The 57,671-nt window shown below is 71.1% G+C and carries 47 protein-coding genes (2 of these 47 running past the window's edge); 28 read left to right on the top strand and 19 right to left on the bottom strand.

Features of this window, described 5'->3' with window-relative positions; translation table 11 throughout:
* From V6V47_RS00760 to V6V47_RS00740, 5 genes are all read right to left on the bottom strand, one after another.
* Nucleotides 1-282: the beginning of an ABC transporter ATP-binding protein gene (locus V6V47_RS00760; protein WP_334625942.1), read on the bottom strand. Its footprint begins 795 nt before the window's first position; the window shows 282 of its 1,077 coding nt (coding positions 1-282); the start codon lies at nucleotides 280-282; its stop codon lies beyond the left edge, outside the window.
* Entirely contained in the window at nucleotides 279-1,109 is an 831-nt protein-coding gene (locus V6V47_RS00755; protein ID WP_334625940.1) for an ABC transporter permease, read from the bottom strand. Before V6V47_RS00755 ends, V6V47_RS00760 begins: the two co-directional genes overlap by 4 nt.
* A 3-nt stretch (nucleotides 1,110-1,112) precedes the next feature.
* Nucleotides 1,113-1,898: a molybdate ABC transporter substrate-binding protein gene (gene modA, locus V6V47_RS00750; RefSeq protein ID WP_334625939.1), complete on the bottom strand. Its 786-nt coding sequence runs from the start codon at nucleotides 1,896-1,898 to the stop codon at nucleotides 1,113-1,115.
* A complete protein-coding gene (locus tag V6V47_RS00745; RefSeq protein ID WP_334625938.1) occupies nucleotides 1,895-2,320 on the bottom strand; it encodes a TOBE domain-containing protein in 426 nt (141 codons plus the stop codon). The genes modA and V6V47_RS00745 overlap by 4 nt, the downstream gene beginning before the upstream one ends.
* 101 nt (nucleotides 2,321-2,421) lie before the next feature.
* Nucleotides 2,422-3,378, bottom strand: coding sequence for an NADP-dependent oxidoreductase (locus V6V47_RS00740; protein WP_334625937.1), 957 nt, complete (start codon nucleotides 3,376-3,378; stop codon nucleotides 2,422-2,424).
* A 104-nt stretch (nucleotides 3,379-3,482) separates the two neighbouring features.
* On the opposite strand from V6V47_RS00740, the gene V6V47_RS00735 reads away from it, so the two are divergent.
* Nucleotides 3,483-4,070 (top strand): TetR/AcrR family transcriptional regulator, encoded by a 588-nt coding sequence (locus V6V47_RS00735; protein WP_334626227.1) that lies wholly within the window; start codon nucleotides 3,483-3,485, stop codon nucleotides 4,068-4,070.
* On the opposite strand, the gene V6V47_RS00730 is transcribed toward V6V47_RS00735, so the two are convergent.
* The gene (locus V6V47_RS00730) at nucleotides 4,015-4,731 is read right to left on the bottom strand and encodes a DUF4184 family protein (protein WP_334625936.1); all 717 of its coding nucleotides are present in this window, start codon (nucleotides 4,729-4,731) and stop codon (nucleotides 4,015-4,017) included. The genes V6V47_RS00735 and V6V47_RS00730 overlap by 56 nt on opposite strands.
* Before the next feature lie 120 nt (nucleotides 4,732-4,851).
* On the opposite strand from V6V47_RS00730, the gene V6V47_RS00725 reads away from it, so the two are divergent.
* From V6V47_RS00725 to V6V47_RS00715, 3 genes are all read left to right on the top strand, one after another.
* Nucleotides 4,852-6,345, top strand: a complete 1,494-nt coding sequence (locus V6V47_RS00725) for a sulfatase family protein (protein ID WP_334625935.1) — start codon at nucleotides 4,852-4,854, stop codon at nucleotides 6,343-6,345.
* 41 nt (nucleotides 6,346-6,386) lie between these two features.
* Nucleotides 6,387-6,614 carry a hypothetical protein gene (locus V6V47_RS00720; RefSeq protein ID WP_334625934.1) on the top strand — a complete coding sequence of 76 codons (228 nt, stop codon included), beginning with the start codon at nucleotides 6,387-6,389 and terminating at the stop codon, nucleotides 6,612-6,614.
* Between the two features lie 97 nt (nucleotides 6,615-6,711).
* Nucleotides 6,712-8,418 carry an FG-GAP-like repeat-containing protein gene (locus V6V47_RS00715; protein WP_334625933.1) on the top strand — a complete coding sequence of 569 codons (1,707 nt, stop codon included), beginning with the start codon at nucleotides 6,712-6,714 and terminating at the stop codon, nucleotides 8,416-8,418.
* Here the strand turns inward: V6V47_RS00715 and V6V47_RS00710 are convergent.
* From V6V47_RS00710 to V6V47_RS00680, 7 genes are all read right to left on the bottom strand, one after another.
* On the bottom strand, nucleotides 8,396-10,126 hold the full coding sequence (locus V6V47_RS00710) for an ABC transporter ATP-binding protein (RefSeq protein ID WP_334625932.1): 1,731 nt from the start codon (nucleotides 10,124-10,126) through the stop codon (nucleotides 8,396-8,398). The two genes, V6V47_RS00715 and V6V47_RS00710, sit on opposite strands and share 23 nt — an antisense overlap.
* Nucleotides 10,123-11,787, bottom strand: a complete 1,665-nt coding sequence (locus V6V47_RS00705; protein WP_334625931.1) for an ABC transporter substrate-binding protein — start codon at nucleotides 11,785-11,787, stop codon at nucleotides 10,123-10,125. Before V6V47_RS00705 ends, V6V47_RS00710 begins: the two co-directional genes overlap by 4 nt.
* 29 nt (nucleotides 11,788-11,816) lie before the next feature.
* Entirely contained in the window at nucleotides 11,817-12,809 is a 993-nt protein-coding gene (locus V6V47_RS00700; protein ID WP_334625930.1) for an ABC transporter permease, read from the bottom strand.
* Entirely contained in the window at nucleotides 12,806-13,762 is a 957-nt protein-coding gene (locus tag V6V47_RS00695) for an ABC transporter permease (RefSeq protein ID WP_334625929.1), read from the bottom strand. Before V6V47_RS00695 ends, V6V47_RS00700 begins: the two co-directional genes overlap by 4 nt.
* A gap of 237 nt (nucleotides 13,763-13,999) precedes the next feature.
* Complete coding sequence (locus tag V6V47_RS00690; protein ID WP_334625928.1) at nucleotides 14,000-15,112, bottom strand: SMI1/KNR4 family protein; 1,113 nt, start codon at nucleotides 15,110-15,112, stop codon at nucleotides 14,000-14,002.
* A gap of 45 nt (nucleotides 15,113-15,157) precedes the next feature.
* Nucleotides 15,158-18,037 (bottom strand): beta-L-arabinofuranosidase domain-containing protein, encoded by a 2,880-nt coding sequence (locus V6V47_RS00685; RefSeq protein ID WP_334625927.1) that lies wholly within the window; start codon nucleotides 18,035-18,037, stop codon nucleotides 15,158-15,160.
* A gap of 81 nt (nucleotides 18,038-18,118) precedes the next feature.
* Nucleotides 18,119-20,473 (bottom strand): AbfB domain-containing protein, encoded by a 2,355-nt coding sequence (locus tag V6V47_RS00680; RefSeq protein ID WP_334625926.1) that lies wholly within the window; start codon nucleotides 20,471-20,473, stop codon nucleotides 18,119-18,121.
* Between the two features lie 291 nt (nucleotides 20,474-20,764).
* On the opposite strand from V6V47_RS00680, the gene V6V47_RS00675 reads away from it, so the two are divergent.
* The 4 genes from V6V47_RS00675 (at nucleotide 20,765) to V6V47_RS00660 (ending at nucleotide 25,548) form a co-directional block, all read left to right on the top strand.
* Nucleotides 20,765-21,778, top strand: a complete 1,014-nt coding sequence (locus V6V47_RS00675; protein ID WP_334625925.1) for a LacI family DNA-binding transcriptional regulator — start codon at nucleotides 20,765-20,767, stop codon at nucleotides 21,776-21,778.
* Nucleotides 21,779-22,470: 692 nt separating this feature from the next.
* Nucleotides 22,471-23,391 carry a hypothetical protein gene (locus V6V47_RS00670; protein ID WP_334625924.1) on the top strand — a complete coding sequence of 307 codons (921 nt, stop codon included), beginning with the start codon at nucleotides 22,471-22,473 and terminating at the stop codon, nucleotides 23,389-23,391.
* Between the two features lie 18 nt (nucleotides 23,392-23,409).
* Entirely contained in the window at nucleotides 23,410-25,179 is a 1,770-nt protein-coding gene (locus V6V47_RS00665) for a hypothetical protein (RefSeq protein ID WP_334625923.1), read from the top strand.
* Nucleotides 25,180-25,188: 9 nt separating this feature from the next.
* On the top strand, nucleotides 25,189-25,548 hold the full coding sequence (locus V6V47_RS00660; RefSeq protein WP_334625922.1) for a hypothetical protein: 360 nt from the start codon (nucleotides 25,189-25,191) through the stop codon (nucleotides 25,546-25,548).
* Nucleotides 25,549-25,566: 18 nt separating this feature from the next.
* Here V6V47_RS00660 and V6V47_RS00655 read toward each other — a convergent pair whose 3' ends face one another.
* Nucleotides 25,567-28,212 (bottom strand): AAA family ATPase, encoded by a 2,646-nt coding sequence (locus V6V47_RS00655; RefSeq protein ID WP_334625921.1) that lies wholly within the window; start codon nucleotides 28,210-28,212, stop codon nucleotides 25,567-25,569.
* 325 nt (nucleotides 28,213-28,537) lie between these two features.
* Between V6V47_RS00655 and V6V47_RS00650 the strand changes: the two genes are divergently transcribed.
* The 6 genes from V6V47_RS00650 (at nucleotide 28,538) to V6V47_RS00625 (ending at nucleotide 36,886) form a co-directional block, all read left to right on the top strand.
* Entirely contained in the window at nucleotides 28,538-28,720 is a 183-nt protein-coding gene (locus V6V47_RS00650) for a mersacidin/lichenicidin family type 2 lantibiotic (RefSeq protein ID WP_334625920.1), read from the top strand.
* Between the two features lie 94 nt (nucleotides 28,721-28,814).
* Nucleotides 28,815-32,012: a type 2 lanthipeptide synthetase LanM family protein gene (locus V6V47_RS00645; RefSeq protein WP_334625919.1), complete on the top strand. Its 3,198-nt coding sequence runs from the start codon at nucleotides 28,815-28,817 to the stop codon at nucleotides 32,010-32,012.
* A 29-nt stretch (nucleotides 32,013-32,041) separates the two neighbouring features.
* Nucleotides 32,042-34,210, top strand: a complete 2,169-nt coding sequence (locus tag V6V47_RS00640) for a peptidase domain-containing ABC transporter (RefSeq protein ID WP_334625918.1) — start codon at nucleotides 32,042-32,044, stop codon at nucleotides 34,208-34,210.
* Nucleotides 34,192-34,815, top strand: coding sequence for a flavoprotein (locus V6V47_RS00635; RefSeq protein ID WP_334625917.1), 624 nt, complete (start codon nucleotides 34,192-34,194; stop codon nucleotides 34,813-34,815). The genes V6V47_RS00640 and V6V47_RS00635 overlap by 19 nt, the downstream gene beginning before the upstream one ends.
* Nucleotides 34,808-35,464: a DUF3105 domain-containing protein gene (locus tag V6V47_RS00630; RefSeq protein WP_334625916.1), complete on the top strand. Its 657-nt coding sequence runs from the start codon at nucleotides 34,808-34,810 to the stop codon at nucleotides 35,462-35,464. Before V6V47_RS00635 ends, V6V47_RS00630 begins: the two co-directional genes overlap by 8 nt.
* A 177-nt stretch (nucleotides 35,465-35,641) precedes the next feature.
* Nucleotides 35,642-36,886 carry a phosphodiester glycosidase family protein gene (locus V6V47_RS00625; RefSeq protein WP_334625915.1) on the top strand — a complete coding sequence of 415 codons (1,245 nt, stop codon included), beginning with the start codon at nucleotides 35,642-35,644 and terminating at the stop codon, nucleotides 36,884-36,886.
* Nucleotides 36,887-37,031: 145 nt separating this feature from the next.
* Here the strand turns inward: V6V47_RS00625 and V6V47_RS00620 are convergent, their stop codons facing one another.
* Together V6V47_RS00620 and V6V47_RS00615 are read right to left on the bottom strand one after the other, a co-directional pair.
* Nucleotides 37,032-37,583, bottom strand: coding sequence for a class I SAM-dependent methyltransferase (locus tag V6V47_RS00620; RefSeq protein WP_334625914.1), 552 nt, complete (start codon nucleotides 37,581-37,583; stop codon nucleotides 37,032-37,034).
* A gap of 113 nt (nucleotides 37,584-37,696) precedes the next feature.
* A complete protein-coding gene (locus V6V47_RS00615; RefSeq protein ID WP_334625913.1) occupies nucleotides 37,697-38,047 on the bottom strand; it encodes an MmcQ/YjbR family DNA-binding protein in 351 nt (116 codons plus the stop codon).
* A gap of 546 nt (nucleotides 38,048-38,593) precedes the next feature.
* Here V6V47_RS00615 and V6V47_RS00610 point away from each other — a divergent pair.
* On the top strand, nucleotides 38,594-39,763 hold the full coding sequence (locus V6V47_RS00610) for a ThuA domain-containing protein (RefSeq protein ID WP_334625912.1): 1,170 nt from the start codon (nucleotides 38,594-38,596) through the stop codon (nucleotides 39,761-39,763).
* A gap of 97 nt (nucleotides 39,764-39,860) precedes the next feature.
* Nucleotides 39,861-42,698 (top strand): PQQ-dependent sugar dehydrogenase, encoded by a 2,838-nt coding sequence (locus V6V47_RS00605; protein WP_334625911.1) that lies wholly within the window; start codon nucleotides 39,861-39,863, stop codon nucleotides 42,696-42,698.
* Between the two features lie 57 nt (nucleotides 42,699-42,755).
* Here the strand turns inward: V6V47_RS00605 and V6V47_RS00600 are convergent, their stop codons facing one another.
* A complete protein-coding gene (locus tag V6V47_RS00600) occupies nucleotides 42,756-43,232 on the bottom strand; it encodes a hypothetical protein (RefSeq protein WP_334625910.1) in 477 nt (158 codons plus the stop codon).
* Between the two features lie 57 nt (nucleotides 43,233-43,289).
* Between V6V47_RS00600 and V6V47_RS00595 the strand changes: the two genes are divergently transcribed.
* Together V6V47_RS00595 and V6V47_RS00590 are read left to right on the top strand one after the other, a co-directional pair.
* Nucleotides 43,290-44,216 (top strand): hypothetical protein, encoded by a 927-nt coding sequence (locus V6V47_RS00595; protein ID WP_334625909.1) that lies wholly within the window; start codon nucleotides 43,290-43,292, stop codon nucleotides 44,214-44,216.
* Nucleotides 44,197-44,565, top strand: a complete 369-nt coding sequence (locus tag V6V47_RS00590; RefSeq protein WP_334625908.1) for a hypothetical protein — start codon at nucleotides 44,197-44,199, stop codon at nucleotides 44,563-44,565. Before V6V47_RS00595 ends, V6V47_RS00590 begins: the two co-directional genes overlap by 20 nt.
* Here V6V47_RS00590 and V6V47_RS00585 read toward each other — a convergent pair.
* Nucleotides 44,549-45,730 carry a winged helix DNA-binding domain-containing protein gene (locus V6V47_RS00585; RefSeq protein WP_334625907.1) on the bottom strand — a complete coding sequence of 394 codons (1,182 nt, stop codon included), beginning with the start codon at nucleotides 45,728-45,730 and terminating at the stop codon, nucleotides 44,549-44,551. The genes V6V47_RS00590 and V6V47_RS00585 overlap by 17 nt on opposite strands.
* Nucleotides 45,731-45,979: 249 nt before the next feature.
* Here V6V47_RS00585 and V6V47_RS00580 point away from each other — a divergent pair, with 249 nt between their 5' ends.
* The 9 genes from V6V47_RS00580 (at nucleotide 45,980) to V6V47_RS00540 (ending at nucleotide 55,384) form a co-directional block, all read left to right on the top strand.
* Complete coding sequence (locus V6V47_RS00580) at nucleotides 45,980-46,681, top strand: FadR/GntR family transcriptional regulator (RefSeq protein ID WP_334625906.1); 702 nt, start codon at nucleotides 45,980-45,982, stop codon at nucleotides 46,679-46,681.
* 250 nt (nucleotides 46,682-46,931) lie between these two features.
* A complete protein-coding gene (locus tag V6V47_RS00575) occupies nucleotides 46,932-47,789 on the top strand; it encodes a fumarylacetoacetate hydrolase family protein (RefSeq protein WP_334625905.1) in 858 nt (285 codons plus the stop codon).
* On the top strand, nucleotides 47,786-49,099 hold the full coding sequence (locus V6V47_RS00570; protein ID WP_334625904.1) for an L-fuconate dehydratase: 1,314 nt from the start codon (nucleotides 47,786-47,788) through the stop codon (nucleotides 49,097-49,099). The genes V6V47_RS00575 and V6V47_RS00570 overlap by 4 nt, the downstream gene beginning before the upstream one ends.
* The gene (locus V6V47_RS00565; RefSeq protein WP_334625903.1) at nucleotides 49,096-49,905 is read left to right on the top strand and encodes an SDR family NAD(P)-dependent oxidoreductase; all 810 of its coding nucleotides are present in this window, start codon (nucleotides 49,096-49,098) and stop codon (nucleotides 49,903-49,905) included. The genes V6V47_RS00570 and V6V47_RS00565 overlap by 4 nt, the downstream gene beginning before the upstream one ends.
* Complete coding sequence (locus V6V47_RS00560; RefSeq protein ID WP_334625902.1) at nucleotides 49,902-50,948, top strand: sugar ABC transporter substrate-binding protein; 1,047 nt, start codon at nucleotides 49,902-49,904, stop codon at nucleotides 50,946-50,948. Before V6V47_RS00565 ends, V6V47_RS00560 begins: the two co-directional genes overlap by 4 nt.
* 79 nt (nucleotides 50,949-51,027) lie before the next feature.
* Nucleotides 51,028-52,545, top strand: a complete 1,518-nt coding sequence (locus tag V6V47_RS00555; RefSeq protein WP_334625901.1) for a sugar ABC transporter ATP-binding protein — start codon at nucleotides 51,028-51,030, stop codon at nucleotides 52,543-52,545.
* Entirely contained in the window at nucleotides 52,538-53,587 is a 1,050-nt protein-coding gene (locus V6V47_RS00550; protein WP_334625900.1) for an ABC transporter permease, read from the top strand. The genes V6V47_RS00555 and V6V47_RS00550 overlap by 8 nt, the downstream gene beginning before the upstream one ends.
* A gap of 7 nt (nucleotides 53,588-53,594) precedes the next feature.
* Nucleotides 53,595-54,560 (top strand): aldo/keto reductase, encoded by a 966-nt coding sequence (locus V6V47_RS00545; protein WP_334626226.1) that lies wholly within the window; start codon nucleotides 53,595-53,597, stop codon nucleotides 54,558-54,560.
* A complete protein-coding gene (locus tag V6V47_RS00540) occupies nucleotides 54,557-55,384 on the top strand; it encodes an amidohydrolase family protein (protein WP_334625899.1) in 828 nt (275 codons plus the stop codon). Before V6V47_RS00545 ends, V6V47_RS00540 begins: the two co-directional genes overlap by 4 nt.
* Before the next feature lie 20 nt (nucleotides 55,385-55,404).
* Here V6V47_RS00540 and V6V47_RS00535 read toward each other — a convergent pair whose 3' ends face one another.
* Nucleotides 55,405-56,496 (bottom strand): ROK family protein, encoded by a 1,092-nt coding sequence (locus V6V47_RS00535; RefSeq protein ID WP_334625898.1) that lies wholly within the window; start codon nucleotides 56,494-56,496, stop codon nucleotides 55,405-55,407.
* Between the two features lie 41 nt (nucleotides 56,497-56,537).
* On the opposite strand from V6V47_RS00535, the gene V6V47_RS00530 reads away from it, so the two are divergent.
* A protein-coding gene (locus tag V6V47_RS00530; RefSeq protein WP_334625897.1) for an MFS transporter crosses the window boundary here: on the top strand, nucleotides 56,538-57,671 show its 5' portion. The gene runs 99 nt beyond the window's last position; 1,134 of the gene's 1,233 nt are visible here — the first part of the coding sequence; the start codon lies at nucleotides 56,538-56,540; its stop codon lies beyond the right edge, outside the window.

Raw genomic sequence — 57,671 nt, 5'->3', positions numbered from 1 at the left:
GAACAACAGGTAGTCCTGAAAGACCACCCCGATCGGGCGGCGTTCGGTGGGCACCCAGGTCCGGTGCTCGGGCTGGTCGAGGTCGGTGCCGCCGAGTGTGATGTGCCCGGCCGAGAGCGCGGCCAGGCCGGCGAGCGTCCGCAGAGCGGTGGTCTTGCCGGCGCCGTTGGGGCCGAGCAGCGCGACGACCTCACCGGCGGCGACCCGCAGCCGCAGGTCGAGGCGGAAGGTGCCCTGGTCGACGACGAGGTGGGCGTCGAGGCTGGGATCGGTGTTCGTCATGGGCCCGTGATCCATCGGTCGCGGAGGCTGGCCAGGATGGTGACCGAGACGGTGAGCAGGATGAGGCTGAGGACGATCGCCGACTGGAGGTCGGTCTCCAGCGCCAGGTAGACGGCGAGCGGCATCGTCTGCGTACGACCGGGGAAGTTGCCGGCGAAGGTGATGGTCGCGCCGAACTCGCCGAGCGCACGGGCCCAGCAGAGCACCGCCCCGGCGGCGATGCCGGGGGCGACGAGGGGGAGCGTGACGTGGGTGAAGGTGGTCCAGCGGCCGGCGCCGAGGGTGGCGGCGGCCTCCTCGTAGCGGGTGTCCGCGCCGCGGAGCGCGCCCTCGACGGCGATGATGAGGAAGGGCATGGCGACGAACGCCTCGGCGAGGACGACGCCGGTGGTGGTGAACGGCAGGGTGATACCGAAGGTGGCGTCGAGCCAGCCACCGAGGAGGCCCCGGCGGCCGAAGACCAGCAGCAGTGCCACTCCGCCGACCACGGGTGGCAGCACGAGCGGCACGGTGACGAGCGCGCGGACGACGCGGCGGCCGGGGAACTCGATCCGGGCCAGGAGCCAGGCCAGGGGTACGCCGAAGGCGAGGCAGAGCAACGTGGCGAGGGTGGCCGTCTGTAGCGACAGCCGGAGCGCGGTGAGGACGCCAGGCTCGGCCAGCCGTTGCGGCAGGGTGCTCCACGGCGTACGGACCAGGAGCCCGACGAGGGGTAGGACGAGGAAGAGCAGACCGAGCGCGGCGGGGACGAGGAGCGCGACCGGCACGCGTTGACGTCGGCGACGCGACGGTCGTCTCGCCTCGTCCGCAAGCGGGGTGGGGGACACGTCCTACGGGGCCTGGAAGCCGGCCTGGGTGAGCACGGCCTTGCCGGCGTCCGACAGCACGTACGCGACGAACGCCTGGGCGCCTGCCCTGTTCGGCGCGCTCTTCAGCACGGTGATCGGGTACTCGTTGATCGCGCCGGCCGACTCGGGGAACTCGACCCCGTCGACGTCGGCGGCGGACGCCTTCGCGTCGGTCCGGTAGACCAGAGCGGCGTCGACCTCGCCGAGCTTCACCTTCGACAGGGCGCCCTTGACGTCCTGCTCGAGGGTGACCGGCGTGAGTGTCACCCCGGCGGCGTCGAGCGCCTTCTTCGCGGCGGCACCGCAGGGGACCTGCGCGGCACAGAGAGCGACCTTCGCGCCGGGCCTGGTGAGATCACTCAGCCCGGTGACACCGGTCGGGTTGCCCTTCCCCACGGCGATGACGAGCTGGTTCTTCACGAAGGTGGTCGGGGTGCCGTTGCCGGCGTCGGTGACGGTCTTCATGTTCGCGGGGGCGGCGGAGGCGAACACGTCGGCGGGGGCTCCCTGGTCGATCTGGGTGGCGAGGGCCGAGCTGCCGGCGAAGCTGAAGGTCACCTTCGTACCCGGATTGGCGGCCTCGAAGTCCTTGCCGATGGTGGTGAACGACTCGGTCAGCGACGCCGCCGCGAAGACCGTGATCGTGCCGGTGACGCTGCCGCCGCCCGGCTGCGGGCTGGCGGCGTCGTCGCCGCCACAGCCGGTGAGGCCCAACGCGGCCAGGGCGCTGAGCGCGGCCAGTGCGGTGCGGAACCGTCGTGCTCTCACGAACTGGGCCTCCCCTTGTTGCTGGCGGTCGGAGTGGGCTTCTCCACCATCACCGTGGTGGATTTGATGACGGCGACGGCCACCGATCCGACGTCCAGGCCGAGGTCGTCGACGGCCTCCCGGCTCATCAGCGACACCACCCGGAACGGCCCGGCCTGGATGTCGACCTGTGCCATCACCGTGTCCTTGACCACGGCGGTGACGATCCCGCGCAACCGGTTACGCGCGGACGACTCGTCGGCGCGCTCCTCCGGATCAGCGGCCTGGGTCTGCACGAACGCGGCGAGGTCGACCCCACTGATCGCGCGGTGCCCCTGCTCGTCGCGGCCTGCGGCCACGCGTCCCGCATCGACCCACCGTCGCATGGTGTCCGCGCTGACCCCGAGCAGCTCGGCCGCCTCACCGATCCGGAACACCGTCATGACGGCCACCCTATCCGAGCGCAACTGCGGGGGCTAATGAGCCAATCGGGCCGCACTATCGGCCTCCTATCCCTTCGAGATCCCGCAACTGCAGCACCGGATCACGATTGGTGACTGCTCGCCTGCGCGCCGTCGACGATCATGACGATCTTGCCGCGGCGGGACCCGTGCTCGGCCGTCTCATGCGCGTCGGTCGCCTTCTCGAGGGGAAAGGCCGCCTCGATCGGCACCGTGAAGCGGCCCTCGGTGAACAACTCGGCCGCCGCGCGGAGGCCGTGTCGGCCGTCGGGCTCACCGGCCAGTTGCCCCATCGACAGGCGGACGCCGTGCGCGGGGGCGGTGAAGTCGGCCAGGGTCACCACCGCTGACGGGTCGCCGACCAACTCGAGCAGTTGCGTCAGGGACCCGGCGCCAGCGACATCCAGAGCGCGGTCCACCCGAGCCACACCGAGGGCCTTGACCCGGTCCGCGAGGTCCGGCCCGTAGGTGACCGGCGTCGCCCCGAGCTGGCTGAGGAAATCGCGGTTGTCGGCGCGGGCAGTGCCGATGACCCGAACGCCACGGGCCGCGGCGAGTTGGACGGCGACACTGCCCACGCCACCCGCGGCACCGTCGACCAGGAGCGTCATCCCCGGCTGGAGCCCCAGCAGGTCGAGGGCCCGAGTGGCCGTCTCGATGCTGGAGCCCGCCGCACCGGCCTGCGCCCACGACATGACCGCCGGCTTGTCTGCCCAGAGCTGCAGTACCGCGTACTGCGCGGTTCCTCCGCCCAGCTTCGCCACGTCCACGACGCCGAAGACGTGGTCGCCGAGGGCCACTCCGTCGACGCCCTCGCCGATCTCGTCGACGACTCCGGCCGCGTCGACGCCGGGAATGTGCGGCAGCGGCAACCGTGCGCTCATCGGAGTGCGGCCCGACCGGAGACCGACATCGACGGGGGACACCCCGGCGGCGTGAACGCGTACCCGGATCTGGCCGGCCCGCGGCCACGGTGCGTCAGCCGTGCCGAGGTGAAGGACCTCCGGACCACCGAACCGGTCGAACTGCACTGCGAACATCAGCGGCTCCTCTGCCTCGATAACGTGGCCGTAGCCGTACCGTAGGCCGGAAGTGGAACAGCCGTTCCGCCATGAGGGCTAAGTGAGAAGGGGGACGGGTGAAGATGCCTCAGAAGCAGCGCGCCGACGCCCGATCCAACCGTGAGCGGGTCGTGGCGGCGGCCCGGGAGACGTTCGCCGCAGCTGGGCTTGAGGTGCCCATGCGGGAGGTGGCCCGACGGGCGGGGGTCGGTGTGGCGACCCTCTACCGTCATTTCCCGACCCGCACCGAGTTGGTCACCACGGTTCTCGCCGAACGCGTCGAAGCCTGCGGTGTGCAGATGCGCCGGGCCCTCGACGACCCCGACCCGTGGCGAGCGCTGTCCACCACGGTCCTCGAGTTCGCCGACCGGCAGATCCACGACCAGGCACTCAACGAGGCGCTGCTGGGATCCGGCGACCTGAGCGCCGCCTTCCAGCAGGAGCGCCGGGAACACACCCAGGCGTTGAACGTGCTGGTCGCCCGCGCTCGGGCCGCAGGCACGGTCCGCGACGGCGTCGACGCGGACGATGTCCGGGCCGGCCTGCTGGCCATCGCCGCACTGCGGCGGCTGCCGCCAACGGCACGCGGCCAAGTGATCGGCAAGCTCGCCGACCTCATCCTCGCCGGAATCCGCAGTCAGCGGACGCATCCCGACCGCCCACGACCCTGAGCGCGCCCGCGGCGGCCAGCAGTCCGAGCGCCACCGCTCCGATCAACCGCGCCCCACTCGTGTGCGGCAGGAAGGCGCCGGGCAGGTGCGCGGCGACCAGACCTCCGACGGCAACGGTCACGGTGACGACGCTCCAGAACAGGCGCGGCCTCGCCGGAAGGCCGGGCGGGTCACCGTGCCAGCTTCGCAGCAGCCGCCGACGCCCGATGTGCGCGGCGAGGGCGACCGCGCCCACCAGGCCGAACACGGTTGACGCCCAGTCCCACACCGGCACTCGGTTGGTCACCTGGTCCCACACCTGATGGGTCGCCGCCGCGAACACTGCCGAGATGGCGCTCACCGCCAGGGCGGGCCGGGACGCGCCCAGTACGCCGTAGTCCCGCAGCGCCAGCATGACCGGTCGCGTCGGCAGGTGCACGGCGATGGTCGGCGCGGCCCAGCGCACGAGCGCCCCGCACGCCAGGGTCACCGGCAGGCAGAACAGGACCAGCCCGACCGGCCGGTGCGCCAGTTGGTACACGGCCAGACCGCTTCCGTCGAGGGCGTACGCCAGATCGGGTGCGCCCGCCCCGACGACGAGAGCGACACCGTCGAACCAGCGCGGCCGCCACAGTTTGAGCGGCAGCGGCAACGCGGCGTGTGAGGGGAACGTCAACGGCACCGCCACACGCTAGCGACCGCTCGCCCGTGACCGCGTCGGTGGTCGTGCCGGCCGTGGCATTGATCGGATCATCATCACTTGTTCAATAGATGCTGACAAATCTCGGTCAGGCTCGGCGGCATGGCTATCACTCACCGACGCCTCCTGGCCACCACCGTCGTGGCCGGGCTGGCGCTGCTCGCGGCGTGGACACCGGCGCGCGGCGCCGAGCCCGCCCCGGCGTCCACCGCCACCACACCCAACATCATCTTCGTGCTCGTCGACGACCTCGCGTGGAACCTCGTGCAGTACCTGCCGCAGGTGCGACAACTGCAGACCGAGGGGGCCACCTTCACCAACTACACGGTGACCGACTCGCTGTGCTGCCCGTCCCGCTCGTCCATCCTCACCGGCCAGTTCCCGCACGACACCGGAGTGTTCACCAACGGTGGAGACGACGGCGGATTCGCGGTCTTCAAGGGGCGCGGCAACGAGAACCGAACCTTTGCGACCGTGCTGCAGGACAAGGGCTACCGCACCGGATTCATGGGCAAGTACCTCAATGGTTACCTGCCAGCGGACACCCAGGGCGGCTCGTCGCCGTACGTCCCACCCGGCTGGTCCGAGTGGTACGTGGCCGGCAACGGGTACCCGGAGTACAACTACGACCTCAACGAGAACCACACCATCGTCCACTACGGCGACGCGCCGGCCGACTACCTGACCAACGTGCTGTCCCGTAAGGGCAAGGACTTCATCCAGCGCTCCGCGGCCGCCAACACGCCGTTCCTGCTGGAGGTCTCGACCTTCGCCCCGCACAGCCCGTTCACACCGGCCAACCAGGACCTCGACGACTTCCCAGGGTTGACCGCCCCGCGCACCCCGGCGTACGACCGGCTGCCCGCCAACCCGCCGTCGTGGCTGGCCGGCAACGGGCCGCTGACCGCGCAGGAGAAGAGCACGCTGGACAAGAACTTCCGCAAGCGCGCCCAGTCCGTGCAGGCCGTCGACCGACTGATCGGCAACCTGCGCGCCCAGCTCACCGCGAGCGGAATCGCCGACAACACCTACGTGGTGTTCAGCTCGGACAACGGCTTCCACATGGGCGAGTACCGGCTCACCGGCGGCAAGCAGACCGCCTTCGACACCGACGTACGGGTCCCGCTCGTCGTCGCCGGGCCGGGTGTCGTCGCCGGATCGCAGCGCGCCGAGATCGTGCAGAACATCGACCTGGCGCCGACCTTCCAGCGCATCGGCGCTGCCGACGTCGGTACGCACGTCGACGGGCGTAACCTGCTCCCCCTCGCGCAGGGCGAACCGGCGCCGAACTGGCGTACCGGGGCGCTGATCGAGCACCACGGGCCCAACCAGGCGGCCGACGACCCCGACGCCCAGGACCGGCGCAACGGCAGCCCCGTCACGTACGAGGCTCTGCGGACCGCGACCTACACCTACGTCGAGTATTCGAACGGCGAGCGGGAGTACTACGACCGGACCGCCGACCCCCACCAGCTCAACAACATCGCGGCGGGGCTTCCGGCCACGCGGCGGGCCGCTCTGCACGAGGCGCTGACGGCGTACGTCGCCTGCCACAGCCACTCGGCCTGCTGGACGGCCGGCCACGTGCCAGCCTGACGGCGCTCCGACCGTCTCGCTGATTCGATCATGGAGTTGTGGTGCCTGAGTGGGGATGCCTCGTCGCATTCGCTTCCCACCACAACTCCATGATCGGCGCGACCCGGGGGGTGAGGGGCCTAGATGAGGACGAGGCCGATCGCCGCCGCGATGGCGAGCCCACCGGTAAGAGCCTCATCCCGCCCGCGCTGGCCCTCGCCGGCTGGGCCATCGAGCACGTCCCCCACATCGAGGCCAGCCGAGCCGCCTACCAGACACGGGCCGAGTGATCCGGGTCCGCGACCGCCCCACCACGTTGTTATTCATCTTCATCGATGGTCTACTCGGGTGGAACTTTTCGCCGGGCAGCAGGATGGAGGGTCCCACGTGAGCACCTCACTACGCCGCGCGCTCGTGGTGGTCGCATTGGCCCTGACCAGCACGACCATTGCAAGTGGTCCGGCATCGGCCGCGCCCGAGCCGGGCATGAACATCCTCTGGTCCACCGACTTCAGCAACGGGTGGTCCGGCTGGCTCGACACCCCGTGGAACGACCAGCCCCAGGGCGTCGTGAGCCGGCCGACGGTTCAGCCGTCACCCGACGGCCAGGGCAGGGCCGCCCGGTTCTACCTGGCCGGCGGGCAGCAACGCAACGAGTCGCAGCCGGCAGCAGCCCAGAACATCACCGAAGGTCAGACCTACATCGTCCGGTTCACCGACTACCTGCCGGTCGGCTTCCCGACGACGACGAACGACTGGCAGGTGGTGATGCAATTCAAGAACAACTCCACCGGGTCCCCGCCGATCGAAATCAAGATCGGTCACGGTAAGTACTACCTCGACGGCAACAACGGGGCCTGGTCCTACGACATCGGCGACGCCGTGGTCGGACAGGCAACGACCATCACGGTACGGGTGAAGTTCTCCACCAACGCCAGCGTGGCCACCATGGATGCCTGGCACAACGGGACACAGACCGTCTTCGGTGAGCATCCCCGTGGCGCGGGCACCCTCTATTCCGGGCAGTCGAGTTACCTCAAGACCGGTCTCTACCGCAGCACCGGAATCAGCCAGGCTGGCGCCCGCTACCTGAAGAGCCTCATCATCGGCACTCCGGGCAGCACGCCGCCACCCCCGCCGAGCGGCATCGAGTACCACGCGGGCTCATCGACCGACTTCAACGGCGATGGTAAGGCCGACGTCGTCACGTTCACCAAGGGTTCGCTGGCCGACGTGTACGCCGCGACATCGACCGGTACGGGCTTCACCGGCACCAGCCAGAAGTGGAACGACTTCTTCGGCCTGGACGGCGAGCAGCAGTCGACCGGCGACGTCAACGGTGACGGCAGGGACGACATCATCACGTTCAGCAAGGGCACCACCAGCGACGTCTACGTCGGCCTTTCCACCGGCACAGGATTCGCCGCCGGCGCCAGATGGAGCGATTCCTTCTCCCCGGGCGGCGAGGTGCCAGCGGTCGGCGACGTGAACGGCGATGGCCGCGACGACATCGTCAGCTTCAGCCACGACGCGAACGCCGACGTCCACGTGTCGTTGTCGACCGGGTCGTCGTTCGCCCCGGCCACCAAATGGCACGACTTCTTCGCACTGGCTGGCGAGTACCCGGCGGTGGCCGACGCCGACGGCGACGGCAGGGCGGACATCATCGTCTTCACCCAGGGAACAGCCGCGGACGTTCACGTGGCCCGGTCGACGGGCTCGTCGTTCGGGGCGAGCGCGCTGTGGCACGACCTCTTCGCGGTCGGCTCGGAACAGCCACGGGTGGGCGACATCAACGGCGACGGCAGGGCCGACATCGTGACGTTCACCTGTAACGCCGACGCCGACGTCTACGCGGCGCTGTCCAACGGCACCTCGTTCGTCGGCACCACTGTGAAGTGGAACGACTTCTTCTGCACGGCGGGCGAGTTCCCCTATCTCGGTGACGTCGACGGGGATGGCAGGGCCGACATCATCGTGTTCACCAAGGGCAGCACCAACGACATCTACGTCGGCCTGTCGACCGGAACGGCGTTCGCGGGTGGCGCGAAGTGGCACGACTTCTTCGGCCTCACCGGGGAGACGACCCTGTGAGCTGACGCCACGCCTCCCGTCGCAGAGCCTGCTGAGTGGGATCGGCGACCGGCGCCGCCGCCAACAACCGAGAGGTGTACGGGTGCCGGGGCGCCCGCAGCACCGTCGCCGCCGGCCCCTCTTCCACGACCCGTCCCCGGTGCAGCACCGCTACGCGGTCGGCGAGCTGCTCGACCACCGCCAGGTCATGGCTGATGAACAGGCACGAGAAGCCGAACCGTAGCTGCACCGACCGGAGCAGCTCCAGGATTCGCGCCTGCACCGAGACGTCCAAGGCGCTGGTCGGCTCGTCCGCGATCAGCAGCGCCGGATCGAGCGCGATGGCGCGCGCGATCGCCACCCGCTGCCGCTGCCCACCGGACATCTCGTGCGGGTGGCGGTCGCGCAGGCGCGTGGGCAGCTCGACCGCTTCCAGCAGTTCGTCGACGCGGCGACGCTGCGCGTCCGGACGCAGGTCGGTGTGAAGCGCCAGGGGCTCGGCGATGCTGGCGCCGATCGTCCGCCGGGGATTCAGCGACGACGCCGGATCCTGGAAGACGATGCCGAGCCGGGAGCGGAAGTCCCGCAGGTCTCGGCCGTGGAAGGCACGCCGGGCGGCGCGCCCCACATCGATGCCGGCGACGGTCACCGTGCCCGCGGCCACCGGTACGAGGCCGGCCAGCGCGCGGCCGAGGGTGGACTTCCCGGAGCCGGACTCGCCGACCAGCGCGACCACCTCGCCCGGGTTGATGTGCAGCGAGACGTCGTCGACCGCCCGGACGGATTGGCCGCGCCGGCGTCCGGGGTACTCGACGACGACGTTGCGCAGCAGCACGGTCGAATCGGGCGCGGGAGGTGCGACCGGCTCCGGCGTGGTCGGCTCGGGCTCGGCCAGCCGCAGCTCGGGCAACCTCGGTACGGCGCGCAGCAACGCCTGGGTGTACTCGTGCTGCGGGGCGCTGAAGAGCTGCGCGGCGGCGGCCTGCTCGACGATCTGGCCGTCGCGCAGCACCACCACCTCGTCGGCGACGTCGGCCACCACGCCCATGTCGTGGGTGATGAGCAGGACCGCCATGTCGAGCCGGCTACGCAGGTCACGCAGCAGGTCGAGGATGCCGGCCTGGACGGTAACGTCCAGCGCGGTGGTCGGCTCGTCGGCGATGAGCAGCACCGGGTCGCAGCTGATGGCCATCGCGATCATCGCCCGCTGGAGCTGGCCGCCGGAGAGTTCGTGCGGGTACGACCGCGCAACCCTGGTGGGGTCGTCCAGGCCGACGGTGGCGAGCAGTTCCAGGACGCGGGCGGCAGCGGCGCCACGAGTCACCGTACGGTGGGCTCGGATCGCCTCGGCGACCTGGTCGCCGATGGTGAAGACCGGGTTGAGCGCGGTCATCGGCTCCTGGAAGATCGTGCCGATCCGGCCGCCGCGTACGTCGCGCAGCAGGCGTGGCTCCGCACCGATCAGCTGGGTGCCTGCCAGGGTGATGCTGCCGCTGACCCGGGCGGTGGCCGGCAGCAGGCCGAGGGTGGCCATCGCGGTGACACTCTTGCCCGATCCGGACTCGCCGACCAGGGCGAGCACCCGCCCACCGTGCAGGTCGAAGGACGCGTCGCGGACCGCTGTGTGCGTCTCGCCATCCACCTCGAACGAGACGGCCAGCCCGGCCACCGCGAGCAGCGGTGACCGGGTGGCGGTCGCGAGGCGTGGCTCCGAGGGGGAGACCGTCATCCCTGCTTCAGCGATACCTTCAGGTAGTTGGGGTACGCCGGGAAGGCGGGCACGAAGAAGTTCTGCACCTTCGAGCCGTGCAGGAACGAGTTCTTCGTGTAGGTCAGTGGCACGACCGGCGCGTCCTGCAGGATGCGCTTGTCCGCCTGTGCCCACAGGGCCTGCGCCTTCGCCGGGTCGATTTCGGCAGTGGCCTGCTCGATCAGCTTGTCGACCTCGGGCTGCGAGTAGCGCGCCATGTTGTAGCCCCCGCCGCCGATCTCGCTGGACGCGAAGAGCGGCTGGATGTTGCCGTTCGCGCTGGGGAAGTCCGGCTGCCAGCTGGAGACGGTCAGGTCGTAGTCACCCTTGTCACCGGTGACCTCGGCCGTCCAGGCGTCCTCGTCCACCGGCTTGATGGTCACCGTGAGGCCGACCCGCTGGAGCCCCTGCTGGATCGCCTGGGCCTTGGCGAGGTCCGGCTGGCTGTTCTCGGACAGCAGCGTGAGCTTCAGGCTCGTCTGACCGGCCTCGGTGAGCAACTGCTTGGCCTTGGCGACGTCGCCCGACGGGTCTGCGGGGTAGAGGTCGTAGTCGACCCGCCCGGCGATGCCCGGGGTGATCAGCGTGCTGGCCAGGTCGCCGCCGATGGCGCCGCCGGAGGCGACCTGGTAGGCGCGCTTGTCCACGGCGTACTGGATGGCCTGGCGGACCTTGAGGTCCTTCAACGGCCCTCGCTGGGTGTTGATCGCCAGGTACGACAGCGCTCCCGCGTCCGACGTGACCAGCCGCTGCTTCGCGCTGGCGTTCTGCTCGATCTGCACGAGCTGAGCCGGCGGCACGAAGCCGGCGCCGAAGGCCGAGCGGTCGTCGCCCGAGTCGGTGATGAGTCGCTGCGCCTGGACCGTGGTGTCCTGGCCGAGCTGGAAGACGACGTGGTCGGGCCCGGCGGTGCGGACCTGGTCGGTGGCGGCGTCCCAGTTCGGGTTGCGGGAGAGCTTGACCGCGACGCCCTGCTGGTACGACTCGATCTGGTACGGGCCGGAGGCGACCGGGTTCTGGGTGTATTTCTTCGGGTCGTCCTTCGCCTTCGGCACGGGGGTGAACGCCGGCATGGAAGCGATCCACGGCCAGTCGCCGTACGCCGTCTTGAGGTGGAAGGTGATGGTCTTCGCGTCCGGGGTCTCGACCGAGGCCAGGTTGGCTCCGGAGTACGGGCCCTTGTACTCCGTGCCGCCCACCAGCAGGCTCTTGTGGTAGCCGAGACCACCGGAGAGTTCGGGCGCGAAGGAGCGCTCGATGCCGTACTTGATGTCGGCCGCGGTGATCGCCGCGCCGTCGGCGTACTTGAGCCCGTCCTTCAGCGTGTAGGTCCAGGTCTTGCCGCCGTCAGTGGTCTTGCCGGTGTTGGTGGCCAGGTCGGGCACGACCTGCGCCGGCTTGCCCGGCTGGACGTCCCAGGTCGTGAGTCGGCGCAGCACCAGCCCCAGGGTGGTGATCGCCAGGTTCTGGCTCTTGGCGGGGTCGAAGGTGATGTCGCTGGACGCGCTGAGGATCGTCAGCGTTCCGCCCTTCTCGGTGCCGCCGGTCGATCCGCCGGCGTCCGGCTTTTCGTCCGGGTTCGCGTTGCAGCCGGCGAGGGCGAGAACGACCGCCAGCGCGAGCGCGCTGTATCTCTTCATCGGTGCCTTACCTTTCGTTGTCAGGCGCACTAACGCGCCACCCTCGGGTCCAGGACGCCGTAGGCCAGGTCCACGAGGAAATTCGCGAGAATGATGAGGAACGCGGAGAAGAGGGTGACCCCGACGATCAGCGGGAGGTCGACGTTGCCGACCGCGTCGAGCAACAGGGCGCCCAGGCCGGGCATGCTGAAGACCCGCTCGGTGATGACCGCGCCACCGAGCAGCGATCCGAGGTCGATCCCGAACACGGTGACCACCGGAATGAGAACGTTGCGCAGGGCGTGCCGGCCGACGACCTTGCGTTCGCGCAGTCCCTTGGCCCGGGCCGTGCGGATGTAGTCCTCGCCGAGCACCTCGAGCATCTGGCCCCGGGTCAGCCGGGCGTAGACCGCCGCGGAGATCAGAGCGAGTACGCACCAGGGCAGGACGAGGTGCCACAACCACCCCACCGGGTCCTCGGTCAGCGGCACGTACCCGTTGACAGGCACCATGTTGAGCGTGAAGCCGAACAGCAGGATGCCGAGCAACCCGACCAGATAACTCGGCGCGGAGACGCCGACGGTCGAGAACGTCATCGCCACCCGGTCGATCGCGGTTCCGCGTCGGACGGCCGAGACGACGCCGGCCCCGACGCCGAGGATCAGCCAGAGCACGGCGGCACCGATGGCGATCGAGAAGGTGACCGGGATGCGGTCCAGGATGAGCTGAGTGACCGATTCGTTCAGTTGGAACGAGTAACCGAAGCAGGGTGCCGCGCAGTGCACCGCGGCGGCCCCGGAGCCGAAGGTGCGGCCGCCGAAGAGCCCTCCGAGGAAGGCGAGGTACTGCTGCAGCCAGGGCTGGTCGTACCCCATGAAGGCCCGCGCGTCGGCGAGCCGCTCCGGGGTGCAGGGCCGCCCGCAGGACAGCTGCGCCGGATCGCTGGGGAGCAGGACGAAGACGAGGTACGTGAGCAGGCTGATCACGAGCAGCGTGCCAACCATGCTGAGCAGGCGCCCGGAAACCAGACGGAGGATCCTCATCGCCGCAGCCCCCGTGTCTTCGGGTCGAACGCGTCGCGCAGGCCGTCGCCCAGCAGGTTGAAGCCGAGCGTGGCGAGGAACAGCGCCGCGCCGGGAAAGACGAGGAACATCGGGTCGGTCTGCACCCAGGCGATGGCCTCGCCGATCGAACGGCCCCACGCGGGTGTCGGCGGTGGCACCCCGACGCCGAGGAAGGAGAGCGCGGCCTCGGCGCCGATCATCGACGGGATCGTGATGGTGGCGTACACGATGATCGTGGCGGTCAGGTTGGGGAGCAGTTGCCGGACGAGCAGGTGCCATCCGCCGGCGCCGAGGGCGGCGGAGGCGACCACGAAGGTCCGTCGTTTCAGCGCCAACGTCTGACTGCGGACGACCCGGGCGATCGAGGGCCAGCCGAAGATCGCGAGGACGCCGACGAGCAGCAACGGCTTCGGAAGGCTGGTGGGGGCAATCGCACCGAGTGCGATCACGAAGATCAGGTACGGAAAGCCGAGCAGGACGTCGACGATGCGGGTGACGACGCGGTCGTACCAGCCGCCGTAGAAGCCGGCGGTGATGCCGAGGACAACGCCGAGCAGCACCGAGACGGCGGTCGCCCCTGCGCCGACCAGGATCGAGGTGCGGCTGCCGTGGACCACGATCGCGAACAGGTCGCGCCCGGTCATCGGCTCCACTCCGAACCAGTGCTCGGCGCTGATGCCGCCGCCGAAGCCCCGCGGTACGCCGGACTCAGACAGCGCGTCGAGGTCGTACGTGTAGGGGTCCTGGCCCGCGATCGCGCAGAGCACCGGCGCGGCGGCCGCGACGACGAGGAAGAACAGCACGGCCCCGGCGCCAGCCGCCGCCCAGCGGTCGGCGATCAGGCGGCGCCCGAAGTCGCGGGCACCGTTCCTGCGGGCCAGGCTCGGTGGTCGGGCCGGCGCCGGCGGTGCGAGATGGGTGTCGGTGGACACGGGGCTTCCTTACGGGGCTGGGGTGGGTGGACCGGGCCGCTCAGCGCTCCCGGCAACACTTCCCGCCCACGCTGACCCCTTTCGGCCACGTTCCGATTGATGACGACCGTTTGCCGGTCGCACCCGACCATGCTCTGACAGGCGGACCGCGGAAATCCAGGACTAGAGACCTACAACACATACCGGTTAAGTAGGGAATTGCGGAGGAGGCACCCAGCGCACGGGCAACCGAGGGCGTCAACCTCGGGGGATTCGCAGGAGCTCGCGGCCCCGGGTCGGAGTGATCATCGCCGCCAGCAGCGGGTCGGTGAACAGGACGACCGGCGCGATGTGCCCGGCGCTGACCGGGTGCCACGCCGACATGGCCGCGCGCAGTCGGGGCCAGGCGTCGTCGAGGGTGCCGGCGGCCAGATCCGCCACGATCTCGCGGACCTGGGTGTCGAACTCCGGATTGTCGAACGTCTGGCAGAAACCGGGCGCGGCGCGGCGGGCCTGGTACTCCTCGATCTTCGGCCGAGCCTGGGGGACCTCTCGCAGGCGGTTGAGGGTGAACTGGCCGCCGCGGTGGGTGAGCCTGCCCTCCGCGAAGAGCAGTGGCAGCAACTCGGCCTCGAAGAGCGGGTCGTCGACGATGCTCAGGTCTGCCAGGAAGAGGTGCGACAACGGCACCTTGTACCAGTCGCCCTGCATGGCGTGCAGCTGGAAGAGCAGCAGCCGGGCCCGCTCCCGGCCGAACCGATCTGCCGCCGTGAGGACCGTCATCGGTCCGTCGATCTCGCCCTCCAGGGCTGCGGCACGCGCCTGCTCCACCTCCGCGTCCCACCGGTCGCGGGTCTCGCCCGGCGGTTGGCGAAGGGCGTGGAAGCGCGCGTACAGGTCGAACATCAGATCCGCGAACGAGTCGTAACGCTCCGGACCGACACCCGACCAGGACGCGAGCCGGTACGCCGCCCACTCGCCGTCCTCACCGACGTCGAGCGGGTCGAGGAAGAGGACCGACGAGTCGCCGGCGAGTGAGAGCCGCAGCGATCGCCCCAGCACCTCGTCCGGGTACGCCTCGGCCCAGTGGGCGTCGCTGGTGTCGCGGAGCCAGTCCAACTCCGCAGTGCCGGCCAGCCGGTAGATGAAGGCTCCGGCGTCCTTCCATCCGTCGGTGATCAGCAGGAACGCGCGCAGCGAGGGCGGAAGCCTGCGGCCCAGACGTTCCTCCGCGTCGGCGATCTGGCCTGGAGTCGCCGGAGGGAACCCCAGCCAACCGCCGCGCGTCTCGTCGTCCAATGGGCGGTCGCGCTCCGGATCGTGCGCGACCACCCATTCCCGGCTCCACCGCTGCAAGAACTCCCTGTCCACGTCGGCACGTTAGCCCCGCCGTCCGACACGAAACAGCCGCTCGGGTCACCGAAGCAGCCTCCACTGGTGGTCGGCGGTGCCGTTGTCCTCGTACTGGACGACCTGCGCGCCGTCGGCCGTGGACATCCCGCTGACCCCGAGCACCATTGCGCTGTTGCGGTTCCGGATGCGGTACCAGCCGTCTCCGTCGCCAGCGAGCTGCCAGTAGTGGTCGGCGCTACCGTTGTCGTGGTACTGCTGCACGTTCGCGCTGTTGGCCTGCGACATGTTCTGCACGGCGAGCAGCAGCCCGCTGTGCTGGTTGACGATCGCGTACCAGTTGTTGCCGGTGTGGTCGAGCCGCCAGTTGTGGTCGGCGGTGCCGTTGTCGGCGTACTGCACGATGTTCGCGCTGTCGGTGGTGGCCATGCCGCTGACCGCGAGCACCTTGCTGGTGTGCCGGTTCTGGATCCGGTACCAGGTGCCCGGGGTGACCGGGGCGGGGGTGGCGGCGACCCGCCACTGGAGGATGCCGCCGGAGTAGCCGGCCCGCAGTTGCGCCACCAGCCGCAGTGCGGTTGTGGTGACCGGCGTGAACCGCACCGTCTGGTAGGCGTTGACGGCGGTGCCGTAGCCGCTGGGCTGGGCCACCGCCTGCCAGGCCCCGGTGTCCGTCAGAAACTCCAGACGCCAGCTCAACGGGGTACGGCAGGAGCCGTGCCCCGTGTCGTCGAACCAGTAGACACTGGCCGAGGTGACCCGCACCGGCGTGGCGAAGGTGTACCGCGTCCACTCCGACGTGCCCAGGTGGTCCCACCAGGTGAAGCGTGGCCGGGACGTGTCGTACGAGCTGGTCGGGTCGTACCCGCTGTTGAGCGCGGTGACGGTGTCGCCCGCGAAGCAGTGCGACGCCGACGGGGTCGCGGGTAGCTGCCAGTCCCGGTCACCGCCGATGGTGGGGAAGGAGGTGATCCGCAGGGACGCCGCGCCCATCGGCACCAACCGGAGGGTCTCGGTCGGTTCGGTGGAGGCCACCGGGCTCGGTTGCAGTGTGCTGACGACGTTCTCGCCGTCGGCCTGCCAGTTTGCGATGGCGCGGCCCTGCGCGGTCATCGCCAGCGGGGCGCCGTCGAGGGTGAACGGGTTGCCGGTGGCGCCGGTCCCCTGCACCTGGAACGTCCCGGGCAGCAGGCCGTAGTTCCACGGCGAGGTCGGCAGCACGGACCACTCCGGCCAGGTCGATGCCGGGTCGTTGCGCCGCACGAAGTTCTGCCCGATCCGCAGCGAGTAGGTCAGCGGGCCGTTGCTGACCGAGATGGAGCGACCGTTGCCCGCCCAGGTGGTCGTGCGCGGGGTGGCGGGCAGCGTGACGGCGACCGTGTCGCCGTCCCGCCAGGTGCGGTTGATCGGGATGTACGCGGGCCCGGCGACGACGGCCACCGCCGCGCCGTTGACGGTGACCGTCGGGTTCGGGCACCAGCCCGGTATCCGCAGGTAGAGCGGGAACGCCACCGCGGCCGGTGTGCCGACGCGGATCGACACGCTGCTGCTGAACGGGTAGGTCGTCTGCTCGGTCAGCGTCACCGTCGTGCCAGGGGTGCCGACTCGGGCGGTGACCGTGCTCGGGGCGTACATCGCGGCCGCGAGGCCCCGGTCGGCAGTGGCCAGCCAGAGGTTGTCGGTCAGGTACGGCCAGCCCTGCCCGTAGTTGTGCGGGCAGCACCGGTACTGGTCGACGCCCTGCAGGAACGCCTGCATCGCGAAGCCGTTCTGGAACTGGCCCTGCGTCTTGGGCCGGTTGTCGAGCTGCACGGAGTTGGCGCTGACGATGTAGTGCAGGCTGCGGTGGCCGGTCGGCTCCAGCGCGGCGGGCAGCGAGTTGAAGGCCAGGGTCTCGCAACCGTCGGCCCAGCCCGGGTCGCCGGTGAACCGCGTCATCGTCTCGAAGCTCTGCATGTACTCGACGATCCCGCAGGTCTCGAAGCCCTGGCGGGGGTCGCGTTGGTCGGTGCGGATGTTCTCGTCACCGGCGAATCCGCCGCCAGCGAACTGCCCCCAGGTGCCCTGGATCGTGGCGTACGTGCGGTAGGAGGCGCCGGTCAGCGTCGCGTCACCGCGCAGCGCGTAGTACGCCGGCTCGGTGAAGCCCTGCGCGAAGTCGACGTTGTGGTAGCTCGGCACGTTGTCCACGTAGTTCGCGCTGTACTGATGGATCTTGTCGGCGAGGGTCAGCAGGAAATTCTCGCCGGTGCGGGCGAACAGCCAGTAGACGCTGTCCAGGTTCGTCGCCCAGCGCACCCGCCCCCAGGACTGGTTGAAGACCGACGCGCCGAACGCGTTCTGGTAGCGCAGGAAGCGGGTCAGCATCGGCACGATCCGGGCGTCCCCGCTGTACTCCTGGTAGGTCCGCAACGCCTGCAACATCGGCATGTACGGCCAGAAGTCCGGCCCGCCGCCCAACGAGGTGCGCAGCGCCCCCGGCCCGAAGAATCCGTCGGACTGCTGGGTGGCGACGATGCCGTCCACCCACAGCTTGAGCTTGGCGCGCAGCCCGGCGCTCCCGGTGACGCCGGCCAGACCGGCCAGCCCACGCAGCCAGTACGGCACCTCCTCCCAGCCGCCCCGGGCCGGGTTGACCCAGCCGCTGTCCGCGCGGACCAGGAAGTGCGACACCTCGTCGTACGCCCCGGCGATGCCGGTGCGGTCCAGGTCGAGCTGCTGGGCCAGCCAGCCGGCGGCGCGGACGCTGCCGCTGGGCAGCTTCAGGAAGGGTGTGCGGGTGAGACCGGCCGGATAGGGGAAGTAGTGCCCGCCGCTGGACGTGTCACCGACCAGCGTGACCGGGGTGCCGGTCCCACCGGCCCAGCCGGCCGTCACCGCCTGTCCGGCGAGGGCGAAACCGCCCGCGACACCCACCGCGCCGCGCAACAGCGTTCGTCGCTCCACGTTGACCTCCAAGGCTCGGGAAACAACGGTCCGAAAGCCTCCGGGGCCGGCCAGCGGTGACTGGCCCCGGAGGTCGACCGGTCAGGGCGCCCAGGGTGCGGCGATGTTCCAGGTGCTGTCGGCGGCCCACAACGTCGGCGTGTTCCACGCGTCGCCGCCGGTGCCGTTGCTGAGCCAGACCTCCGAGTTGTAGTGGCGCAGGTACTTGCCGCGGAAGTTGTACGACTCCAGCGACACGGCGCTCCCGGTCAGCCCCACCCGGGCGCACCAGGTGGCGTCGGCACGCAGCAGCGCGGACCCGTCGTTGGGCGAGTTGCGGACCCGGGAGTCCTGGTGCCGTAGGTACTGCCCCGGGAAGTTGACCGACTCGAACGAGTAGCAGCTCCCGTCGGCGAGGCCGGGCCGGATCGTGTACGTCGCGTCGTTCTTGAGCAGCGCGGAGCTGGCCCCGTCGACGACCTCGGTGTAGGCGAGGCTGTTCTGGTGGCGCAGGTACTTGTTGGTGTAGCCGGGTGTGGTCACCTGCAACGAACGCCGGGTGTTGACCGGCAGGGTGACGGGCGTGGAGCTGCCGATGGCCTTCGAGGCGTTGATCAGTGCGGTGTTGACGGCACGGACCCGGGCCTGGTCCATCTTGATCACCTGGCGGTCGTAGGTGACGAAGCCGTTCAGCTCGCCTTCCAGGTCGGTGATCTCGGTGTAGACCGAGGCGCTGAGCCCCTTGCCGACCATCAGATTCTGGGCACCCTGCACGAGCCCCACGTAGCGGTCGGTGAGGACGGTCGAGTTCGCCTGCCACTCGTAGGCGAAGAAGCTGCCGGTCGGGCTGTACTCGTGCCCCGGGGTGTGCAGGCCGAGGCCGCCGAACTCGCCGAGCACGGCGATCCGGCTGCTCGACGGCGAGGGGGAGTCCGGTCCCAGGTAGGCGTGCCAGTCGTCGATGTCGCCGTTGCCGGGGTCGCCGAGCGACTGGCAGCAGTTGTGGCCGCTGTGCGGGTTGACCAGGCGGGTCGGGTCCTGGTTCTTGATGTTCTGCGCCACCCGGCGGGTGTCGGCCAGCGCACGCTCACCCCAACCCTCGTTGTACGGGGTGTAGACGACGACGGCGGGTGAGCTGCGGTGCTCGTCGACGATCTCGCGGGCTTCGGTCTCGAACTGCGCCTGCTGGGCGTCGGTGGCGTTGATGTCCTGCGCGGTCATCGACGGGATGTCCTGCCAGACCAGCAGGCCGAGGCGGTCGGCGTGGTAGAACCAGCGCTGCGGCTCGACCTTGATGTGCTTGCGCACCATGTTGAAGCCGAGGTCCTTGTGCTTCTGCAGGTCGAAGGCGAGCGCCGCGTCAGTCGGTGCCGTGTACAGCCCGTCCGGCCAGAAGCCCTGGTCGAGGGTGCCGACCTGGAACACGAACTGGCCGTTGAGCTTGGGCCGCAGCACCCCGTTCACCAGGCCGGTGGTGATCTCCCGCATGCCGAAGTAGTGCGTGGTCCGGTCGATGGTCGCCCCGCTGGCGTTGCGGAGGGTGACCCGGAGGTTGTAGAGGAACGGGTCGTCGGGTGACCAGCGCCGGGCGTTGGGCACCGGCACGCTGAAGTCGGTGAAGCCGCCGGTGGCCGAGCCGACCACGGTGGTCCCGTTCAGGGCCTCGGCCAGCACGGTGTGGCCGCTGACGTTGCCCCGGGTGAAGACCCGGACCCGCAACGTGTTGGTGGCGAGGTTCGGGTAGACGTCCACGCTGCTGATCGAGGCGGCGGGCACCGGCTCCAGCCAGACGGTCTGCCAGATGCCGGAGCTGGGGGTGTAGAAGATCCCGCCGGGTGTCTTGGTCTGCTTGCCGATGAGGGGCAGGCTGCCGTTCTGCCGGGTGTCGGTCGGGTCCCACACCTTGACGACGATCTCGTTGGTTCCGCCGTTGAGCTGCGGCGTCACGTCGAAGGTGAAGGCGTCGTAGCCGCCGGTGTGCGCACCGACCTGGACGCCGTTGACCCAGACGGTGCTCTGCCAGTCCACCGCGCCGAAGTGCAGCAGGGTGCGCCGGCCCGACCAGTTCGACGGGACGGTGACGGTACGTCGGTAGAACAGGTAGTTGCGGTTGTCGTTGGCGGCCCGCTGGATGCCGGAGAGTGCGCTCTCCACCGGGAACGGCACGTTGACCCGCTCGGGCAGGTTCGTGTTGAACTGCGGGGCGTCGTTGGTCGCGGACTGGCGGAGTTGCCATTCACCGTTGAGGTTGAGCCAGTCCGGCCGGGTCATCTGCGGTCGTGGGTACTCGGGCAGCGGCGTGCCCGTCAACGCCTGGCTCGTCCAGGGGGTGGTCAGGGGCGGCGTCTTGGGCGGTGCGGCCTGTGCCTGCGCGGCCGGCGTCGCGAGGACGCTGGCGACCAGGGCGAGGATCAGCAGCAGGGGCAGAGCGGGGCGGATGGGGACCTGACGTGTCATACCGTCTCCGGGGGACGAGTCGCCGCGGGCGGTCCTGCTGGGCCCGTAGCGCGTTGGCGGTGGGCATCGGGTGGTCACTCGACGAGCGACGGACGTCATCGACGGATGTCGGCGGGATTTCCATCAGCGAACGATGGCAATCGTATTGACATCCATCACCACCCGTATAACGTTATAGAGGCACGGTGGACGTCCCGTCAATCCTTGTTCATCAATGCCTTTACCGGTTGTCTTCTCGCCGGCGTACTCAACTGTTCGCCACCTGCCGGTGGCACCCGGAAGGGCCGGTGGATGGGCGTCAGTCTGAAGGACATCGCCGAACGCGCCGGCGTCTCGCTGGCCACGGTCTCCAACGTCGTCAACGGGTACCGCCCGGTGGGGGAGCACACCCGGCGACGAGTGCAGCAGGCGATCGACGAACTCGGGTACAGCCCCAACCTCAGCGCCCGGCACCTGCGCCGGGGTCGTACCGGCCTGATCGCCCTGGCCATCCCCGAGCTGAACAACCCCTACTTCGCCGAGCTCGCCGAGATCGCCATCCGGGAGGCCGCCGGGCACGGCTACACACTGGTCATGGAGAACACGGCCGCGGACCGGCAGGCCGAGCTGCTGCTCCTCGACGGCTCGCGACGGCACACCATCGACGGCCTGATCTTCAGCCCGGTGCGGATCGGCCGGGACGAGGTGCTGGCCCGCACCGCCGACAGCCCACTCGTGCTCATCGGCGAGGGCGTCTACGACGTGCCGCACGACCACATCGCCATCGACAACGTCGCCGCCAGTCACGCGGCGATCCAGCACCTGGTGGCGATCGGCCGTCGCCGGATCGCGTTCATCGGCGCAGCCAGCGGTGACCGGCAGTCGGCGCACCTGCGGATGCGCGGCTACCGGGAGGCCCTTACCTCGGCCGGCCTCCCGTTCCGCCCCGAGCTCGTCGCCCGAACCGACGAATTCAGCCGGCGCGAGGGCATGCGGACCATGCGCGACCTGCTCGCCTCGGCCGACCCCCCGGACGCCGTGTTCGCCTACAACGACCTGATCGCCATCGGCGCCCTCCGAGCGCTGGCCGAGGCCGGGTGCCGGGTGCCCGAGGACGTCGCGGTGGTCGGCATCGACGACATCGAGGAGGGACGGTTCAGCTCACCGACACTCACGACCATCGCACCGGACAAGGAGGAGATCGGCCGGCTCGCGGTGCGTCGCCTCGTCGCCCGCATCGAGGGTACGGAGGTCGCGGCCTCGCTCACCGTGCAGACGCCGTTCCGCCTGATCCGCCGCGAGAGCACCGGCACTCCGGGCTCCTGACCCCCGGCGTCGTCGCCGTCCACCACCCAGGGGCCCCACTCGGGGTCGCCGGTCGGCCTTCCCCTCCTTTGCTCTGCTTCAACATACGCAACACCATTGCATCGTCAGTGTTGCGTGGATTGAAGCAGAGCAAAGGACGCGTCACAGTGACCCGGGGCTGGGCTGGGCTGGGCTGGGCTGGGCCTGGGCGGGCGGGCGAGTGGAACGGGCAGGTTCCGTGGGGGCCGACTCGGTGCGTAGGGCCGGAGAGCGTTCCGCCGCTCCACTGCGGACTGTCGGATTTCCGCGATCGTCGCCGGTAGCCCGTAACGGGGATGTCGCGGATCGCAGCCATCGATAAGATCCGCCGTGACGACGCCTGTCGGGGAAGGCGGTGAGTGATGCGTTGCGCCACCTGCGGGGCCGACACTGACGCGGCGCTCCCCACCTGCCAGCGCTGCGGATCTGCCCTGTCGGGCCCCGTCGTCGGCCCGCAGGTCCAGCCTCCGCTGCCGCCACCGCCCGTTGCGCCGGAGCCATCGGTGGCGGCACCCGTCCCGCCGGAGCCATCGGTAGCGGCGCCCGTCCCGCCGGAGCCATCGGTAGCGGCGGACGTGCCTCCCGTTGTGCCGGAGTCACCGGCGCCGACACCCGTACCGCCGGGTCTTCCGGTCGTTGCACCCGTGACGCCGCGGCCAGTCGCGGCGGCGCCGATGCCGCTGTGGGATCTGTTGCTGTGCGCGGTGCTGGTGGTCGTCTGGCTGCTGGTGGTGCTCCTGCTCGCGGTCGTGCGGGGTGCTCCGGACGCGTCCCTCGTGCCGGGTCGGCTCGAGCCGTGGCACTACCTGCTCGGCGCGCTCGTCATCGCCGTCTACGTGGTGACCGCCGTCCGGGGCGTCCCCGAGACACCCGGGCACACGTTGGCACGCGCCAGCCAGGGCGCGGGGCGTGCCGGCGACCTGGCGCGGGTCGGCCAACTTCTTCTGCCCACCCTGGTGGTGACCGTCGCGGTGGCGCTCGTGGTGGGCGTGACCGTGCCGCTGCCCGCGACGCTTCCCGGCTCGGTGACCGCCTCGGAGACACCGCTCGACGACGACGGGGCGACGGTCGAGACGGCCCCGACGCCCGAGGCGACCTCGACGTCGGCAATCGAGCTGGAGACCCCGACGCCGACGCCGAGCGACGATCCGGCCGCCCGGCGGCTGGCACAGGCCCGGATGGTGGACGCTCTGCTGTCGGAGTCGGTCACCTCACGGGGTGACCTGGCCACGGCCATCGCGGCGGTGGGGGAGTGCCGCAACCTGAGGCAGTCGCTTGGGCTCATGACCGGCGTGGCGCAGCAGCGTCGCGCCCAGAGCGATCAGGCCAGGGCGTTGATGGTCGACGCGCTCGAAGACGGGCCGGCGATGCGTAGCTACCTGGTCGCCGCCTTCACGTCCTCCGGGGACGCGGACGACGCCTACGCCGCCTGGGCGCAACGCTCGATCAGTTCGGGCTGCTCGCTCGACGCGAACTGGCGGCGGGGCAACCAGCTCTCCGCGCAGGCGCAGGCCGCCAAGCGCGAATTTCTCGCCCGATGGACCCCGATCGCCAGCTCGTGTGGGTTGCCCTCCCGCACGACGAAAGACATCTAGCGGGCTGGGAGAGGCGACGTGACAGCACCCGACCAGCCGCCGGCTGTGCATTTCGATTTCCCGTCCTACCAGGAGCCGCCCCAACTGTCCGACACCACCCGGCACCTGTGCGGGGCGGCCTATATCGACCTCGAGTTCGCCGAAACAGTGATCAGGGAAGTGATCGAGGACGAACGCCGCGCCGTCGCACCCTCGTTCGGCTTCGACCTCAACGCGGTCGTCCGGCACTGCTTCCGGGCGCGGCACCGCTACCTGGTCCGCGACGGCATCCTGTTCGGCCTGCTCCTCCTCGGCCTGGTGATCGCGACTTTCGCCACCGTCGCCTGGCTGATACTCGGGATCACCGTGCTGGCCGCCCGATCACCCGAATTGCGCCAGCTCCCACCGCGCGTCCGTCTCGTGCTGTTCGGCTCGCTCATCGCCGTCCTGCTCTGCTGCGGCGGGGGAGCGCTGTTCGCACCGCTGATGGGCGGGTTTCCGAGCCTCGCCGGAGGGCCGAGCGGTGGTGGCGGCTTCGGTGGTGGCGAAACGCTGATCGCCGCGCGGCAGAGCGAGTTCGGGGACGAGGTCGCGGTCGGGGTGTTCGGGCTCCTGGGACTGCCGGCCATCCTGCTCGCCATCGCGACCCTGGCCGTGCTGACCCGCTTCGAGCGCACGACCCACCAGATCCTGATCGACGAGCTGCGACCCGGGGTCACACCAATCCTGCCATCGGTGCCGAACGAGCGGGTGGCGCGCCGGCTCGCCATGGTGGCCCGGGCCCAGTACGGCAACATCACCGTCCAGGAACGCGACCCCTTCCTCGGCTGTGGCAAGGCGGAGCACGGCTGGTCGTACGCGATCCCGGTGCGGCACGCCCGCGCCCGTGCCACCGGCCAGGCCGACGACACGAGCGCGACGCCGATCGACCAGGCGGAGCTGGGTTCGGCTCTGACCGCACACGTTCGGGCGGCGGTCCGGCGGATGCGCGAGGACCCGCTGCCGCCGGGTGCCCGGGTGCCCGGTCTGTCCCTGGTGCCGCACATCGTCGCGGACGGCGTGCGCCACCAGGGCGACCCGCTGCTCGACCCGGCGACCGGCATTCCCCGCAGTCGGGCCTCCGACGAGGTGATCGAGGCGATCATCCGGCATCCGCAGGGCGGGCTGCGCTACTACGACCGGATCGTGGTCAGCGGCGCCGGCAAGTCGCTGCACACCGCCGACGGTCGGCTGGTGCTGCCGGAGCAGCGCCTCGGCATCGACATCTCGGCGTTCGTCCACGTCGCGGTCGAGGGCGGCCTGCTCTACGTCGAGTTCGTCACGACCGTGATGCCGCCGATCCAGACCCGGTACGCGCTGGTCGACCGGCTGCACCCCGAGCAGTCGACGGCCCGGATCGTGCGGGCCGTGCTGCCGACCATGCTGACCGACTCGGTGCTCAGCGGCTGGCGGCTGGCCCGGCGGCTGCGGCACCAGTGGAGCATGAAGACCAGGATGGCCGACGCGCTCGTGGCGAGCGCGCAGTTCCGCACCCACGACTACGGGGCCCGGGTCAGTGTGCGGCAGCTCGTCGCGGAGCCGGCCGCGGTCAAGCACCTGCAACTGCTCGACGAGTGGAAGTACACCAAGCTGCTGGAGCGGGCGGTGCTGGAAGCGGTCGTCGCGTTCCTGACCGAGCGTGGCCTCGACACCGCCGACCTGGTGCAACGCGCGTCTGAGGTGCAGAACATCTTCGGCAACGTCAACAACATCTTCGGTGGTCAGCAGGCGTTCGCCAGCTCCAACGTCGCCTTCGACCAGCGCAACTAGGAGGTCCCGATGACAGATCCGGATCAGCCGGCTCGTTCCGCCGTGTTCCACAACACCATCCTCGGCGGCCAGCAGGCGATGGCCAGCGACCACGCCACGTTCGTTCAGTACAACGGGCCGGGCGATCTCGCGGCGAGGTTCGACGAGTTGCTGCGGACCCTCAAGGAGCACGTCGCCGACTTCGCGGACCCGGACCGGGCCGGTCGAGAGGTGGCGGTCATCGAGGCGGCCCGGACGCAGCGGCAGCCCGACCGTAGGCCGGTGTTGACCTCGCTGGAGGCGTTGGCCGCGTTGGCCACGGTGGGTGGCACGTTGGCGGCGGCGGTCAGTGCGGCCATCGACCTGGTCTCCCAGCACTGGCCGCTCTGACCCGCAGGGTGCGGGGCTTCAGCCTGCCCGTTGTCCGTCGATCGCCTGAGTGAGCCCGCTGCGCCCCCGCACACCGAGCTTGACGTACGCCCGCTGGAGGTGGTTCTCCACCGTGCGCACCGACAACACCAGCTCGGCCGCGATCGCCGCGTTGTCGCGCCCGGCCGAGGCCAGCTCGCAGATCTGGCGCTCCCGGGGGGTGAGCCCGTCCCGGTCGGTCGGCCGAGGGCTCAACGGCGGCCAGTACCCGCCACACCGCTGCCGCAGCAGATCCGCCCGGCGGGCCAGCAGGTTCGCCCGACGTTGATCGCCCCGGCGACCGCAGGCAGCCTCGGCGGCGACCACCGCCTCCAGCCCGAGCGTCAGGTATCCGCTGGCCTCGAGCGCGGTGCCGACGCGTTCCAACGCGGCCGGGTCGTCGGCGGCGAGCGCGTGCGCGTACCCGGACCAGAGCTCGAACAGGGGACTGTCACAGTCGGCCGTGACCGCCGCCAGCCGCTCCGCGGTGCCGGTGCCGGGCTCCAGGCGGGAGAGCAGGTGCAGGCACTCGACCGAGACGGTCATCGCCTGTCCGGCCCGCCCGTGCAGCTCGCGCAGAGTCGCGACGGCCGTGGCCGGATGCCCCTCGGCGGCGGTCAGCCAAGCCGCGGTCAGCTCAGCGTCGACGGCGACCAGTCCGTCGGCGTGCGCGCCGTCGCCCTCCGTATGGCCGTCGACGAGCTGCCGCAGCAGCCGGCGGCTCTCGGCCAGCTCACCCAGCTGCGCCGCGACGTACGCGTTGGCCGACAGCACGTAGTCCCGGATCGGGAACAGCGTGCGTTCGCCGACGAGCGTGCGCGCCTCGTGCAGCCAGCGCATCGACCGGCGCATCTGCCCGGCGTGATAGGCGCACTTGCCCCGGGAGAAGGCGAGCAGCCCGACCGCGTCCGCCGCGCCCCGGGCCACCGCGTCCTGGTAGTAGCGCTGAGCCAGCCGCTCGGCCTCCTGCAGCCGGCCGGACAGGAGCAGGGACTGCACGTGGCAGGCCTGCGTCGCAGCCCGCATCGTCGGCCAGGTCTCCGGGATGTCGACCTCGCCGGTCTCGAACATGCGCACCGCTCGCCCCGGCTGCCCATCGAACAGCAGCAGGTACGGGAGCAGCGCCGCGACGGCCGTCGCCAGCAGGGGGTCCCGGGGCCGGTCGGCCGACAACCGCGTCATGGACGCCCGGGCGCCGTTCGCGTCGCCGCCGAACGCCGCGACCCCCACCTCCGCGGCGAGCAGCCCGGACTGCGCGTCGACGGGTAGCTCACGGCGGCCCGCGTCCAGCACCTCGCGGGCCCGGTCGGGCCGCCGGCCACCCCAGAACATGTTCAGTGCCCGCAACGCCGTCGCCTCCGCGCGGTCCCGGGGGTCGGTGAGGTTGGCCGCCGCGCGGGCCAGGTACCCGTCCGCCTCGTCGCTGCGGCCCTGAGCGACCAGCGCCCGGCCCACCTGCCAGTCGCCACGCGCGGAGTCGATCCGGCGGCCCAGGCGTTCGGCCAGCACCGCATCGTGCCGGCGTAGCGCGTACTCCGAGGCCGCCAGCAGGTCGGCCGCGTCGACCGGCAGATCCGCCTCGCAGCGCCAGGCCGCTATCCGGGCCCGGTCATCGGTGCCGCCACCGTCCACGGCCGCGAGCGCCTCGGCCAGGGTCCGGCGCAGCCGGCGGGCACGCAGCGCGCCGGTGCGGTTGCGGACCACCTCGGCGTACAGCGGGTGACCGGTCTGCACCAGCACGGCCGCACCATGCCGGACCAGGCGGATGAGGCCCCGTTCCTCGAGCCGCTCCGCGGTGAGCGGGTCCACCGTGCGCTCGATCAGGGCCAGTGGCGCCGGTTCGGCGTGCGCGACGTACTGCAGCGCCTCGGCCTCCTCCGGGGTGAGCGTGCCGAGGGTCTGCTCGATGAGGTCGGCCAGGTGGGTGGGGCAGAGCGACTCGGTCGGCCACGTCCACATGCCGTCGCGCTGGACCAGGCCGCCGTCGCGCAGCCCGCACCGGAGCGCCTCGCGCAGGAAGAGCGGGTTGCCCTGACTGATCCGCCACAGCGCGCCGAGGGTCAGACCGTCGACCGGGCCGCCGAGCCCCTCACGGACCAGCAGGGCGGTCTCGTCCGGGTCCAGCGGCGGCACGTGCACCCGGTCGATCGCGCGGGACCGCCGCATCGCCACCACCGGCGCGGCGTCCAGGGCATCGCCCCGTACGCTCGCCACCACCCGCACGGTGCCGCCCGCCACGAGACGTTCGAGTAGCGCACCCGAGGCGTCGTCCAACCAGTTGAGGTCGTCCACCCCGACCACCACGCCGCGGCCCGCAGCGACCTCGCGCAGTCGGCGCTCCACGTCCCGAAAGACGTCGGCCACGCTCGCGTCCGACGGTTGCGGCAGTCGGCTCGCGAGCACGCCGAACGGTACGCCGCGCCAACCGGGGGTGGCGGTGACCCGCAGTACGACGTGTTGCCGTCGCAGCGCCTGCTCGAGCACCGCCTCCAACAGCCGGCTCTTTCCCACCCCCGCATCGCCGGTGAGCACGACCCCCGAAGCGGCCGGCGCGGTGAGCGCCTCGACCGCCCGGTCCCGTTCGCGCGTCCTCCCGACGAACGGCCACCCGCCGTCACCGTCGACGAAGCTCTCTGGTGCAGACACGGAACCCCTTCAGCCCGGCCGGGTTCCCGCCCCGGGCCCGGTCGCCAACTCCGTCCTCGATCCGCTCGACCGGCCGGATCTCGTGTGCACGGTCGTCTGGGTGGCGCGGACCCCACCTTCACACACCCCCACGGGTGGTGCCGTCGCCTTCCAGACATGCCTGCACACCTGACGCCCCGACCCGCCGATTCGGTTGTCACGACGGTGACAGCACCGGCCCGGGGTGAGGTACCGGCTACTCATGTGCCGGCACCCCCCTTACACCCAGGCTGTTTCTGCCAGCGACCGCCGGACCGGCCGGCGGTCATCGTGAAGGGAGCTCCGAATGTCCATCACCGACATCGTCAGCAGCTGGAAGGACGAGTACCGCCGCGCCGCCTCGCCCGACGCCGAGCAGACCCACCCGGCCGGCCTGGTCGAGCTCGACCGTGACCAGTTGGAGACGGTGGCCGGCGGCGCCGCCGCCACCACCGGCCACACCACGGCCTGCTGCCACTGCGTCTGCTGAGTCCGAACGACCGACCCTCGGGTCCCGTACGGGGTCCGGGCCTGGCCCGGACCCCGTCGTTCCGCCCGAATCTGAACCGCACCGGGAGCCCCGAATGTCCGCACATCCGCACCGCGCCGACGACGATCTGACCACCCGCGCCGGGGAACGTCTCCTGGCCGCGCTGACCATCACGGAACGGCTGGCCGTGCCGGTGTCGACGGACTCTCGGCCCGGCGAGCGGGCGCGGTGGCTGCTGTCCCGTTGGCGTACCGGCGGCGCGTTCACCGACGACGGTGACTGGCAGCGCCGGCTGGCCGCCGAAGGCCTCGACGAGCAGACGCTCCTCGCGTTGCTGGATGAGTCGCCGGAGCGGCTCGCCGCCCGCCTCGGCCGGTCACCGGAGTGGATCCACCGGCTGCTGGCCTGCTACGGCCAACAGCCCGCCGACCAGGCTGGCGGGGCGATCGAACCCGAGCTGCTGCCGGGCCGCCCGTTGGACGCCTGCCTCGCCCTGGTGGCGCCCCTGGTCGCGCAGGCACGCGCCGGGGTGGCGCGACGGGCGGGCCAGCTCCCCGGCGACCTGCTGCCCGCCGACGCCGACCGGCTGGGCCTGACCGGTCTGCTCGACGAACTGGTGTTGGTCCTCAGCCGCGCCGTCGTCCTGGAACTCAACATCGACCGGTTACGCGGCACGTCGGCGGGGGAGACGCCGCAGGAGCGCTTCACGGCCTTCTTCCGCCGACTGAGCTCACCCGAGACTGCCCTGATCCTGTTGGCCGACTACCCGGTCCTGGCGCGTCAGGCGTACGAGCTGACCCACAACTGGGCGGAGCGCACGACCGAGTTTCTGCAGCGGCTCTGCGCCGATGCCCCGACGCTCGCCGCAACCTTCCACGCCGGCACCCCGATCGGTCGCCTGACCGGCATCCAGGAGACCGGCGACCCGCACCGCGACGGCCGCCGGGTGCTGGTGGCGACGTTCGACAGCGGGCTGCGGCTGGTCTACAAGCCACGACCGGTCGCCGTCGAGGCTCGCTTTCAGCACCTGCTGGCCTGGCTCGACGCGCGCGGTGCCGACCTGCACACCTTCACCGTCCTGCCGCGCGGCGAGCACGGCTGGGCCGAGTACGTCGACACCCGGGCCCCCGCCACTTCGGCTGGGCACCGCCGCTTCGCCCGCCGGTTCGGGGCGATGCTGGCACTGCTGCAGGCCGTTGGTGCCACCGACTGCCATCAGGAGAACGTGCTCGTCCACGGCGAGCACCCCGTCCTGGTCGACCTGGAGACCGTGTTCACCCCGTCGGTCGTCCGGTCCGCGAGTGCCCGTGGCGGAGACGTGATCGCCGACTCGGTGCTCGCGGTCGGCCTGTTGCCCCGCGCCGACGAGGCGGCGGGACCGGCCGGAGACGGCTGCAACTGCTCGGCCTGGCAGGCCGAGGGGACCGACGAGATGCGACTGTGCGCGCCCGGCCACCACCACGCCGAGGGGGCAGCCCACGATCCCGGGGTAGCGCCACCGGTGACCGACGTCGCCATGCACCTGTCGCAGGTGGTCGACGGCTTCGAGGCGATGTACCGGCTGCTCACCGCCGTACGCGAGGAGTTGCTGGCCCCGGACGGGCCGATCGCCGCGTTCGCCGCCGACGAGATCCGCGTGGTGCTCCGTCCCACCCGTACGTACCTGCGGCTTCGGGACGCCGCCCTGCACACCGACGCGTTGCAGGACGGCCTCAACACCGACCGGCTGCACGACTGGCTCTGGTCCGGAGTGGCCGAACTGCCGCTGCTGGCGGCCACCGTCGGCGCGGAACGGGCTGACCTGATGCGCCGCGACGTGCCGATGTTCACCACCAGGGTGGACTCCTGTGACCTGTGGACCAGCCAGGGACGGCGGCTGCCGGGACTGCTGGCCCGGTCCGGCCTCGCCGAGGCGCGTCGTCGGCTCGCCCGGCTCGACGCCACCGACCTGGCCCGGCAGCGCTGGCTGATCGAGGCGGCCTTCGCCGCCCGGGTGAACGCCACCGACGCACCCCACGCGCGCGTGCGTTGGCGGCTGGCGGACGTACCGCCGGCACCGGCGGCGACACCGGCGGCCTACCTGGCCGCCGCGACCGAGGTGGCGGACATGGTGGCCGGGCTCGCCGGCCCGGGGGTCGAGCCGACATGGTTCGGGCTCATGCCCAGCGCCGCCGAACCGGGCCGCTGGGCACCGGCGCCGCTCGGTCCGCACCTCTACGACGGCGTCGCGGGCGTGGCCCTCTTCCTGGCCCAGGCCGGCGGCCTCGCCGGTGAGCAGCGATTCACCGACGTCGCCGAACGTGCCGCCGCCGGGCTCGCCGCCCGCGTCCTCGAACGTCGGATCCCCGGCGACCGGATCGGCGCGTTCACCGGCTGGGCGGGGCTGCTCTACACCTTCGGTCACCTCGGTGCGCTGTGGCAGACCGGTCGGTTCGCGCCGGTCGTCGACGTGGCGCTGGCGCGGCTCGGCACGCTGGCCGCCACCGAGCAGGCCCCCGACCTGGTCGACGGGTACGCCGGTGCGATCCTCGCCGTGTCCCGCTCCGGCTTGGACCCCGAGCGGTTCGGGCCGGTGGTGCGCGCCGCCGCCGGACGGCTACGCGTCGCAGCCGGCCGCTACGCGCACCAGGCACCGGCCGCGCTCGGCGGACTGTCCCACGGGTCGGCCGGGATCGCGGCCGCGTTGGCCTGGGCGTGGCAGGCGACCGGCGACCCCGGGTACGCCGATGCCGCCGCCCGTGCCCTGGCGTACGACCGCAGCCTCTTCCGGCCGGCGCTGGCGAACTGGGCCGACCTGCGCCGCCCGGGGCAGAGCACGGTGACGTGGTGCCACGGCGCCCCGGGGATCGGCCTGTCGCGGCTGCTCATCCGCGACGCGTTCGGTGCCGACGAGGTGCTGGACGCCGAGATCGCCACGGCGGTCGACACCACCCTCGCCACCGGCTTCGGCCGCAACCACTCGCTGTGCCACGGCGACCTCGGCAATCTCGACCTGCTGCTGGCCGCCGCCCCGGAGCGGGCGATCACACCCGCCGCGGTGGTGCTGCGGGACGGTCTCGCCGGCGGCTGGCGCTGCGCGAATCCGACCGCGCTCGCCTCGCCCGAGCTGATGACCGGCCTGTCCGGGATCGGGCTCGCCCTGCTGCGGCTCGCCGCACCCGAGCGGGTGCCGTCCGTACTGCTGCTGGCGCCACCGGCGGACGCGCGGCGCACCGGCACGCGCGACGCGTCACCAGACGACACGCGACGCGCCGGCAGGCTCAACCCGCGGGGGCGACAGTGGGCCGCCTGAGGCCGGGCCGGAGGCGGGTGCCGCTGGTCATGCAGATGACCGACGCCGACTGCGGCGCCGCCTGCCTGGCCATGGTCGCCCGTCGGCACGGCGCGCGTGCCTCGCTGGCCCGCGTGCGGGAAGGGCTGGACGTCGGGAGGGACGGGGTCACCGCACTGGCGGTGCTGGCAGCGGCCCCGCGGTTCGGGTTGCGTGGTCGCGCGTTCCGGGCCGACGCCAGCCAGGTCGGGGCACTGCCCCTGCCGGCCATAGCGCACTGGGAGGACGCCCACTTCGTCGTGGTGGAACACGTCGGCCCACGAGGCATCCGGCTCGTCGACCCGGCGCTCGGGCGTCGGCTACTCACGCCCGCCGAGTTCGCCGCCGGCTTCAGCGCAACGGTGCTGACCTTTACCCGCGACCCGCAGGCCGCGCCCGAACCGGAGGCCACCCGGCCCGGTGCGCTGGCCAGGTGGCGACGTGCCCGACCCCTGCTGCGGCCCTTCCTGCCCCGGCTGCGCGCGGCGTTCGGCGTCTCGCTGGTGCTCCAGGCGCTGGGGCTGGCACTGCCACTGGCCACGACAGTCGCCTTCGACCAGATCATGCCGGCCCGGGAGACCGCGCTCATGCCGTACCTCGCGCTGGGCATCGCGGCACTGGTGCTCACCCAGTTCGGGGTGGCGTACCTGCGGTCCCGGCTCCTGGTCACGCTGCAGGCGACGGTGGACGCCGCGCTGATGACCCGGCTGTTCGGGCATCTGCTGCGGCTGCCGTACGCCTTCTTCCAACAACGGGCCAGCGGCGACCTGATGCAGCGGCTGTCCAGCAGCATCCTGCTGCGTGAGTTGGTCACCACCCAGGTGCTGACCGCGGTCATCGACGGCGTGCTGGTGGTCGCGTACTTCGGCGTGCTGTTCGCCAAGGACCTCGCCTTCGCGGGGCTCGCCGCCGCGATCGGCATCACCCAGGTGGTGGCCGTGGCGGTGGTCAACGGTCGGCTGCTGCGGTTGAGCCAGCGGCACCTCACCGTGCAGGCCGACGCGGAGAGCGCGCTGATGGAGGCGCTGTCGGGCATCGCGACGGTCAAGTCGATGGGCGCCGAGCGGCAGGTCTTCGACGGTTGGCTGCGCCGCTACACCACGGCGCTGGACGCGGACGTCGCCCAGAACCGGCTCTCCGCCACGGTCGCCAACATCACCGCGAGCGTTCAGCTCGCCGGGCCGCTGGCGCTGCTGTGGCTCGGCACCGGCCGACTCTTCGACGGCGCCGGCCTCGGTGCGACCCTCGGCCTGCAGGCGCTGGCGCTGTCCGCGCTGACCCCGCTGGCCTCCCTGGTGGCCAGCGCCCAGGTCCTCCAGTCGGTCGTGTCGCACCTGCAACGCCTGCGCGACGTCTTCGGCGCCCAGCCGGAACCGACCGGGGACCCCGACCTGCCCGCGCCCCGGCTCACTGGCCGGATCAGTGTCCGCGGCCTGAGCTTCCGCTACGACGGGGGAGCGGCACCGGTGCTGCGGGACGTCTCCTTCGACGTCGCGCCGGGGGAGAAGGTCGCCGTGGTGGGCCCGTCGGGCAGCGGCAAGAGCACCCTGGCCATGCTGCTGACCGGCCTCTACCGGCCCACCGGTGGGGAGATCCTGTTCGACGGGGTGCCGCTCTCGCGCATCGATCCGACCGCGCTGCGCCGCCAGTTCGGTGTGGTGCTGCAGGAGAGCTACCTGTTCCGGGACTCCATCCGGCGCAACATCAGCCTCGTACACCCGGGCGTGGGACTGCCGGCGATCCGCGCGGCCGCCGAGATCGCCGCGATCGACCAGGACATCGCGGCCATGCCGATGGGGTACGACACCCAGGTCGCCGAGCGGGGCCAGGCCCTCTCCGGCGGGCAGCGGCAGCGACTGTCCATCGCGCGGGCCGTGGCGGGTCAGCCCGCCGTACTCCTGCTCGACGAGGCCACCAGCCACCTCGACGTGGCCACCGAGCGACGCGTCGACCAGGCCATCTCGGCACTGCGCTGCACTCGGATCGTGGTGGCCCACCGGTTGAGCACCGTCCGGAACGCCGACCAGATCCTCGTCGTCGCGGGTGGCCGCATCGTGGAGCGTGGCCGGCACGACGACCTGCTGCGCGCCGGGGGCGTCTACGCCGACCTGGTGCGGTGCCAGTTGACCGACGACGAACCCGTTCGCTCAGGAGGCGACCCGTGGATACCCGTACCGTGACCGCCGGCGCCCTGCCGGACCACCGCGCAGGCATCGACCCGGGGCCGTTCCCGGCGCGACGGGTCCTCGTCGCCGCCTGCGGCTCCGCGGACGTCCTGACCCTGCCGCAATCGATCATGGTGATGCGACACGCGTTGGGACTCGACGTCCGGGTCGTGCTCACCCCCGCCGCCGCCCGCTTCGTCCCGGCCCGTTCGTTCACGCTCCTCACCGGGCAGCCGGCCCTGATCGACGAGGAGCTGTTGACCGAGGTGCCGCACCTGAGTCTGACGACATGGGCGGATCTGGTGCTCGTCATGCCGGCCACCGCCAACACCCTGGCCAAGGCGGCCCTGGGAATCGCCGACAATCTGGTCGGCACGTGCGTGCTGGCCGCCGCCGCACCCGTCGTGCTGGTGCCGTCGATGAACTCGGCGATGTGGCAGCGCCCCGCCGTGCAGCGCAACGTGGCGCAGTTGCGAGCCGACGGGTACGGCGTCGTGCCGCCCGTGCCGGTGCTCGCCCTCAGTACCGGAACGCTCACCGGCCGGGGGATGCCGGCCATCGAGGCCGTGCTGGAGTGGGTCGCCGCGCACCTACGGGGTGGGGGAGGGGACCGTGGCTGAGGCCCGCTCCGGGTACGGGCCGAGGATCGCCGCGACGGCCACCGCGCTCGGTGCCGTCCTGCTCGTGGTGGCCGTCGTCCCGTTCGTGCGCGCGTACGCCGACCCGGCCGCACACCGGCCGGCCGCCGCGATCGGGGTCGGCGTCGAGCGGGCCGGCTGCGATCCGGAGCTGACCGACCCGATCCGTGGCGCCGGCGTGCACGTCGGGCCGGGCACCGCCGAGTCGTACGTCAACCGGATCCAGTACGACCTGGTCCCGCCGTCGTCCGGGCCACACTTCGTGGTGCCGGCCCCCACCGTCCGCCGCTTCTACACCACCCGGGACCGGCCGCCGATCGAGACCCTCGTCCACAACCTCGAGCACGGATACACCGTTCTCTGGTACGTCGAACCGCTCGGCCACGACCAGATCGAGGCGCTGCGGGCGCTGGCCCGCAAGCTCGGTGACGACCGGTACGGGGGCAGGTTCATCGTGGCGCCGTGGGACCCGGGGTATGGCGTGTTCCCCGCCGGCCGCCCACTCGCTCTGTCGCATTGGGGCGAGCACGCCGGGTACCGGCAGTTCTGTGCCATGGTCAGCGGCGCCGCCGTCGAGCGGTTCGTCCTGGCGCACCCGGCGGGCGACGCGCCGGAGCCGACCGGGATGTGACGCCACGACGAGTATCGGCAGTTGATCAAGATGGTGCGTACGGTTCACGTCGTACGTCTCGATTGTTCACCCCCGGGTGATCGGCTGGCCGGGAATATCTTCGCCGGCCCGGCCCACGTCGGGCCAGCTCGACCCTCCGGGCGCAGACCCGGAACCGCACCCTTGAAAGGAGCGGCAATGAGGGCATCGAACCTCGTCCGCCCGAGTCTGGCGCTGCTGCTCACCGCGGGGCTGAGCACGCTCATGGCGCCGGCCGGCATCGCCCGCGCCGCCACCGCGACGGACACCCCGGTCACCTTCACCTCGACCGAGCAGCTCGCCCCGGGCGTCACCTACGGCTCGTTCCAGGTGGACACGCCGCGTGGCGTCACCGTCGGCTACCTGCTCACCGCCGACCTGCGCAAGAACAAGGTCTCCCTGGGCCTGCTGCACCCCGACACCATCGCGCAGCGCAAGGTCGTCTCGGCCATGACGACGGACCAGGGCGCCATCGGCGGCGTGAACGGGGACTTCTTCAACATCAGCGAGACCCACGTCGGGGTCGAGCCGACCGGTTCGTCGTCCGGTCCGGAGATCGCCGACGGCGAGGACCTGAAGTTCGCGGTGCCGACCGCGCAGCGCTTCGGCCCCGGGATCGCCCCCGGCACCTCCACCCGCGACGTGTTCGGTGTGGGCGTGAACGGCAAGGCACGCGTCGACACTCTGAGCCTCACCGGTGAGGTACGCAGCAAGAAGGGCACGATCGCCCTCAGTGGCCTCAACCAGTACGCGCTCCCGGTCGACGGTGTCGGCGTGTTCACCTCCGCATGGGGCACCGCCTCCCGGGTCCGGTCGACGTGCGGAAGCGACACCGACCGCAACGCCCCGTGCAGCACCCACACCTACGAGGTGACCGTCCGCCACGGCATGGTGACCTCGGTGGGTCAGACGCCCGGCGCGGGCGAGATCCCCTCCGACGCCGAGGTGCTGGTGGGCCGGGAAGGTGGCGCGGACACGCTCGACGACCTCGTCGTCGGCGACCGCGTGCAGGTGGACGAGAAGCTCGTGTCCGAGGGCAGGCCGAAGCTGACGTTCGCGGTCGGCGGCGCGCCGATCCTGCGGGCCGGTGCGCCGCTGGCCGGCCTGGACGCCAAGACCGCCGCGGTGCGTACCGCGGCCGGCGTCAGCCCCGACGGTAAGACCGTCTACCTCGTCGCGTTGGCCGGCCTCGCCCCCGCCAGCGCCGGCTTCACGATCGCTGAACTGGCCGACCTGATGCGCTCGCTCGGCGCGGACGCCGCGGTGAACCTGGACGGCGGCGGCTCGACCACCGTCGCCGTACGGGAGCCGGGCCAGGCGACGGCCACCGCCCGCAACAACCCCTCCGGGGGCGTGGAGCGGGCGGTCGCCAACGGTATCGGCATCTTCGTCGGCCGCCACTGATCACTGATCGGCGCCGGAGCCCCGCCGAACCTCGGGGCCGAACCTCGTCGATCTTGCACTTCCTGCCCGGACTATTGCCGCAATCGCGACATCTGCCCGGCAGAAAGTGCAAGATCGACGGGTTCACCAGGGGTCGAGCTCACAGTCACCGCCGGATCGTCCTGTCGAGGACAGCATTGCTGGTGGAGGCGGACACGCACACGCGACCGCGTCCTCCTCGACCGGTGGCGCTGGCCCGTACGGTGGTGAAGCCGTGAGCCTGGAGTAGCGCCTCCGCGTTCTGGCCGATCGCGGTCGCCTCGGCAGCGGATGGTCGCTCGCCGAAGACGTACAGCCGCCCTTCCGGAGTGAGTAACTGCTTCACCCGCTCGATGCCTGCGGAAATGTCCCCGATCCAGAAGAGGCTGAGGTTCACGGCGAAGATCTTGTCGAAGCTGGCCGCGGGGAGGTCCACCGTCTCGATCGCGTCGCGGCGTACGTCTGCCGTGCCGGCCTCGATGAACCCGGCGAGGCGCTCGCGGGTCAGGCGCGCCATGGTGGCCGACCGGTCGATGGCGGTGATCCTGCCGGAGGCGAGCTGTTGGCTGATCATCGCGGCCACGGTGCCGCGTCCGCAGCCGACCTCCAACACACGGTCGTTCTGGCCGATCGCCATCGTGTCGACGACCCACCGTTGGCGACTGACGACCGTGGTCACTGGCTCATCCTCTCCGCGCGGATCTGGCGGAAATTCCCACCCTGCGCGGCGTTAATCCCCTTGGGCGGGGGCGGTGCAGGCGGTACGGGACGCGCACGCGATCCGCGGTTGCTCTACGCGAGCTCGTCGGGCGCGCGCATCCGCCAGGCGTCGGTCACCAACTCGCGCAGGCGATCGAGGCCCACCTCCGCCAGGCGCAGCAGCACCAGGGGCAGGCCGTCATAGCTGGGCGTCGTGAAGAAGAGGTCGGGCTCACCGAGCAGAAGCGCCTGCTTCTCGGCCTCGTCGCCGACGAACAACACCGCGATGTCGGTGCGGATCAGACGTGGCTGCCCCGGCCGGCGCTCGGGATAGGACCACACGAAACCCTTGTCGGCCACGCGGAAGTCGAAGCCGTCACTCTTAATCTCCACCACGTGCGGCAGGGCCAGCGCCAGGCGCCGCACGTCGTCGGCGTCAGCCACCGAGCCCCCTCGCAGTGCGCGCTGTCCGCATGGTGCCGAGGTTACGCGGCGGCGGGAACGAGCTCGGCCCCAACACCCGGAAACCCGGGCTTGACGGCGCACAGACATCGGAGGTTAACTGCCTCAGCGATGTAAGTCGATGCGCTCCCGACCATCCACACCGGATGGTCGGTCTTGTCGGCTCTGCCATCGCGGCGAGGAGAATCCATGCATTCAGGCTTCGGCACCGGCAACTGACCAGCACAGCCCGGTCCGACGGCCCTCGTCACCGCGCCAGCCCCGTCTCCTGGCACGGTCGGCCGCGACCCCGCGCTCTCCTCCTCGGCGGATGGGGAGCACGGCACGGGCACTCCGCACGGCGCAGCGATGCGCCCACCACACGGTCGAGGTGATCCGACCTGTGGGCGGGCAGCTCCACAGCACCACCCCGCACCGCTTCAGCCGAGCATCGGCGGCCCGGCTCCGTACCACCGCCACCCGGCCTCGGCGGGCTCGCCACATCAGCGGCGTGCACGCCCGGGTCGACGCTCAGCAGAGGAGCAGAGCATGCGTTCCCGTGCGTTAGCACTCATTGCCGGCCTAGCCGTGTTGCTGGCCACCCTGGTAGCCCCGTCGGCCCCGGCCTCGGCAGCACCGCTGACCAAGGTCCTGGTGTTCAGCAAGACGGCCGGGTTCCGCCACTCGTCCATCCCCAACGGCATCGCCGCCATCCAGCAGCTCGGCGCCGCCAACGGGTTCACCGTGGCCACGACCGAGGACGCGGCCCAGTTCACCACCACCAACCTGGCGCAGTACCAGGCAGTGATCTTCCTGTCGACGACGGGTGACGTCCTCAACGCCACCCAGCAGACGGCGTTCGAGTCGTACATCGCCGCCGGTGGCGGGTACGTCGGCGTCCACGCCGCCGCCGACACCGAGTACGACTGGCCGTGGTACGGCGGGCTGGTCGGGGCGTGGTTCAGCTCGCACCCGGCGATCCAGTCCGCCACCGTACGGGTCGAGGACCGCTCGAACCCGTCGACCGCCCACCTGGCGGACACCTGGGTCCGTAGCGACGAGTGGTACAACTACCGCACCAACCCCCGGCCCAACGTGCGGGTGCTGGCCAGCCTCGACGAGTCGTCCTACAGCGGCGGCAGCATGGGGGACCACCCGATCACGTGGTGCCGTGCCTACGGCGGCGGAAAAGCCTGGTACACCGGGCTCGGGCACACCGAGGCGTCGTACACCGATTCGAACTTCACCCGGATGCTGCTCGGCGGCATCCGAGTTGCCGCGGGCGCCGTGTCGGCCGACTGCACGCCGCGCACGACCACCCCGCCGCCCACCGGCTCCAGCCTGCGTGCCCGCGCCAACAACCAGTACGTCAGCGCGCCGAACGCCAGCACCTCGCTGATCGCCAACAAGGGCACCGCCGGCACCACGGAGCGGTTCGACGTGGTCGACCTCGGCGGCGGCAACGTGGCGCTGCGCGCCAAGTCCAACGGCCAGTACGTCGCGGCGGAGAACGCCGGAGCGGCCCCGCTGATCGCCAACCGGGGCGCCGTGGGCGCCTGGGAGACGTTCCAGCTCGTCCGCAACTCCGACGGCACGGTCAGCTTCCGGGCGCTGGTGAACAACCAGTACGTCGTCGCCGAGAACGCGGGTGCCGCCGCACTGATCGCCAACCGGGCCGCCATCGGCCAGTGGGAGAAGTTCGACCTCGTCACCGGCTGATCACCCGACTCGCTTCTTCACCACCCCCACCGTCGCCACCATCCGGTCGGGGCGTGCCCCCGCGCGCCCCGCCCCTGATCGTCGAGAAAGGACGATCATGTCTGCTCACCCCCGGCGCTGGCCCCGGGCACTCGTCGCGGCGCTCACCGCCGCCGCGAGCGTGACCCTGGCCGTAGCAGCCACCCCGTCGGCCGCCCAGGCGGCCGTGATCCCCGCCGCCGACTACCAACAGGTCGCCCTGGCGACCGGCGGGGCGGAGCTCGGCGAGGCCATGTCCCTGGCCGTCATGCCCAACCGCTCGGTGATCCATACCGCCCGCAACGGCACCGTACGGGTGACCGACGCGGCCGGGAACACCAAGGTCGCCGGCACCCTCTCGGTCTACACGCACGACGAGGAGGGTCTGCAGGGCGTCGCCGTCGACCCCAACTTCGCCAGCAACCGGTACGTCTACCTCTACTACTCGCCGACGCTGAGCACCCCGGCCGGGGACGCGCCGGCCAATGGAACGCAGGCGGACTTCGACCGGTGGAAGGGGCACCTGCGGCTGTCCCGGTTCACCCTCAACGCCGACGACACGCTCAACACCGGCAGCGAGCGGATCATGCTGCAGGTCGACAACGACCGGGGCCAGTGCTGCCACGTCGGCGGTGACATCGACTTCGACGCCGCCGGCAACCTGTACCTGACCACCGGGGACGACACCAACCCGTTCGAGTCCAACTCGTACACGCCGATCGACGAGCGGACCGACCGTAACCCGCAGTACGACGCCCAGCGCTCCTCGGGCAACACCAACGACCTGCGGGGCAAGGTGCTGCGGATCAAGCCGCAGGCGGACGGCTCGTACACGATCCCGTCCGGCAACCTGTTCGCGCCCGGCACGGCCCGGACCCGTCCGGAGATCTACGCGATGGGCTTCCGCAACCCGTTCCGGATGAGCGTGGACAAGCCGACCGGCATCGTCTACCTCGGGGACTACGGCCCCGACGCCGGAGGCGCCGACGCGAACCGTGGCCCCGGCGGCCAGGTCGAGTTCGACCGCATCACCGGGCCCGGAAACTACGGCTGGCCGTACTGCACCGGCACCAACACGACGGCCGAGACGTACAACGAGTACACGTTCCCGTCCGGGCCGTCGTCGGCCAAGTACAACTGCGCCGGCGGGCCCACCAACAACTCGTTCCGCAACACCGGCCTCACCACGCTGCCCGCGGCGAAGGCGAGCTGGATCCGGTACGGCGGCGAAGCCGGCTCACCGCCGGAGTTCGGCGGCGGCTCCGAGTCGCCCATGGGCGGACCGGTGTACCGGTACAACGCCGGGCTCAACTCCAGCGTCAAGTTCCCGGCCTCGCTGGACGGCCAGTTCTTCGCCGGCGAGTACGGCCGACGGTGGATCAAGGCGATCGCGGTCAACGGCGACGGTTCCCGAGGGGAGATCTCCAACTTCCCCTGGACCGGCACCCAGGTGATGGACATGGCCTTCGGGCCGGACGGGGCGCTCTACGTGCTGGACTACGGCACCGGGGCGAACGACCAGGCGCTCTTCCGGGTCGAGTACATCGGCGGCGGCAACCGAAGCCCGGTCGCGGTCGCGTCGGCGAACCCTACGTCGGGGTCGAACCCCCTGACCGTCACCTTCTCGTCGGCCGGCAGCTCCGACCCGGAGGGCGGGGCGCTGAGCTACCTGTGGACGTTCGGCGACGGCACGACGTCGACGGCGGCAAACCCGACCAAGACCTACACCACCAACGGTACGTACACCCCGACCCTGCGGGTGACCGACCCCACCGGCCTGACCGGTACGGCGAGCCTGGTGATCACCGTGGGCAACACGGCCCCGACGGTGTCACTCACCGTGCCCAACAACGGGCAGCTCTTCAACTTCGGTGACACCGTTCCCTTCCAGATCACCGTGAGCGACCCGCAGGACGGCACCATCAACTGTGGCCGGGTGACGCTCAACTACGCGCTCGGCCACGACAGCCACGCCCACCAGATCACCTCGAAGACCGGCTGCAGCGGAACGATCACCATCCCGGTGGACGGCGAGCACGACGCCGCGGCCAACATCTTCGGTGTCTTCGACGCCTCCTACACCGACAACGGTGGGCTCACCACCCACAGCATCAAGACCCTCCAGCCGAAACACCGGCAGGGCGAGCACTTCGGCGCCCAGTCCGGCGTCCAACTCGCCGACCACGCCGGTGCTGAGGGCGGCCGGACCGCCGGGTTCATCGAGAACAACGACTGGATCTCGTACCAGCCGTACCACCTGGCCAACGCCACCCAGTTCACCGCGCGAGTCTCCTCGGCCGGTGCCGGCGGCACCATCGAGGTACGCGCCGGGTCCGCCACCGGCACCCTGCTCGGCACCGTCACCGTCCCGGTGACCGGCGGCTGGGAGACCTTCACCAACGTGTCCGGCGCCATCACCAACGCGCCCGCCGCGACGACCACGCTCTACCTGGTGTTCAAGGGCGGGGCCGGCAACCTGTTCGACGTCGACTCCTTCACCTTCACCACCGGCTCGGGTGGTGGCGGCGGGGCGGTCACCCTGCGGGCGCAGATCAACAACCAGTACGTGACGGCCGACAACGGCGGCGCCGCACCGCTGATCGCCAAGTCGACCACCGTCGGGCTGGCCGAGCAGTTCGACCGGGTCGACGCCGGCAACGGCAACATCGCCCTACGATCGCGTGTCAACGGCATGTACGTCTGCGCCGAGAACGCGGGCGCGGCGCCACTGATCGCCAACCGTGCGGCGGTCGGTGCGTGGGAGACCTTCCAGCTCATCAACAACTCCGACGGGACGGTCAGCCTCCGTGCCGTGGTCAACAACCAGATCGTGGCCGCGGAGAACGCGGGAGCGGCGGCACTGATCGCCAACCGTACGGCGGTCGGGCCCTGGGAGAAGTTCACCCTGACCGGCTGACCCGCTGACCGCGGGGCCCGGCCTGGTCGACCGACCTGGCCGGGCCCCGCGCTGTCGCTAGCGCTCCCGTCGAACGAGGCGACGCAGTTCGGGCTCGGCCTCCCGCCACGTGCTGATGAACTCGGCTCGGGGAACGCCCAGGCGCATCCACGCGCCCGACGGCGGTGCCCACGGCAGCGGCTCACCTGATGCGGGACGCGTGGTGAAGGTGAAGACCACACTCTCCTCCGTCACCTCCAGATTCAGATCCAGATGGCCAAAGGTGTCACCGAGGTCCGTCCGCTCCCGACCCCGGGTGCCGGGCTCTTCGGCGAGAGCACAGAGCTGCTCGAGGCTCTTGTAGTGCGGACCCAGGGCCGTCGGCGCGCCGTCACCGAGCGGAACGCCGCTCAGGTAGAGCTGGAAGACGCCGACGTCCCCGTCCTGGTCGGTGGGCGTGAACTCCACCCGGAAGCTGTCCGACGAACCGGCGCTGGTCGTGATCTGGGCGGTGATGTCGCTGACGCGGTAGTTCGCGCCTGTTTGAGGAAGCACGGGGCGATGCTACGGGCCGGCCCGAGCGGGCCACCGGCGCGTGGTTGGATGTGCGGCGTGCGGCTGACTCCTCGCTCGGTGTGTTGGTCGGTGGTTGCCGGCGCGGCGGTGGTGCACGTACTCGGCGCGCTGTCGGACGCACCGGTCCTGGCGGGGCAGGCGACGGGCGTGGCACTGACCGGTCTTGCGGCGATCGTGGTGCTCGGCGCCGGTCGGGGCCGACTCGTGATGGCTGCGGGTGTCGGGCTACTCGCGGTCGACGCCGTACGCTCCACGAAGACTGCGGACCAGCCGCAGTTCCTGTCGCCGTTCTACGAGCCGCTGAACGCACCGCCGCCGCCGACCGTCGGCGAGGAATTCACGTGGCTGGGTGAGGCGCTGTCGGCGCAGCTCACCGAGCATTGGTCGGTGCTGCTGGGCGTCCCGCTGATCTGTGGCGGAGCGGTGCTGGCGTTGGCCGACCGGCCGCGGACCGAGGCGCGTTGGCCCCGCTGGGTCGCTTGGGCCGCCATCGCCGGGGTAGCCGTCGTACTGCTCGCGGACGTCGGCGGGGGGACGGTTGTCCGGCTGCTGGTCACGCTCGGCGTTCAACTGCCGACCATGGTGGCGCTCGCCGCCGGACTGACGGTGCTCGTGGTGGCCGCCGGACGGCAGCGGCGGTTTGCGGTCCCGGCCATGCTGGGCGCGTTGCTGCTGACCGTTGCCGTACTCGGCGCGGACCTGGCGGCGGCCGGACCTGTCCGGCCCGGCGTCCTGGTCGAGGCGCACTCGCACACGGCCCAAACCGCATTCGTCGAGCGGGGCTACCGCTCCGACGTGGTGGGTTTGGCGGTCGGTAGCTCCTCCTCGGCTGGCCTGGTCACGGCACCGCTGCTGGCGCTCGTGCCGGTCCTGGCGATCGCGCTGCTCGCGCTGGCGAGAGCGCAGCCGGCGTCCGCGCCGGAACCACGCTCCCAGCCAGGAGATGAAGGTGGAACATTCTGAGGACAAGGCCAGCCGATTGACTGGCGAACAGGCCCGGCTGCCGGTCGTGTTGATGGGAAGATTTCGGCCCTGGACCTATCGGATCAGCCACGCCGAGTTGGAGATCAGGCGCACTGATGGTGGTGACGCCGTCGACCGGGTGATGTTCTACGGGGTGCTGGCGGTGAAGCTCAAATCCACGTACTCCCCGTTGATCCTGCGCCGGGCGGACGAGCGCCGACGGCAGGAGATGCTCGATTTTTTGGGCATCGAGGATCCGAGGGGCAGAATCATCCCGGTGCTGGTGTCATCCGGTCCGGACGACGGTTTCGTCGCCTGTGCCTCGTTCGTTCTTAGGCAGCACTTGTAGCCGGCGACTCCGATCTCATGGCTGGTGACGAGTAGACGGTGGGGACGCGGACTCCGCGTAGCCACTCGGTGAGCCGCGACGCCTCGCCGTCGAGGGCGCGACGGGCCTGGTCGGTGACCTGCTCCAGCAGCCGCACCTGGACGGCGCCGGTATCGTCCTGCACCCAACAGCCGACCACCCGGCCGTCGACCCAGGCGGTCGTGCCCGCGTTGCCCCGGCTGTCGAAGAGTCGCTCGCGGTGTGGGCCGAGGTAGAAGTCGCGTCCTCGCCAACCCATCACGGTCGGGTCGAGCACCGGTAGCAGCGCCGCCCAGGGCCCGGGATCCGCGACCTCGTCGAGGTCATCGGGCAGCAGCCAACCAGTGTCGCCCTGATCGAGCGAGACCGGAACGGCGTCCAGCTCGGCGAGCGCCGCCCGGACCACGGTCTTGGTGGACCCCAACCACCAGACGAGGTCGGCCTCGGTGCCGGGGCCGAACGTGTGCAGCCAGCGGCGCACGATCTCGTGGTAGCCATCGGCCGCGGTCGCCAAGGCCGGGGCCTCGCCGAGCCAGCGCCGCATCAGCGTCCAGCGCGGCCGGGAGGTGTGCCAGCGCGCGGTGTTGACGCCGCGCACGATGTCGCCGGTCGCGCCCAGATGGGTGAGCACCCGGGACGCCGACCAGGACTCGCCCGGCGACGCCGCCACCCTGACGTCGATCATCGGGATCGTCTGGCGGATCTCAAGGGCGGCGCGGCCGTCGGGTGCGTCGGCCAGCGCCGCGAGGACCTCGGACCGGGCGCGGTCGAGCCAGTCATTTCCGTCGGCGGCAAGCCCGGCCTTGACGACGTCCTTCGCCATGCGGGCACGCTCGTTGGCCGCGACCCGGGCGGACGCGCTGGGCCACACCGCGGGCAGCAGGTCACGCGGGAAGACGAAGAGCGTGCGACGCATCGCGAGCTGCTTCACCAGGGTGCGGTCGTCGTAGAGCGCCCGGTCGACGTCGGCCGGCTCAAGCAACCCGGTGCGCGCCCAGCAGGACAGGTAGACCGTGGGCGGCTCGGTGGCGTGCAGCGAGGTCATCGCTCGCGTGACCGCCTCGGGCGAGTCGACACGGAACGCCGGAGCCAGCGCGTGCCGGACCGCCAGCCGGGCGCGACGCTCGTCGTCGGAAACGTGCTTCACCGCGCCATCATCGACCCGGCCACCGACATTTCCGTTCGTGCCGTGTCCGGGCCGGGCACGTGGTGGCGCGCCGCCCCGATAGCTCCAATGTCTGTGGGCGTTCACGCGGATCTGGTCGCGCGGGCCCGCCGGGTCGGCGGGTGCCGTCCATGCGGTTCAACCCGACGCGTACGCGCACCTGCTGGCTTTCGGTCCGGGACCTGCCCGCGGGTAGGCTGCGAGACATCCGATGTCCGGGGAGGGGGCCAGGTGCCGGTTACCGACGAGGCGATCGACAAGATCAAGGCGATGATCGTCCAGGGGGAGTTGGGCCCGGGCTCGCGGCTGCCCAGGGAGGCGGACCTCGCCGAGCGGCTCGGCCTGTCCCGCAACTCTTTGCGGGAGGCGGTGAAGGCGCTGTCGCTGATTCGGGTGCTGGACGTGCGGCAGGGTGACGGCACCTACGTGACGAGCCTCGAACCCGCCCTGCTCCTGGATGCCATCGGTTTCGTCGTCGACTTCCACCAGGACGACACGGTGCTGCAGTTCCTGGAGGTGCGCCGCGTCCTCGAACCCGCCGCGACCGAGCTGGCCGCGATCCGGATGACAGACGGCGAGATCGCCGGCCTGCGGGCGATCCTCGCGGAGCTGGGCGAGGCGCCCACGGTCGAGGCGTTGGTAGCCAACGACCTGCGGTTCCACAACCACATCGCCGCCGGTTCCGGCAACAACGTGCTGTGCTCGTTGATCGAGAGTCTCTCCGGGCCGACGACGCGGGCGCGGATCTGGCGCGGGCTCACCCAGGAGGGCGCCGTGCGGCGTACGCGGGAGCAGCACGAGGCGATCTGCGAAGCGATCGAGGCACGCCAGCCCGAGGCCGCTCGAGCCTGGGCGACGGTGCACGTCGCGGGTGTCGAGCAGTGGCTCCGCAACGCGCTCGGCGGCCCGGAGTCGGCACTGCCGCCGGCCTGACCGTCGGCTCACCGCGGCCTGACTGCTTCTCGCAGAATGATCGAACCCAGGTCGCCGATGGTGCGGCGTCCGATCGACGCAATGCCCCAATATCGCCGATCTCGTGTCGATCGTGCGCACTGACAGCGGCTACCGTCGACCGTGGACATCCGACCTTTTGGCGCGGATTTTCGGACGCCCTCTTGAAACACGGTCGTAACTCCACTATACAACCAGGCAACAGATCCGATGTTTGTTCGGAGGTTGTGGAGTGAAGCTGCTTCGAGTGGGGGCGATCGGCCACGAACGTCCGGCGGCGCTGGACGCGCAGGACCGGCTTCTGGACCTCTCCGGCCTGGTGGCCGAGATCGACGGGGCGTTCCTCTCCGGCGACGGCATCGAGGACGTGCGCGCCGCGGTCGAGGGCGGCGAACTGCCGCTGGTGGCCGACCCGGCACCCCGGATCGGCGCGCCGATCGCCCGGCCCGGAAAGATCGTGTGCGTGGGGCTCAACTACTCCGATCATGCCGCGGAGACGGGTGCGGAGCCGCCGGCCGAGCCGATCCTGTTCCTGAAGGCACCGAACACAGTGGTCGGCCCCAACGACCAGGTACTGATCCCGCGGGGCAGCGTCAAGACCGACTGGGAGGTCGAGCTCGCGGTCGTCATCGGTCGTACCGCGCGCTACGTGGAGAGCGACGCCGAGGCGCTGGCCTGCGTCGCGGGCTACGCCACCTCCAACGACGTGTCGGAGCGCGAGTTCCAACTCGAACGCGGCGGCCAGTGGGACAAGGGCAAGTCCTGTGAGACCTTCAACCCGCTCGGCCCCTGGCTGGTCACCGCCGACGAGGTGCCCGATCCGCAGCAGCTCAACCTCCGGCTGAGCGTCAACGGCACCCGCCGACAGAACGGCACCACCAAGACCATGATCTTCGGCGTCGCTGAGCTGGTCCGCTACGTGAGCCAGTTCATGGTGCTCGAACCGGGCGACGTCATCAACACGGGCACGCCCGCCGGCGTGGCGCTCGGACAGCCGGACCCGAAGCCGTACCTGCGGGCCGGCGACGTCATCGAGGTCGAGATCGACGGCCTCGGCGCGCAGCGCCAGACGGTGGGGGAGGCGGCATGACCGCGCGGATCACCGGCCTGCGGACGTACGACATCCGGTTCCCCACCTCGCGGGAGTTGGACGGCTCGGACGCCATGAACCCGGACCCGGACTACTCGGCGGCGTACGTCATCATCGACACCGATCACCCGGACGGGCACGAGGGCCACGGGTTCGCCTTCACCATCGGGCGCGGCAACGACATCCAGACCACCGCGATCCGGGCGTTGGAGTCGTACGTCGTGGGACGCCCGCTCGATGCCACCCTCGACGACCTCGGCGGTGTCTGGCGGGAGATGGTGCACGACTCGCAGCTCCGCTGGCTCGGCCCGGAGAAGGGCGTCATGCACATGGCGATCTCCGCGGTCGTCAACGCCCTCTGGGACCTGCGCGCCAAGCGCGCGGACAAGCCACTGTGGAAACTGCTCGCTGACGCCACCCCCGAGGAACTCGTCGACCTGGTCGACTTCCGGTACCTGTCCGACGCGCTCACCCCCGACGAGGCACTGGACATCCTTCGCCGTGCCCAGACGGGCCGGGCCGAGCGGGAGGCGCACCTGCTCGAACGCGGCTACCCCGCGTACACCACCACACCCGGCTGGCTCGGGTACGACGACGCCAAGCTGGCCCGCCTCTGCAAGGAGGCCGTCGCCGACGGCTTCACCCAGCTCAAGCTGAAGGTCGGGGCCGACCTCACCGACGACGTACGGCGAATGGGCATCGCCCGGGAGGCGGTGGGCCCGGACGTCCGCATCGCCGTCGACGCCAACCAGCGATGGGACGTCGACCAGGCGATCGCCTGGGTCCGGGAGCTGTCCCGCTTCGACCCGTGGTGGGTCGAGGAGCCGACCAGCCCCGACGACGTGCTCGGCCACGCCTCCATCGCGCGGGCGATCTCGCCCGTGCGGGTCGCGACCGGAGAGCACGTACAGAACCGGGTGGTCTTCAAGCAGCTCCTGCAGGCCGACGCGATCTCCTACCTGCAACTGGACGCCGCGCGGGTGGCCGGGGTCAACGAGAACGTGGCGATCCTGCTGCTGGCGGCGAAGTTCGGGGTGCCGGTGTGTCCGCACGCCGGTGGGGTCGGGCTCTGCGAGCTGGTGCAGCACCTGGCGATGTTCGACTACCTGGCGGTGTCCGGCTCGATGGAGAACCGGGTGATCGAATTCGTCGACCACCTGCACGAGCACTTCGTCCACCCGGTGGTCATCCGCAACGGCAACTACCTCGCCCCGATGGCACCCGGCTTCAGCGCCGACCTCGAGCCGCGGACGCTGATCGACTACGCCTACCCGGACGGCCCGGTCTGGACGCAGGAGGAGGCGGCATGAGCGCCGAGTTCACCGGTCTGCGGGCCGTGGTCACCGGGGGCGGTTCCGGCATCGGTCTCGCCACCGCCCAGGTGCTCGCCGAGCGGGGCGCAGCCGTCGCCTGCCTCGATCTGGACCCGTCCGGCGTGCCGGCCCCGCTGCACGGCGTCGTCTGCGACGTGACCGACGCCGACCAGGTGAGCCGGGCAGTCGCCGAAGCCGCACGGCACCTCGGCGGGATCGACGTCCTGGTCAACAACGCCGGTACCGGAGCGCAGGGCACGGTCGAAGCGAACGACGACGACGAGTGGCACCGGGTCCTCGACGTCAACGTGGTGGGCATCGTCCGGGTCACCCGGGCGGCCCTGCCGCACCTGCGGGCATCGGCCCACGCGGCCGTGGTCAACACCTGCTCGATCGCGGCGACGGCCGGCCTGCCCAACCGGGCGCTCTACAGCGCGACGAAGGGCGCCGTGCAGGCGCTCACCCTCGCCATGGCCGCCGACCACGTCGCCGAACAGATCCGGGTCAACTGCGTCAACCCCGGCACCGTCGACACGCCCTGGGTCCGCCGGCTGCTCGCCGCCGCCGCCGAGCCGTCGGCCGAGTTGGCGGCCCTGCGCGCACGCCAGCCGATCGGGCGGTTGGTCTCCGCCGCCGAGGTCGCCGCCGCGATCGCCTACCTGGCCAGCCCACTGGCCGCGTCCACCACCGGGACCGTGCTCGCCGTCGACGGCGGCATGCACGGGCTCCGCCTCCGGCAGGCCGCCCCGACGGCCGCGGACGGCGAAAACCCTTCCCTGCCAGTGAATCGAGGAAACCCATGACGATCGGTGTGACCGCCCGAGGGGTGCTCGGGCTGTCCATGGCTGTGACGCTGGCCGCGTCCCTGGCGGCGTGCAGCAAGGATTCCGCCGAGCCCGCCCCCGGTGGGGGCGGTGTCGGCTCGGTCGGCGTCGACCTGCCGCGCGCGGACTCCGACTTCTGGAACGCCTACGCCAGCTACATCGCCCCGAAGGGCAAGGAGGTGGGCGTCGAACTCACCGCGCAGACCAACTCGCAGAACGACATCCAGAAGCTGATCAGCAACGTCGACAGCCTCGTCACCCAGGGCGCCAAGGCGCTCGTGATCGCCCCGCAGGACACCGGCGCGATCGGGCCGAAGCTCGATGAGCTGGCGCAGAAGAAGATCCCCGTGGTCAGCGTCGACACCCGTCCGGACAACGGCAGCGTCTACATGGTCGTCCGCGCCGACAACCGGGCGTACGGCACGAAGGCGTGCGAGTTCCTCGGCGAGAAGCTCGGCGGCAAGGGCAAGGTCATCGAGTTCCAGGGCGCGTTGTCGTCGATCAATGGTCGGGACCGCTCCGAGGCGTTCAAGGAATGCATGACCACGAAGTTCCCGGGCATCACCGTCTTCGAGGAGCCCACCGAGTGGGAGGGCAGCAAGGCGCAGGCCGCCCTGGAGACCCGGCTCTCCACCGACCCGGACATCAAGGGCGTCTACATGCAGGCCGGCGGGGTGTTCCTCGACCCCACCCTGCAGGTGCTCAAGCAGCGCAAGCTGCTCGTCGCGCCGACCGACCCGAAGCACATCTTCATCGTCTCCAACGACGGCATCCCGCAGGAGCTCGACGCGATCCGCAAGGGCGAGATCGACGCGACCGTCTCGCAGCCGGCCGACGCGTACGCGCAGTACGGCCTGCACTGGGCCAAGCAGGCGATGTCGGGTGCGACGCCGAAGGAGGGTCCGACCGACCACGGCAGCACCGTCATCAAGCTGCCCAACGGCTACGAGGACCAGCTCCCGGCACCCCTGATCACCAAGGACAACGTCGACGACCCCGCCCTCTGGGGCAACAAGAAGTAGCGCGGACCGCGCGGCGCCGGGCGACCTGTGGGCCGTCCGGCGCCGTACGGCCCGACGCCGGATCCGGAGGGACGGTGGAATGGGCGACGACGAGTCCAGGCCCGTGGTCGAGGCGATCGGAATCGCCAAGCGGTTCGGTCCGACCGTGGCGCTCGCCGACGGACGGCTGACCGTACTGCCCGGCGAGACGCACGCGCTCGTCGGCCGCAACGGTGCCGGCAAGTCCACCCTGGTCGGGGTGCTGACCGGGCTGCTCAAGCCGGACGCCGGTGAGGTCCGCTTCGCGGGCCGCCCGGCACCACCGATGGGCGACCGGGTCGCCTGGCGTCAGCACGTCGCCTGCGTCTACCAGAAGCCGTCGGTGGTGGGCGAGTTGTCGGTCGCGGAGAACCTGTTCCTCGACCGACAGCCGCGCGGCCGGTTCGGCCTGCTGTCCCGGTCGCGTCTGCGGCGGGCGGCGACCGACCTGTTGGAGTCGTGGTCGGTGCCGGTGGACCCGGAGACGCCCGCGAAGGAGTTGACCGTCGAGCAGCGTCAGCTGGTGGAGATCGCGGGCGCGCTGTCGCACGGCGCCCGGTTCGTCATCCTCGACGAGCCGACCGCGCAGCTCGAAGCCCGGGCCATCGCGCGGCTCTTCGACCGCCTCACCGGCCTTCAGCAGCAGGGCGTGACGTTCCTGTTCATCTCCCACCACCTGCCGGAGATCTACGAGATCTGCCAGCGGGTGACGGTGTTCCGTGACGCGCGGCACATCGTGACCGCGCCGGTGGCGGAGCTGGACCACGCCAAGCTCGTCGAGGCGATGATCGGCGACGCGCACGGGCTGGTGCAGGTCGGGCAGGACCGACCTCCGGTGCCGGACGAGGCCGAGGCGGTGCTCACCCTCGACGCGGTCGAGGTGCCCAACTTCACCGGGCCGATCGACCTGACCATCCGCGCGGGCGAGATCGTGGGGGTGGCCGGGTCCGCCGCGAGCGGCAAGCGGCAGTTCGCCGAGGCGGTGGTGGGGCTGCGCCCGCGTACCGGACAGGTTCGTGTCGCCGGCGCCACGGTGCCGCCGGCCAGCGTCCCGGCGGCGCTGCGGGCCGGCATCGGATACCTACCGGCGGACCGGAACGCGGACGGGTTCGTTCCCGGCCTGTCGGTGGCGGAGAACATCACGATGACCGTCGCCGACCGGCTCGGCCCGGCCGGTGTGGTGCTGCCGAAGCGGCGGGACGCTCAGGGCCGCCGGGCGATCAGCGACTTCGACGTGCACACCGCCGGCCCGCACCAACCGGTGAGCGAGCTGTCCGGCGGCAACGCGCAGAAGGTCGTGATGGCACGGGCCCTCGCCCGCGATCCCCGGGTCCTGGTGCTGGTGCACCCCACGGTGGGCGTGGACGTGCGGTCGAAGGAGTCCCTGCTCGGAGTGGTGGACGCGGAGACCCGGGCCGGTCGCGGCGCGCTGCTGGTCTCCGACGAGTTGGATGACCTGCGGGTGTGTGACCGGGTGGTGGTGATGGTGGCCGGCCGCGTCGTCGCCGAGCACGGTCGCGGCTGGGACGAGGCCACGCTCGTGGCCGAGATCGAAGGGATCGGTGAGAAGCATGTCTGAGACGCTGGCCGTTGGCGCTCCGGAGGCGCCGCAGCGACCGCCGCAGCCCACCGGTCGCCCCAGCAACCGGCTGCGGCTGGCGCGGCTGCGTGACCTCGCCCTGGTGCCACCGATCATCGCGTTGCTGATCTACGGCTACACACTCAAGCCGGACGTGTTCCTCACCAAGTCGTACCTCGTCGACACCGTCCTCAAATACCAGACCGAACTGGCGCTGGTGGTGCTGGCGGAGGCGCTGGTGCTGATCGTCGGCAAGTTCGACCTCTCGCTGGAGTCGGTCGTGGGCATCGCGCCCGCCGTGGCGGTCTTCCTGGTCGTCGGCCAGACCTCGATCCTCGGCGCGCCGTGGCCCACCTGGACGGTCCTGCCGGTGGCCATCGCGTTCGGCGCGCTGATCGGAGTCTTCAACGGGTTGCTGGTCGTGCGATTCAAACTCTCCGCGTTCATCGTGACGCTGGCGATGCTGATCGCGCTGCGGGGCCTGCAACTGGCGATCGTCGGCGGCGCCACCATCTCCAACCTGGCCAACCGCATCCCCACCATCGACAACCTGGGTAGCCTCCGGATCCTCACCATCCCGCTGTCGATCTGGATCGTCGTCCTGGCGTTCGCCGTCGGCATCGTCGTGCTGGGCTACACCCGGTTCGGGCGCTCGATCTACGCGGTCGGCGGCAACCCCGACGCCGCCCGGGCCGCCGGTATCCGCGTCGAACGGGTCATCTGGGTGACGTTCATCGTCGCCGGTGCGCTCGCCGCCCTGGCCGGGCTGATGCTGTCGGCCCGGCTCGGCTCGGTGGCCGCCAACCAGGGCAATGGAATGATCTTCACCGTGTTCGCCGCGGCGGTGATCGGTGGGATCAGCCTCGATGGGGGCAAGGGCTCCCTGGTCGGCGCGCTCACCGGTGTCGTACTGCTCGGCCTGATCCAGAACGTGCTCACTCTGGCCCAGGTGAAACCCGACCAGATCCAGGCGGTCAACGGGCTGGTCATCCTGGTCGCGCTGGTCCTCGCCCGGCTGACCAGCGGCAAGGCGCAGGATTGAGGTGGTGATGGGGACCGCGCGGCTCGGCCGGTCGTCCGTGCCGGTGACGGCGCTCGGCTTCGGCGCGGCCAGCGTCGGCAACCTGTACCGCGCCGTGGACGACGCGACGGCCGACCGCGCGGTCGACGCTGCGTGGCAGGCCGGGATCCGCTACTTCGACACCGCGCCGCACTACGGTCTCGGCCTGTCCGAGCGACGGCTCGGTGCCGCGCTGGCGGATCGCCCCCGCGACGGGTTCACCGTCTCCACGAAGGTCGGTCGGCTGCTGGTGCCCACGCCGGACTCGGCGCACCGGAGCGACGAGGCAGGGTTCGACGTGCCCGCCGACCACACCCGACGGTGGGACTTCAGCGCCGACGGCGTACGTCGGTCGCTGGAGTCCAGCCTCGCCCGCCTGCGCCTGGACCGGATCGACGTCGTGCTGATCCACGATCCGGACGAGCACTGGCGCCCGGCCGTCGAGGAGGCGTATCCGGCGCTGCACGATCTACGCGCCCAGGGCGTCGTGGGGGCCATCGGCGTCGGCATGAACCAGTGGCAGATGCTGGAGCGGTTCGTCACCGAGACCGACGTCGACACCGTGATGCTCGCCGGGCGGTACACGTTGCTGGACCAGTCGGCGGCGTCCAGCCTGCTGCCCCGCTGCCGGGAACGCGGGGTGTCGGTGCTCGCCGCCGGTGTGTTCAACGGCGGGGTGCTCGCCACCGAGACCCCGGGCCGGATGTACGACTACCAGCCGATCTCCGAGGCACTGCACGCTCGGGCCACCCGCATCGCCGACGTGTGCCGATCGCACGGTGTGCCGCTGCCGCAGGCCGCCCTGGCGTTTCCCGCACGGCACCCGGCCGTCGTGTCCGTGGTGGTCGGCATGCAGACCACCGCCGAGGTCGGCCGCAACGCGGACCTCGCCGGCGCGCCCGTACCCGACGCGCTCTGGCGCGACCTCACCGCGGAAGGGCTGCTACAGCCGTGATCGTCGACGCTCATCACCACCTGTGGGATCCCGCCGTGCGCGCGTACCCCTGGTTGTCCGACCCCGCGCTCGCACCCATCCGCCGCCCCTACACGGTGACCGACCTGCGCGCCGCGGCCGGTGCCCGGGTCGCCGCGACCGTCCTGGTGCAGACCGTGCCCTCGGTGGCCGAGACCGAGGAGTTCCTCGCCACCGCGCGAGCGAGCGAAGGACCCGTCGCCGGGGTCGTCGGCTGGCTCGACCTGACCGCCCCCGACCTCGGCGACGAGATCGACCGGCTGCGCGCCGGTCCACTCGTCGGCGTACGCCACCAGGCGCAGGACGAGCCGGACCCGGACTGGCTGCGGCGCACCGACGTGACCCGAGGGCTCGCCGTGGTCGGTGCGCGCGGGTTGGCGTACGACATCCTCGTGCGTGCCCCGCAGCGGCCCGCCGCCCTCGCGGCCGCCCGACGGGTCGATGGCGTCCGGTTCGTCCTCGACCACGCCGGCAAGCCGGGCATCGCGGCGGGGGAGTGGGAGCCGTGGGCGGCCTGGATCACGGACCTGGCCCGATGCGAAGGCGTCGTGTGCAAGCTGTCCGGCCTGGTCACCGAGGCGGCCGGCGACTGGGACGCCACGCGCATCCGGCCGTACGCCGAACACGTGCTGGCCGCGTTCGGCGCCGACCGTGTGCTGTTCGGCTCGGACTGGCCGGTGTGCGAACTCACCGGCCGGTACACCGATGTGCTCACGCTCACCGACGAGCTGTTGGCCGGCTGCACGACGACCGAGCGGGCCGCGGTCCTCGGGGGAACCGCCCGCCGCGTCTACGACCTGGCGTAGCCGCGCACGGCTCGATCCCGCTAGCGCGGGGCGAGGTCCGGAACGCCGTAGTGCTCGTCGAGGACCTGCATGGCAGCGCCGGCGGCGATCGCGTCCGCGCCCAGGCTGGACAGGACCACGTCCGTGGCGAGCCAGTCCGCGCGTCGCGCGTCCGCGTGGACGGCCTTCTCGACCGCGGCGAGGTAGATCTCCGCGTGGGGTAGCAGGTCCGCGCCCGCCAGCACCACATGGGCGAGGTCCAGGGTCTGGAGCAGGTTGACGACGCCGACGGCCAGGACGTGGGCCGCGCGGGCGATGTCGCCCGCCTCGGCGGCCTGGTTGTGGACGACTTCGAGGCAGCCGCGGCGTCCGCAGACGCAGAGCGGGCCGTCCAGATCGACGACGGTGTGGCCGAACTCCCCGGCGTTGGTGTGCGCGCCACGGTGGGCCGTGCCGCCCAGCCAGAATCCGCCGCCGATGCCCGACTCGACCATGATGAGAGCCGCATCGCCGAACGTGCCGCCATGACGCCAGGCCTCGGCCGTGATCCCCGCGGTGACGTCCTTGTCGAGGCGTACGGGAAGGCCCAGGTGCGCCTCCGCGAGCTCGCGCAACGGTACGTCGTGCCAGTGCCGCAGGCCGTGCGCGTCCCGGACCACGCCGTGCTCGTGGTCCAGCGGGCCGATCATGCCGAGGCCCACGCCGGTCAGTCGGCTGCGGATGCCGTCGTCGACGATCGCGTCGATGCCGGACGTCAACGTGGTGAGGAGCTGCTCCGGGGTGAAGTCGCTGGGCAGCGGGCTGACCGCCGAGTGGTGCACGGTGCCGGCCAGGTCGACGAGGACCAGCCGCAGGGTGCGCCGGGCGACGTGGGCGCCGATCGCGTACCGGCTGTCGGGGACCAGCTCGTAGACGACCGCCGGCTTGCCGATGCTCGGGCGGCGAACCCCGGCGGCCCGGATCAGGCCGTCGGCGGTCAGCCGGGCGATGACCTTGGAGACCGCCTGCGGCGTCAGGCCGGTAGCGTTGACGACCGTCGCCCGTTCGAACCTGCGCACAGTGCGGCCCACGGCCACGACCAGTGCCTGGTTGTAGCCGCGCAGGAACGCCACATCGGCGGTGGTGCGAGTCATCTCACCACCATATTACGCAACGCTGTTGCTAAATTAATTTCGTGGACGGATTGAGCAGAGGTCGCCGACTGGCGGCGGTGGTCGCCCTGGCGCTGGGTGGCGTAGCGGTCGGGTTGACCGAGTTCGTGGCGATGGGTCTGCTGCCCGAGATCGCGCGCGGCCTCCTACCGCACGAGTACGCCCAGTCATCGTCGGACGCGGTGGCGCGTGCCGGCTGGATGATCACCGCGTACGCGCTCGGGGTGGTCGTGGGCGCTCCCCTGATCGCCGCCCTGAGCGCGCGCGTACCGCGCAAGAAGCTGGTCCTCGGGCTACTCGTCCTCTTCGTCGTTGGCACGGTCGCATCCGCCATCGCCCCGACGTTCGGCCTGGTGCTGGTGGCACGGTTCGTCGCGGCGCTGCCGCACGGGGCGTACTTCGGTGCGGCCGGCCTGCTCGCGGCGAGCCTGATGGGTCCCGGCAAGGAGGCCCGTGGCTTCGCCACCGTGCTGAGCGGCCTCACCGCGGCCAACGTGGTCGGCGTACCCCTGATCACCCGGCTCGGGCAGACGGCCGACTGGCGTACGGCCTACCTGGTGATCGCCGGGGTCTTCCTGCTCACCCTGCTGGCGGTGCTGGCGGTGGTCCCGGAGGTCGCCGCGGCGGTGGACGGCTCGCCGGCCGCCGAGTTGCGGGCGCTGCGCACCTCGCAGGTCTGGCTGGTCGCGGCCACCGGCGCGGTCGGCTTCGCCGGGTTCTTCGCGGTCGACAGCTACATCGCGCCGGTCACCACCGACGTCGCCGGCCTCTCCGCCGCGACGGTGCCGTGGGCACTCGTCGCCGTGGGCCTCGGCATGACCGTCGGCAACGCGCTGGGCGGCTGGCTGGCGGACCGGGACCTGCGCCGCAGCATGATCTACGGCTTCGTCGCCATGATCGTCAGCATCGCCGTGTTCAGCCTCGTCGCGTCGAGCCACGCCGGTCTGTTCGTGGGTGCGTTCCTGGTCGGCGCGACAAGTCTCTTCCTGGGGCCGGTCCTGCAGGCGCGCCTGATCACGGTCGCGCCGGGAGCCCAACTGATGGGCGCGGCCGTGAACCAGTCGGCCATGAACATCGCGAACAGCATGGGCGCCGCCCTGGGCAGCGTCGCCATCGCGGCCGGCCTCGGCTACCTCGCACCGGCCCGGGTGGGTCTG

The sequence above is a fragment of the Micromonospora sp. CPCC 205539 genome, assembly GCF_036906815.1.
GTDB lineage: Bacteria > Actinomycetota > Actinomycetes > Mycobacteriales > Micromonosporaceae > Micromonospora.
Note: the sequence above shows the minus strand (reverse complement) of the source record. Positions and strands in the feature narration are given on the sequence as shown.

Coding starts and splice junctions, on each gene's coding strand:
- V6V47_RS00745 (WP_334625938.1), bottom strand. CDS start 2,320: ATGACGGTGTTCCGGATCGGTGAGGCGGCCGAGCTGCTCGGGGTCAGC.
- V6V47_RS00645 (WP_334625919.1), top strand. CDS start 28,815: ATGTCCGCACATCCGCACCGCGCCGACGACGATCTGACCACCCGCGCC.
- V6V47_RS00700 (WP_334625930.1), bottom strand. CDS start 12,809: ATGAGGATCCTCCGTCTGGTTTCCGGGCGCCTGCTCAGCATGGTTGGC.
- V6V47_RS00565 (WP_334625903.1), top strand. CDS start 49,096: ATGAGCGCCGAGTTCACCGGTCTGCGGGCCGTGGTCACCGGGGGCGGT.
- V6V47_RS00560 (WP_334625902.1), top strand. CDS start 49,902: ATGACGATCGGTGTGACCGCCCGAGGGGTGCTCGGGCTGTCCATGGCT.
- V6V47_RS00545 (WP_334626226.1), top strand. CDS start 53,595: ATGGGGACCGCGCGGCTCGGCCGGTCGTCCGTGCCGGTGACGGCGCTC.
- V6V47_RS00680 (WP_334625926.1), bottom strand. CDS start 20,473: ATGACACGTCAGGTCCCCATCCGCCCCGCTCTGCCCCTGCTGCTGATC.
- V6V47_RS00710 (WP_334625932.1), bottom strand. CDS start 10,126: ATGACGGTCTCCCCCTCGGAGCCACGCCTCGCGACCGCCACCCGGTCA.
- V6V47_RS00660 (WP_334625922.1), top strand. CDS start 25,189: ATGACAGATCCGGATCAGCCGGCTCGTTCCGCCGTGTTCCACAACACC.
- V6V47_RS00590 (WP_334625908.1), top strand. CDS start 44,197: ATGAAGGTGGAACATTCTGAGGACAAGGCCAGCCGATTGACTGGCGAA.
- V6V47_RS00640 (WP_334625918.1), top strand. CDS start 32,042: ATGCAGATGACCGACGCCGACTGCGGCGCCGCCTGCCTGGCCATGGTC.
- V6V47_RS00550 (WP_334625900.1), top strand. CDS start 52,538: ATGTCTGAGACGCTGGCCGTTGGCGCTCCGGAGGCGCCGCAGCGACCG.
- V6V47_RS00625 (WP_334625915.1), top strand. CDS start 35,642: ATGAGGGCATCGAACCTCGTCCGCCCGAGTCTGGCGCTGCTGCTCACC.
- V6V47_RS00570 (WP_334625904.1), top strand. CDS start 47,786: ATGACCGCGCGGATCACCGGCCTGCGGACGTACGACATCCGGTTCCCC.
- V6V47_RS00605 (WP_334625911.1), top strand. CDS start 39,861: ATGTCTGCTCACCCCCGGCGCTGGCCCCGGGCACTCGTCGCGGCGCTC.
- V6V47_RS00650 (WP_334625920.1), top strand. CDS start 28,538: ATGTCCATCACCGACATCGTCAGCAGCTGGAAGGACGAGTACCGCCGC.
- V6V47_RS00535 (WP_334625898.1), bottom strand. CDS start 56,496: ATGACTCGCACCACCGCCGATGTGGCGTTCCTGCGCGGCTACAACCAG.
- V6V47_RS00705 (WP_334625931.1), bottom strand. CDS start 11,787: ATGAAGAGATACAGCGCGCTCGCGCTGGCGGTCGTTCTCGCCCTCGCC.
- V6V47_RS00555 (WP_334625901.1), top strand. CDS start 51,028: ATGGGCGACGACGAGTCCAGGCCCGTGGTCGAGGCGATCGGAATCGCC.
- V6V47_RS00610 (WP_334625912.1), top strand. CDS start 38,594: ATGCGTTCCCGTGCGTTAGCACTCATTGCCGGCCTAGCCGTGTTGCTG.
- V6V47_RS00675 (WP_334625925.1), top strand. CDS start 20,765: ATGGGCGTCAGTCTGAAGGACATCGCCGAACGCGCCGGCGTCTCGCTG.
- V6V47_RS00735 (WP_334626227.1), top strand. CDS start 3,483: ATGCCTCAGAAGCAGCGCGCCGACGCCCGATCCAACCGTGAGCGGGTC.
- V6V47_RS00740 (WP_334625937.1), bottom strand. CDS start 3,378: ATGTTCGCAGTGCAGTTCGACCGGTTCGGTGGTCCGGAGGTCCTTCAC.
- V6V47_RS00670 (WP_334625924.1), top strand. CDS start 22,471: ATGCCGCTGTGGGATCTGTTGCTGTGCGCGGTGCTGGTGGTCGTCTGG.
- V6V47_RS00725 (WP_334625935.1), top strand. CDS start 4,852: ATGGCTATCACTCACCGACGCCTCCTGGCCACCACCGTCGTGGCCGGG.